General features: G+C 49.1%; 56 protein-coding genes, 1 tRNA gene and 3 pseudogenes (1 of these 60 running past the window's edge). 29 read left to right on the plus strand and 31 right to left on the minus strand.

What is annotated here, in order from left to right:
• From OGV50_RS02625 to OGV50_RS23545, 3 pseudogenes are all read left to right on the plus strand, one after another.
• Positions 1-430, plus strand: a pseudogene (locus OGV50_RS02625) (IS6-like element IS26 family transposase); the annotation flags it as partial.
• A gap of 53 nt (positions 431-483) precedes the next feature.
• Positions 484-1770: pseudogene (gene mobH, locus OGV50_RS02630) on the plus strand (MobH family relaxase); the annotation flags it as partial.
• A pseudogene (locus OGV50_RS23545) lies at positions 1760-2728 on the plus strand (tyrosine-type recombinase/integrase). The pseudogenes mobH and OGV50_RS23545, both read left to right, overlap by 11 nt.
• Positions 2729-3063: 335 nt before the next feature.
• On the opposite strand, the gene OGV50_RS02645 reads toward OGV50_RS23545, so the two are convergent.
• From OGV50_RS02645 to OGV50_RS02705, 13 genes are all read right to left on the minus strand, one after another.
• Complete coding sequence (locus OGV50_RS02645) at positions 3064-3267, minus strand: DUF5983 family protein (RefSeq protein ID WP_286488277.1); 204 nt, start codon at positions 3265-3267, stop codon at positions 3064-3066.
• Positions 3264-3647, minus strand: coding sequence for a TA system toxin CbtA family protein (locus tag OGV50_RS02650; RefSeq protein WP_286488278.1), 384 nt, complete (start codon positions 3645-3647; stop codon positions 3264-3266). Before OGV50_RS02650 ends, OGV50_RS02645 begins: the two co-directional genes overlap by 4 nt.
• Before the next feature lie 71 nt (positions 3648-3718).
• Complete coding sequence (locus OGV50_RS02655; protein ID WP_286488279.1) at positions 3719-4069, minus strand: type IV toxin-antitoxin system YeeU family antitoxin; 351 nt, start codon at positions 4067-4069, stop codon at positions 3719-3721.
• 22 nt (positions 4070-4091) lie between these two features.
• Positions 4092-4313, minus strand: coding sequence for a DUF987 family protein (locus OGV50_RS02660; protein WP_286488280.1), 222 nt, complete (start codon positions 4311-4313; stop codon positions 4092-4094).
• Positions 4314-4333: 20 nt separating this feature from the next.
• Positions 4334-4813, minus strand: coding sequence for a RadC family protein (gene radC, locus OGV50_RS02665; protein ID WP_286488281.1), 480 nt, complete (start codon positions 4811-4813; stop codon positions 4334-4336).
• Between the two features lie 11 nt (positions 4814-4824).
• Positions 4825-5289 (minus strand): antirestriction protein, encoded by a 465-nt coding sequence (locus tag OGV50_RS02670; protein ID WP_286488282.1) that lies wholly within the window; start codon positions 5287-5289, stop codon positions 4825-4827.
• 140 nt (positions 5290-5429) lie between these two features.
• On the minus strand, positions 5430-6248 hold the full coding sequence (locus tag OGV50_RS02675; RefSeq protein WP_286488283.1) for a DUF932 domain-containing protein: 819 nt from the start codon (positions 6246-6248) through the stop codon (positions 5430-5432).
• Between the two features lie 118 nt (positions 6249-6366).
• Positions 6367-6918 (minus strand): DUF4234 domain-containing protein, encoded by a 552-nt coding sequence (locus tag OGV50_RS02680; protein WP_286488284.1) that lies wholly within the window; start codon positions 6916-6918, stop codon positions 6367-6369.
• 71 nt (positions 6919-6989) lie between these two features.
• Complete coding sequence (locus OGV50_RS02685; RefSeq protein WP_286488285.1) at positions 6990-7424, minus strand: hypothetical protein; 435 nt, start codon at positions 7422-7424, stop codon at positions 6990-6992.
• An 8-nt stretch (positions 7425-7432) separates the two neighbouring features.
• Entirely contained in the window at positions 7433-7870 is a 438-nt protein-coding gene (locus tag OGV50_RS02690) for a hypothetical protein (protein ID WP_286488286.1), read from the minus strand.
• Between the two features lie 135 nt (positions 7871-8005).
• Positions 8006-8158: a hypothetical protein gene (locus OGV50_RS02695; protein WP_167809833.1), complete on the minus strand. Its 153-nt coding sequence runs from the start codon at positions 8156-8158 to the stop codon at positions 8006-8008.
• A 190-nt stretch (positions 8159-8348) separates the two neighbouring features.
• On the minus strand, positions 8349-9236 hold the full coding sequence (locus OGV50_RS02700) for a GTPase family protein (protein WP_286488287.1): 888 nt from the start codon (positions 9234-9236) through the stop codon (positions 8349-8351).
• A 107-nt stretch (positions 9237-9343) separates the two neighbouring features.
• Complete coding sequence (locus OGV50_RS02705) at positions 9344-10339, minus strand: RepB family protein (protein ID WP_286488288.1); 996 nt, start codon at positions 10337-10339, stop codon at positions 9344-9346.
• A gap of 748 nt (positions 10340-11087) precedes the next feature.
• On the opposite strand from OGV50_RS02705, the gene OGV50_RS02710 reads away from it, so the two are divergent.
• The 9 genes from OGV50_RS02710 (at position 11088) to OGV50_RS02740 (ending at position 19908) form a co-directional block, all read left to right on the plus strand.
• Positions 11088-11720 carry a YagK/YfjJ domain-containing protein gene (locus OGV50_RS02710; protein WP_286488289.1) on the plus strand — a complete coding sequence of 211 codons (633 nt, stop codon included), beginning with the start codon at positions 11088-11090 and terminating at the stop codon, positions 11718-11720.
• Between the two features lie 85 nt (positions 11721-11805).
• Positions 11806-12012, plus strand: coding sequence for a helix-turn-helix transcriptional regulator (locus OGV50_RS02715; RefSeq protein ID WP_214143688.1), 207 nt, complete (start codon positions 11806-11808; stop codon positions 12010-12012).
• A 6-nt stretch (positions 12013-12018) separates the two neighbouring features.
• Positions 12019-12159: a putative zinc ribbon protein gene (locus OGV50_RS23605; protein ID WP_502873415.1), complete on the plus strand. Its 141-nt coding sequence runs from the start codon at positions 12019-12021 to the stop codon at positions 12157-12159.
• A 135-nt stretch (positions 12160-12294) separates the two neighbouring features.
• Positions 12295-12633, plus strand: a complete 339-nt coding sequence (locus tag OGV50_RS23550) for a DUF7828 domain-containing protein (protein ID WP_214143668.1) — start codon at positions 12295-12297, stop codon at positions 12631-12633.
• On the plus strand, positions 12624-13103 hold the full coding sequence (locus OGV50_RS02720) for a putative zinc ribbon protein (protein ID WP_214143669.1): 480 nt from the start codon (positions 12624-12626) through the stop codon (positions 13101-13103). Before OGV50_RS23550 ends, OGV50_RS02720 begins: the two co-directional genes overlap by 10 nt.
• A 607-nt stretch (positions 13104-13710) precedes the next feature.
• On the plus strand, positions 13711-15795 hold the full coding sequence (locus OGV50_RS02725) for an ATP-dependent nuclease (RefSeq protein WP_286488290.1): 2085 nt from the start codon (positions 13711-13713) through the stop codon (positions 15793-15795).
• Positions 15792-17522: a UvrD-helicase domain-containing protein gene (locus tag OGV50_RS02730; protein WP_286488292.1), complete on the plus strand. Its 1731-nt coding sequence runs from the start codon at positions 15792-15794 to the stop codon at positions 17520-17522. The genes OGV50_RS02725 and OGV50_RS02730 overlap by 4 nt, the downstream gene beginning before the upstream one ends.
• A gap of 318 nt (positions 17523-17840) precedes the next feature.
• A complete protein-coding gene (locus tag OGV50_RS02735) occupies positions 17841-18722 on the plus strand; it encodes a retron St85 family effector protein (protein WP_214143672.1) in 882 nt (293 codons plus the stop codon).
• Positions 18723-18990: 268 nt separating this feature from the next.
• Complete coding sequence (locus tag OGV50_RS02740; protein ID WP_214143673.1) at positions 18991-19908, plus strand: retron St85 family RNA-directed DNA polymerase; 918 nt, start codon at positions 18991-18993, stop codon at positions 19906-19908.
• 342 nt (positions 19909-20250) lie between these two features.
• On the opposite strand, the gene OGV50_RS02745 is transcribed toward OGV50_RS02740, so the two are convergent.
• The 5 genes from OGV50_RS02745 to OGV50_RS02765 all read right to left on the minus strand — a co-directional run bounded on the left by OGV50_RS02745 (position 20251) and on the right by OGV50_RS02765 (position 26963).
• A complete protein-coding gene (locus OGV50_RS02745; protein WP_286488293.1) occupies positions 20251-21762 on the minus strand; it encodes an RNA-directed DNA polymerase in 1512 nt (503 codons plus the stop codon).
• A gap of 641 nt (positions 21763-22403) precedes the next feature.
• Positions 22404-23117, minus strand: coding sequence for a Qat anti-phage system TatD family nuclease QatD (gene qatD / locus OGV50_RS02750; RefSeq protein ID WP_257681094.1), 714 nt, complete (start codon positions 23115-23117; stop codon positions 22404-22406).
• An 8-nt stretch (positions 23118-23125) separates the two neighbouring features.
• Positions 23126-24445, minus strand: a complete 1320-nt coding sequence (gene qatC, locus OGV50_RS02755; protein WP_214143676.1) for a Qat anti-phage system QueC-like protein QatC — start codon at positions 24443-24445, stop codon at positions 23126-23128.
• Positions 24427-25179: a Qat anti-phage system associated protein QatB gene (locus OGV50_RS02760; RefSeq protein WP_214143677.1), complete on the minus strand. Its 753-nt coding sequence runs from the start codon at positions 25177-25179 to the stop codon at positions 24427-24429. Before OGV50_RS02760 ends, qatC begins: the two co-directional genes overlap by 19 nt.
• On the minus strand, positions 25179-26963 hold the full coding sequence (locus tag OGV50_RS02765; RefSeq protein ID WP_286488295.1) for a KAP family P-loop NTPase fold protein: 1785 nt from the start codon (positions 26961-26963) through the stop codon (positions 25179-25181). Before OGV50_RS02765 ends, OGV50_RS02760 begins: the two co-directional genes overlap by 1 nt.
• Before the next feature lie 408 nt (positions 26964-27371).
• Between OGV50_RS02765 and OGV50_RS02770 the strand changes: the two genes are divergently transcribed.
• Positions 27372-28115: a YrzE family protein gene (locus tag OGV50_RS02770; protein ID WP_286488296.1), complete on the plus strand. Its 744-nt coding sequence runs from the start codon at positions 27372-27374 to the stop codon at positions 28113-28115.
• Between the two features lie 554 nt (positions 28116-28669).
• Here the strand turns inward: OGV50_RS02770 and OGV50_RS02775 are convergent.
• Together OGV50_RS02775 and OGV50_RS02780 are read right to left on the minus strand one after the other, a co-directional pair.
• Positions 28670-29923 (minus strand): tyrosine-type recombinase/integrase, encoded by a 1254-nt coding sequence (locus OGV50_RS02775; protein ID WP_214143680.1) that lies wholly within the window; start codon positions 29921-29923, stop codon positions 28670-28672.
• Between the two features lie 186 nt (positions 29924-30109).
• Positions 30110-30194, minus strand: a tRNA-Leu gene (locus OGV50_RS02780).
• A 201-nt stretch (positions 30195-30395) separates the two neighbouring features.
• Here OGV50_RS02780 and ahr point away from each other — a divergent pair.
• A complete protein-coding gene (gene ahr, locus OGV50_RS02785) occupies positions 30396-31415 on the plus strand; it encodes an NADPH-dependent aldehyde reductase Ahr (protein WP_200076067.1) in 1020 nt (339 codons plus the stop codon).
• A 135-nt stretch (positions 31416-31550) separates the two neighbouring features.
• A complete protein-coding gene (locus OGV50_RS02790) occupies positions 31551-33053 on the plus strand; it encodes a helicase HerA-like C-terminal domain-containing protein (RefSeq protein ID WP_200031133.1) in 1503 nt (500 codons plus the stop codon).
• A 107-nt stretch (positions 33054-33160) separates the two neighbouring features.
• On the opposite strand, the gene lptG is transcribed toward OGV50_RS02790, so the two are convergent.
• The 3 genes from lptG to ytgA form a co-directional block, all read right to left on the minus strand.
• On the minus strand, positions 33161-34243 hold the full coding sequence (gene lptG / locus OGV50_RS02795; RefSeq protein WP_012134314.1) for an LPS export ABC transporter permease LptG: 1083 nt from the start codon (positions 34241-34243) through the stop codon (positions 33161-33163).
• On the minus strand, positions 34243-35343 hold the full coding sequence (gene lptF / locus OGV50_RS02800) for an LPS export ABC transporter permease LptF (protein WP_012134315.1): 1101 nt from the start codon (positions 35341-35343) through the stop codon (positions 34243-34245). Before lptF ends, lptG begins: the two co-directional genes overlap by 1 nt.
• 62 nt (positions 35344-35405) lie before the next feature.
• Positions 35406-35456: a protein YtgA gene (gene ytgA, locus OGV50_RS02805; RefSeq protein WP_211180521.1), complete on the minus strand. Its 51-nt coding sequence runs from the start codon at positions 35454-35456 to the stop codon at positions 35406-35408.
• A gap of 153 nt (positions 35457-35609) precedes the next feature.
• Here ytgA and pepA point away from each other — a divergent pair, with 153 nt between their 5' ends.
• From pepA to OGV50_RS02820, 3 genes are all read left to right on the plus strand, one after another.
• Complete coding sequence (gene pepA / locus OGV50_RS02810; RefSeq protein WP_047459338.1) at positions 35610-37121, plus strand: leucyl aminopeptidase; 1512 nt, start codon at positions 35610-35612, stop codon at positions 37119-37121.
• Between the two features lie 128 nt (positions 37122-37249).
• Positions 37250-37693 carry a DNA polymerase III subunit chi gene (gene holC / locus OGV50_RS02815; RefSeq protein WP_012134319.1) on the plus strand — a complete coding sequence of 148 codons (444 nt, stop codon included), beginning with the start codon at positions 37250-37252 and terminating at the stop codon, positions 37691-37693.
• A complete protein-coding gene (locus OGV50_RS02820; protein ID WP_012134320.1) occupies positions 37693-40548 on the plus strand; it encodes a valine--tRNA ligase in 2856 nt (951 codons plus the stop codon). The genes holC and OGV50_RS02820 overlap by 1 nt, the downstream gene beginning before the upstream one ends.
• Before the next feature lie 39 nt (positions 40549-40587).
• Here OGV50_RS02820 and OGV50_RS02825 read toward each other — a convergent pair whose 3' ends face one another.
• A complete protein-coding gene (locus OGV50_RS02825; protein WP_058668486.1) occupies positions 40588-41115 on the minus strand; it encodes a DUF943 family protein in 528 nt (175 codons plus the stop codon).
• Positions 41112-41963 (minus strand): DUF3289 family protein, encoded by an 852-nt coding sequence (locus OGV50_RS02830; protein WP_286488297.1) that lies wholly within the window; start codon positions 41961-41963, stop codon positions 41112-41114. Before OGV50_RS02830 ends, OGV50_RS02825 begins: the two co-directional genes overlap by 4 nt.
• 207 nt (positions 41964-42170) lie before the next feature.
• Here OGV50_RS02830 and OGV50_RS02835 point away from each other — a divergent pair, with 207 nt between their 5' ends.
• Complete coding sequence (locus OGV50_RS02835) at positions 42171-42671, plus strand: GNAT family N-acetyltransferase (RefSeq protein WP_115615190.1); 501 nt, start codon at positions 42171-42173, stop codon at positions 42669-42671.
• Positions 42672-42736: 65 nt separating this feature from the next.
• Here OGV50_RS02835 and rraB read toward each other — a convergent pair whose 3' ends face one another.
• On the minus strand, positions 42737-43162 hold the full coding sequence (gene rraB, locus OGV50_RS02840) for a ribonuclease E inhibitor RraB (RefSeq protein ID WP_047459344.1): 426 nt from the start codon (positions 43160-43162) through the stop codon (positions 42737-42739).
• Positions 43163-43326: 164 nt separating this feature from the next.
• On the opposite strand from rraB, the gene argF (OGV50_RS02845) reads away from it, so the two are divergent.
• A complete protein-coding gene (argF, locus tag OGV50_RS02845; RefSeq protein WP_012134329.1) occupies positions 43327-44331 on the plus strand; it encodes an ornithine carbamoyltransferase in 1005 nt (334 codons plus the stop codon).
• Positions 44332-44411: 80 nt separating this feature from the next.
• On the opposite strand, the gene OGV50_RS02850 is transcribed toward argF (OGV50_RS02845), so the two are convergent.
• Positions 44412-44864 (minus strand): YhcH/YjgK/YiaL family protein, encoded by a 453-nt coding sequence (locus tag OGV50_RS02850; RefSeq protein WP_049010330.1) that lies wholly within the window; start codon positions 44862-44864, stop codon positions 44412-44414.
• A gap of 676 nt (positions 44865-45540) precedes the next feature.
• Between OGV50_RS02850 and arcA the strand changes: the two genes are divergently transcribed.
• The 5 genes from arcA to OGV50_RS02875 all read left to right on the plus strand — a co-directional run bounded on the left by arcA (position 45541) and on the right by OGV50_RS02875 (position 51059).
• Complete coding sequence (gene arcA, locus OGV50_RS02855) at positions 45541-46761, plus strand: arginine deiminase (protein WP_012134333.1); 1221 nt, start codon at positions 45541-45543, stop codon at positions 46759-46761.
• A 10-nt stretch (positions 46762-46771) separates the two neighbouring features.
• Entirely contained in the window at positions 46772-47704 is a 933-nt protein-coding gene (arcC, locus tag OGV50_RS02860; protein ID WP_286488298.1) for a carbamate kinase, read from the plus strand.
• A 112-nt stretch (positions 47705-47816) separates the two neighbouring features.
• Entirely contained in the window at positions 47817-48821 is a 1005-nt protein-coding gene (argF, locus tag OGV50_RS02865) for an ornithine carbamoyltransferase (RefSeq protein WP_286488300.1), read from the plus strand.
• 57 nt (positions 48822-48878) lie between these two features.
• Complete coding sequence (locus tag OGV50_RS02870) at positions 48879-50282, plus strand: YfcC family protein (RefSeq protein ID WP_024130766.1); 1404 nt, start codon at positions 48879-48881, stop codon at positions 50280-50282.
• 288 nt (positions 50283-50570) lie between these two features.
• Positions 50571-51059 carry an arginine repressor gene (locus tag OGV50_RS02875; protein WP_024130767.1) on the plus strand — a complete coding sequence of 163 codons (489 nt, stop codon included), beginning with the start codon at positions 50571-50573 and terminating at the stop codon, positions 51057-51059.
• Here OGV50_RS02875 and OGV50_RS02880 read toward each other — a convergent pair.
• Complete coding sequence (locus OGV50_RS02880) at positions 51050-51169, minus strand: hypothetical protein (protein ID WP_077956855.1); 120 nt, start codon at positions 51167-51169, stop codon at positions 51050-51052. The genes OGV50_RS02875 and OGV50_RS02880 overlap by 10 nt on opposite strands.
• On the opposite strand from OGV50_RS02880, the gene pyrL reads away from it, so the two are divergent.
• The 4 genes from pyrL to ridA all read left to right on the plus strand — a co-directional run bounded on the left by pyrL (position 51149) and on the right by ridA (position 53155).
• Entirely contained in the window at positions 51149-51283 is a 135-nt protein-coding gene (pyrL, locus tag OGV50_RS02885) for a pyr operon leader peptide (RefSeq protein WP_024130768.1), read from the plus strand. The genes OGV50_RS02880 and pyrL overlap by 21 nt on opposite strands.
• Before the next feature lie 2 nt (positions 51284-51285).
• On the plus strand, positions 51286-52221 hold the full coding sequence (gene pyrB / locus OGV50_RS02890) for an aspartate carbamoyltransferase (protein WP_012134340.1): 936 nt from the start codon (positions 51286-51288) through the stop codon (positions 52219-52221).
• An 11-nt stretch (positions 52222-52232) separates the two neighbouring features.
• Entirely contained in the window at positions 52233-52694 is a 462-nt protein-coding gene (pyrI, locus tag OGV50_RS02895) for an aspartate carbamoyltransferase regulatory subunit (RefSeq protein WP_012134341.1), read from the plus strand.
• 74 nt (positions 52695-52768) lie between these two features.
• Positions 52769-53155, plus strand: coding sequence for a 2-iminobutanoate/2-iminopropanoate deaminase (gene ridA / locus OGV50_RS02900; RefSeq protein ID WP_012134342.1), 387 nt, complete (start codon positions 52769-52771; stop codon positions 53153-53155).
• 104 nt (positions 53156-53259) lie between these two features.
• Here ridA and OGV50_RS02905 read toward each other — a convergent pair whose 3' ends face one another.
• From OGV50_RS02905 to mgtA, 3 genes are all read right to left on the minus strand, one after another.
• Positions 53260-54546 (minus strand): TRAP transporter large permease, encoded by a 1287-nt coding sequence (locus OGV50_RS02905; RefSeq protein ID WP_047459361.1) that lies wholly within the window; start codon positions 54544-54546, stop codon positions 53260-53262.
• Positions 54547-54576: 30 nt separating this feature from the next.
• Positions 54577-55086 (minus strand): TRAP transporter small permease, encoded by a 510-nt coding sequence (locus OGV50_RS02910; protein WP_286488301.1) that lies wholly within the window; start codon positions 55084-55086, stop codon positions 54577-54579.
• A 473-nt stretch (positions 55087-55559) separates the two neighbouring features.
• Positions 55560-57098: the 3' portion of a magnesium-translocating P-type ATPase gene (gene mgtA / locus OGV50_RS02915; protein WP_286488302.1), read on the minus strand. 1170 nt of this gene lie beyond the right edge of the window; the window shows 1539 of its 2709 coding nt (coding positions 1171-2709); its start codon lies beyond the right edge, outside the window — the gene reads right to left on this strand; it ends in the stop codon at positions 55560-55562.

The raw sequence follows: 57098 nt of genomic DNA on the forward strand, positions 1-57098 counted from the left end.
CCGGGCCGTCGACAGCCGGGGCCGCACTGTCGATTTTTATCTCTCCTCCCGTCGTAACAGCAAAGCTGCATACCGGTTTCTGGGTAAAATCCTCAACAACGTGAAGAAGTGGCAGATCCCGCGATTCATCAACACGGATAAAGCGCCCGCCTATGGTCGCGCGCTTGCTCTGCTCAAACGCGAAGGCCGGTGCCCGTCTGACGTTGAACACCGACAGATTAAGTACCGGAACAACGTGATTGAATGCGATCATGGCAAACTGAAACGGATAATCGGCGCCACGCTGGGATTTAAATCCATGAAGACGGCTTACGCCACCATCAAAGGTATTGAGGTGATGCGTGCACTACGCAAAGGCCAGGCCTCAGCATTTTATTATGGTGATCCCCTGGGCGAAATGCGCCTGGTAAGCAGAGTTTTTGAAATGTAAGGCCTTTGAATAAGACAAAAGGCTGCCTCATCGCTAACTTTGCAACAGTGCCGAGTTATCTTTTTCCACCTGATGCAGCGCCGGAAGATCAGGCCGCGCAGTCCGAACGCTGGACGACGGTTATCATCTGTGCCGCGCTGCTACACGATCTGGGTAAACTTGTCACGGATGTTGAGGTGGAGGACGCCAGCGGGCAACGCTGGTTTCCGTGGCATGGTCCACTGACCCAGCCTTATCGGTTCCGCTATCTGCCGCAACGTGATTACCTGCGCCATCCGGCTGCGGCAGCCCTTCTGCTCACCCAACTGCTCCCACCGGAAAGTCTCGACTGGCTCGCCGCCGATGCTGCTGCCTTGTCCACCCTGCTGCACTGCCTGAACGGACAGTATCAGTATGCCGGGCTGGCGGGTGAACTGGTGCAGAAAGCCGACCGGGCGTCGGTGGCGTTTAATCTCGGCGGCGATCCGGTCAAGGCCATCCATCGTCCACAAACCTCGCTGCCACAGCAAATTATCACTGCCTTACGCGACCTGCTGGCAAATGAGTTTCGGCTCAACAACCCAAACGGCGGTTCTGATGGCTGGCTGAAGAAGCGCTGTGGCTGGTCAGTAAGAACGCTGCCGATGCTGTCCGTGGTTGGTTGCTGCGCCAGGGTATTGACGCCGTACCGCAGCATAACGTGCGGCTGTTCGATGATATGCAAGCACACCAGTTGCTCATTCCCTGTGAGGATAAAGCCATCTGGCATTGCCGGATTGAGGCCAGCGGCGGCTGGAGCAGTGAACTCACGCTGTTACGCTTTTCCCCTTTGCTAATTTGGGAAGATCCGCAACAGCGGCCCGCAGCCTTCATTGGAACCGTCACACCGATAACGGGAGTCCGAAGCGGAGATTGCAACGAACACCGAAGTAGAACAACCATCCCCTCTACCCGAACAGGACGATACCCCGCTATCAGGCGAAGCATTCTGGCAGTGGCTGGTGCGTAACGTTCAGGCTCAACATCTGGAAGTCAATGAACCTAACGCCCGGATCCATACCGTCGCCGGATCGGTGTTTCTGGTGACACCTGGTATTTTCAAACTCTGGTTGAGCGCCTGCGGTCAGAATGTCCCTGAAGAATACTGGCGGGAGGTACAGAAGAAGTTCCAGAATCTGAATCTTCACCGAAAACAAAAAAACGGCCTCAACATCTGGCACTGCGCCGTTGTCGGCCCACGCCGTTGTTCACGTCTGAAGGGATATCTGCTTGACGATCCCACGCCGCTTTTTGGAGATGACGTTCCCTTTAATAACCCTCATCTCTTGCTCAGTGAAGGAGAAGACACCCATGACCTTTGAACAGCTCCTGGAAGAGTATTTTTTTGCCCGTCTGTTGCGCCCTGAAACCCAGAGCTGCTATTGCACGGCGGTAAATCAGTTTACCCACTGGCGCAACGTACTGCCCGCCGAAGTCACACCGCATATGGTGCTGGAGTGGCGTCATTACCTGTTAAATGTGCGATGTATCAAGCCGGTGAGCTGGAACCACTATATGCGCCATATGCGAGCCTTGTATAACTTCGCGATTGAACAGGGATTACTGGAACAGTTCATCAATCCATTCCAGAAAACATCACTGCGGGAATCTCGTAAGAAAAAGAAAACCCTGACCCACGAGCAAATCCTCGCATCCCGTAAAGTGCTGAACCAATATATCGAACGGGAGAAAATGCAGCGTGGCTATCGTTCGCCTTTATATCCGGCATGGTGTTGGCTGACCGTGGTTGAAACCTTCAACTACACCGCGATCCGGCTGAATCAGCTTATCCATCTGCGCATTAAGGATGTCGATCTGGTCCATGACACGCTGTTTATTCAGAGCGAAAGCAGCAAAAGCCATGATGAACACATTGTTCCCATCGCCTCCCGGCTGCGGCCCTAGCTGGAGCATCTGCTTGAAGAAGCTAAAACGAGAGGAATGCGGGCTGACGATCAGTTGTTCAACATCAACCGCTTCAGTCGGCGAACGCTACGGCAGGGCAAAGCAATGACGGAAAACCAGGTCAGTTATTTCTTTTCCAAACTCAGCAATGCCTGCCACAGCCGTTTTTCATCGCACCGCTACCGCCATACCGTTGCCACAGAATTGATGCAGAAACCGGAGCAAAATCTGTATGTCACGCAGAAACTACTCGACCACCGCGATATTAAGGTGACGCTCAGCTATATTGAACACAATGTCGAGATGCTCAGAAGTTGCGTGGAGAGATTGACAAAACAGGGAGTGAGTGAAAAGATCCGGCCCGAGGCGTTATAAACAAAAAAAGCCGGAGATGCGGCCATTTTGTAGTTGCCGTCAACGTCCAGCTTCATTGTACAACGTACTGATTGTTGTAGATTTTCCGATTACCATTATCGTTTTTGGTGCGAAGGCCGGACTCGCACATTAACATTAACCTCATGATTTAAATCATTTTAAAATAAACAAAAAATAGATGTACCAACGTCGATACCAACACATTAATTCGTTGCTTTTGGGACTCGAATCGGGGCAAACACTCCCCTCCTCTAGCTGAGTTCAGATTCCCCATAAAGAAGAGAGCACACTCCGTCTGAAAGAGTAGTGCTCTATGTGATATTAAATTATGCGGGTCACAAATGCTCATCACGCCTGAGCTCAGAGGTCCCAACGATGATGGCTCTGGGTTCACTACTGATACAAAGTGAATAGCCATTGCTGTTGACGGCATCAATCAGCTCAGTGAGTACAATACCGTCAATCTCAACGACAATTCTACCCATATTGAGGGCCATGGCACTGACGCTGTCGGCTTCAACGTTAAGAGATATTTTCATTGTTCATTCTCCTGATCGGAGCCTTTACCTTGAGTAATACGGCTTATTATTCTGTAACCGCTTCCCATACTCAGACCAGTTACCTTTCTGGCTCTTAGAATATCTACGTCGGTAATAAAGGATGAGCGCTCCTGGATGGTAAACCCCGGGCGATCAGTGCGAACTAATTCGTATTTTTCGACAATAAAATTCAGGGCATCAACTAAGGTAATTCCGGCGTCGATATGTTTTTGAATCACACCATCATCGCCAAATGGCGTATCGTTCAGTTGAAGGCCATAGTGCTGCCCCAGTAACTGTTTCAGCAAAGTCTGCCAGATGGCTACGGGAGCCAGGCAGGTCTGCGCCGCCCTCAACGGGGTTATGAGTTTTGTCTGCATCGTGGGTATTCTCTTATTTCGAAAATAGGAAAGTGAATGAAGAGCCGGATTAAAGGAAGATGTTGAAATAGTTATCTGGTGTGAAGCGTTGGGTACACAGCCAGATAAACATAGCCACAAGAGCCCAGTGTATCAGCATTGCAGGTTAGCCCTTTCGCATACAGGGTAACGGTGTGCTGGTGATAGGGATTAAGTTCGCCGCTGGTCAGCATCAACTCCAGTTGCTTCATCAGCAGCGGAAAAGCCTGGTCCATATGACGCCAATCTACCTCGTTAAATACCCCGGTGATACTGGCCCGGTCAGCCAGGTAATGCAGGCGGTTTCCCTCCTGGACCAGACGCGCCCCGAAGTGTGGTGTGATGTCGCATTTCAGCCCCCATTGCAGAGTATCCGTGACTTTATTGCCGGTATCTTTTTTCATGTTGATGTTCCTGTGCTGGTGGTTAGTTGGGAATGATGCTGCGAAGAATGACATACGGGCCGTGGCGGTCCTGACAGCGTTCGGCAAAGACGGCCAGTACACCGCTGACATCCTGCACCTCTCGTCCGTAGTAGTGGCAGACGCTACCAGACCAGTAATATTTTCCAGTACAGAAGCGAAACAACCGCGACTGTGGATGCTGGCGGTATATCGCCATCGCCTGACGTTTGCTGATAATTTTCATGCTGTTGCTTTCCTCAGAGGTTACAGCCATCCCCGCTCGGCAAATGAGACGATATCCATTCCGCCAACCACCAAGTGGTCCAGCAGCCTGATATCCACCAAGTCGAGTGCCTGTTTAAGACGCTCTGTGATTCGTCTGTCGGCACCGCTGGGCTCTGAATGTCCAGACGGATGATTGTGTGCGAGTACGGCCGCTGCAGCGTTATGTTTCAGGCCTGCCTTCACCACTTCGCGGGGATGCACATTTATGCTGTTGATGGTTCCGAGGAACAGCATGTCGTCGGCGATAAGCCGGTGCTGATTGTCCAGCCACAGGACTATGAATGCCTCGCGATCCAGTGGGGCAAGCTGCAAGCGTAGCCAGTCGCGGACTGCATGACTGGAAGTAAAAGCCGCGCCGGGTTCACGTAACTGGCTCTCCAGCAGAGCCAGTGCTTCCAGAATAGTTCGCTGTGCAGTGGCAGGTAATTCACAGGCAAACAGAGGTAATTGCCGTTTCATGGTCATCCCCTTCAGTCGATGAGGTGCATGATGGCGCTGCATTCGGGGTGGCTTAGTGCGTAGCCACGCAACCGGTAATAGTGGGCCGTCATGGCATCACATTCCGTTCGGCAGGCATGATGGCTGTATTCCAGCAGACAGGCCGCGATACCGGCCGCCATGGAGCTCATTTCGGCGCGGTTGCCATTCATGGTATTGAACAGTGTCCACTGTTCATCGTTCTCATCATCCGGCTCGGGGGCCATAAAAGCCCCACCATTGCTGAGTGTGTAAAAACGCCAGATGCCGCCGCTGTAATTTTCACAAAGCCGGTCCATCCAGCCGAAGATACGGGGCTCCAGCAGTATCCACTGCGGGATACCGCCAAAGTGCTGCGGCCAGAAATGAAGTCGCTGTGCATCAGGCAGCAAAGTAGCGGTAATGGGAACCGTATTGTCAGTACTGACGGGCATGTGCAGACTGGTGGTGTTACTCATGGGATGTTCCTTATGAAAGATAATCATTGAGGTCTCGCTGAACGAGGCCTTACGGTTGAGAGATAGATTTCAGAGGGGGACAGAAAGATGGGTTATTGGCAGATTACGTCGTCCAGGCGGAAGACCAGATACCATCCGCTTCAGCTCAGCGCCTGCTGCAGCTCTTCCGCCATTACCCATAACGCACGATTCAGCTTGATGTCGCTGTCGATACCGTTTACTGCTCTAGTCCGGCTGCATTTCCCCTGTGCTGAACGACCGGACAGACCTCCTTTACTCAGATTTTCCTGAAGCCGGTTAAAGACGCTCCAAAGGTCATTCTGTTCATCCTGCCAGCGGCGGGCACTCAGTATCTGGGATTCGGTGACGGGCTGATGCTCCTCGCCAAAACGGTACGTCAGGGCTGCTTTGGCCAGCGCCTGCTGCGCCAGAGGTGGAAGCAACAGAGACTGCATGGCATCTCGCTTCTCCTCCACCCGGTCAAATACCCCGAGCACTTCATAAGCCCCTTCAATGACTTTTCCCACCACATCTCCTTTATGGGGCACCCTCACTTCACCCAATGACGTACCGCAGACCAGGCCGTTGCAGCAGACGCTGCGGAACAGTCCCGGCAGCATCTGGTAGCTGCTGGAGCCGTCATGCGAGTTGAGCAGAATAATTTCCGGGACCTGTTGACCGGTAATTTGCCCGGCACGACGCAGGCGCAGCATATGCTTCGTGTGTTCCCGGCGGCTCAGGTCACGGACGCGTGTCTGGCAAGCAAAGAATGGCTGAAAACCTTCACGCTGGAGGCTCTCCAATAGTGTGATAGTAGGGATGTACGCATAGCGCTCACTACGGGAAGCATGCTTCTCTTCACCGAACACGCTGGGGGTATGTTGCATCAGTTCGTCATGGGTTAAGGGGCGGTCGCGGCGGATCAGATTAGCGCGACCAAAGCGGCTGGCTAATTTCATGGGGTTTACCTTTGTGGATGACATAAACGAAAAAGCCCTGCTCATACGAGCAGGGCTTCAGATGGGGTGTATCAGGGAATGGCGGGATTCTGTAATGACAGCGAAAGTTACTGCACGGTTATTTCGGGTCCGTGTCAGCCTGGCTATTCCCCGCCGGTAAAGTGGCTTCAGCAGGCGCAGCCGTTAAACCACCTTGTATAATTTTGTGTTTAGCATAAGCCTCCGGCATCGCATTGATGCAGTAGGTGATATAAAACACGTTGAAGATGATGAGGTAGAAGATATTCATCTTCAGCTCAAACTTAAAAGTATTCAGCACATAGCTCTGCAGCGCCGAGCGGGCTTTAAAGGCCCAGATGATGTACATCACACCGCTGGCAATAGACAACACGCCGCCAAGCATGGCAATGGCGTCCATTGTCGGGTCATAGCCATACATCTCCGGGTCGGTGGTGCCCATCACACTGAGCTGGCGTGAAATGCCATAGCAGATGGCTATCCACAGAACGTAGAGGTCGGAGGAAAATGAGACCTTCGTGGTGTCGATGATGATGCCTTGTTTGCGGTAAAGCCACATCAGCGGATAAATGCCAAAGGTGACGAAGGAGAGTAAAACAAAATTCAGCGTTTTCGTGTTGAGGCGTGTACTGAGTTCATTAATAGCAAGCATTATTTATCCTTAAACAGAGGGTAATACTGAAAGAGAACGGGTGAGTCTGGGTTGTAAAAGAATGGAAAGCATTATTTTCCGGAATACATATGGTTACGGACCTTCACCCACCATTTCCCGTTACTGATTTTGTAATCGACCTTCATATCGTTGCATTCGTCGATTTCCGGGCCGACGTATTTTCCGGATTCCAGGTTCAGTACGCTGATATTGCCTGCCGGGCAGGACATCCCCATATCGGTTCGCAGAATGGCAAATTTTCCGCCAGAAGCAACGACAGAAGTGCCCATATCGAGCGTCATCATTTCGTCACTGTCGATGTGTATCCAGCCCTGTTTGCCACCACAGCCGTTGCACCACAGACCATCTCCGGATTCAGTACTGGCGAGGATATAGGGACTGTCGGGAATATGCGTTTGCGTAGTTATGGTAGCCGCGATGGCTAATGTCGGCATGGCAAGGATAAATATCGCTGCGAAGAGCACCGTATTTTCTGATAATTTCATTGGTTACCTCACTGGTTTGCATCCCAGAAATCCTTAAAGCCACGCCCGCTGATTTTAAAATCACCGGTCATATCAGAGAGCGTGATGACATGGCCCTGTTCACTCAGGTAATTCACCAGCCACTGCTGTGTCGGTTTACCACGAATAATCAGGGATATCTGACATTCCCCTTTTTTCTGCCAGATGTGGCGCTCCCCCTGTACAGGCTGTTTATTGAGGGTCAGGACCACATTGGTGTTTTCCGGTGTCTGACAGACCTTTTTGCTCCTCTCATTTGTCTTCACCTGGATATATTCATGCCCGGGCGTGTCATCCATAGAAAACACGCTGTTTCGATTAATGGTGTAGTAATACTCTCCGCTGGCGTATCCCCAGTCGCTGCCCGCTAGGGCGGGTGTGGATGAGAAAGCCAGGAGTGCCAGTGTGGGCAGGGTCAGTTTTTTCATATTGATTTCCCTATGGGCCGAACGTGTCGACGAGGAATATCATTGCGAACACGATGAAAATCGTGAGCAGGATATTGATAATGAGGCAGCGGAAGATTTTCCGTGCCAGTCGGTGCGGGAATGCCATAGCGCCCCTCAGTCTCTGACGATGAGGAAGAAGAGCAGCCCGGCGAGAATCGGGTCGATTATCATCGCCAGGATAAACCATCCCCAGAATGACCGCCCGGCCCCCTTCGCCAGAAAGCCCAGCACGACGGCCAGAAAAATCCATAACAAAACCAGTGGCATGTCATCTCCTTACCATTACATCCGGAAGCCGGAGCTGTAACAGCTATCCTGTTGATTTAAATTAAGTAGTCATTATTGCTGGCTAATTTTATAGCCGCAATATAGATAGGGATAATGAATAAAACAGATCGGAACGATCGACAAAATCGATCATGAACAAGCAAAATGCTTTATCGACCGGTGTGAAAAACTAATCGAAAAAGAAGGACCAGACGCTGCGGGCAACGTGAACAACGGTATGCGTAACGGCCTGTAACGCCCTACGAGCAACCTGTGGCAACGGGGCGCTGTCAATGACCCGGTCAAGCACCTCAACAACGACGTCGCCAAAGCTGCTGCGGGCGGTTTCCCGGACGGGAGCGGAATGATATGACTGATGCAGGTGGGGCAGCAGCGGACTGCGTACCTGCTTTGGGAGGCGGTTTATCATCTGCTCCACAATGCGGGACAGGTGGTAGCGCCCCTTTACGGACACCGGGATGATATCCTTTTCCTCTATACGTAGCTGGCTGGCGACGGCCTGCTGTTTACGCTTGATATTCTCAAGCTGGTCGGGAGAGGGTGTTGCAGAGTGCCGGTTCCACTGCTCAGATGGCTCCACCTTATCGACCTGATTGAGCACCCACAGCACTGGCGGTATGGCACTGCCGGACCGGGCGAAAACAGAGTGATAAAAGGCCTCTTCCACAGAGAAAGCCCGGTCATCCGCTTTTAACACCCACAGCACCATATCCAGCTTCGGGAGCTGCTCCCGATAGAGCTCGCGATATTCAGTATCCCGCTGCTGGCTTTCTCCTACACCCGGCAGGTCGACCAGGGTAAGATAATGTTGACCAAATCGCAGACGAACACGTTGTGGCTCGCGGGTACAGGCTTCCACGGCATTAACAGCGCAGACTTCACTGCGAAACAGGGCGTTGCAGAGTGATGATTTTCCTACACCCGTTTTGCCCATAATACCGATGACAGGTTCGTAAGTAATAAGCTGGCTGAGCTCCTTAACCAGAGCGTGGCGTAATACCCGGGGATAACGGCGTAAATGACGACGGATAATCTGATAGCCGGATGGATGCTTCATTGAACACTCCTCTGAAATGAAACAGGCCATCCCGGAGGATGGCCTGTTGGTTTAGATATGCTGTTATTCAATGATGTAATATATAATTGAGATTTAATTAAATGCCTTTATCTTCGCTGTCTTTTTCTTATAACTTCTGACTCAATCATTTTTTCAATTACTTCTGACATGCTTCTGTTAAGTTCGTCACATAGCCAGTCCAGTTTTTCTTTGGAACTCTCGGGCAGAAAGATATTCACAGCCTTCATCCCTTTCTTGCTATCTCTGAACGTTTTTTGATATCTTGATTTGTTCAGCTTCGACATAAATACCGTTGTCGAGTCATCTCTGTCATTGTGATGGTTCTTTGCTGCAAAGAAATATACAAAAGCAAAAATGGCATAAAATTTATCTTTCTTAGTGGTTGTAGTGAAGTTTTTATCCATCACCTCATTACTGAGAAGATACTCTGATAACCATTTAATCATTCCTGTATCTTTAAGGTTTAACCATGAAAAATAGTCTCTTGCCTCCATTCGAGAGAAAGTGTTTTTCATTAATGAAAGCGTAAGTGTCTTGTCACCATGAAAAGAATCTGATATATCGAATAAGAATTCTATAGCCCTGATTCGACTATTATGGTCAGTAACTGATACGTTGATATTATCTGTTAATGCCTTAAATATTTCATCATTAATAACGAGAGGTGTTTCTTTTTTAATGTTCTCCCCGCTTTTAGTATCTTGGAATTCATTAGTAATATTAGTGGCATAAATAGGATTTTGAAATCCAAACTTTCTCCATTCAAGTATCGAGATCCACACAAACATTGAAGCCTTTTCATCAGAACGAATCCAGCTATATTCATTGTCAGGGACTAGGTTTTCTATTTTATTTTTTATCTTTTGCTGTATGTATTCTTTGTTTCCTGGTTCAGATTTGTATATCGTGTTTTCTAGAGAGATGTAATCGCCACTTAACCCATATAAAAACTTTGATAGTAACTTAGGATAATCAAAAGCATAAGCGATACAAATAGCCTCTCGTCTGCTTTTAATTCTCCTGAATTTCTTTTCATCAAGCATTTTATCAAACATATCATCAACTACTTCAAAGCTATCCATAAGCATCCTTTATGATTGTTTTTCAGTGGCTTCACTGTAGAACTACATGTAGCAAAGATAATGATTATTTAGTTGGTTTGATGGTTTGATTGCAATCAATTTAACGTGTGTTTTTTGTGGTTTTTGTAGTGTGCATATGGTCATGATAATGATGATATTTGTTTATAATCAATGTGGTACTTACATTGCCGCAATGTGCCGCTAGTTCAGGCCCTTGCCGGAGTTGGTTCTGGTTTAGATTTGTGTTGATGAGATCATATGCATACAGGAGTATAACGACAATAGGATGGTGATTGATAGACATAAGAGAGTTATGTGTCTGCTGTGCAGCTCTGTTCGGAGGGGAGTTATGAGGGGGTATATGCATTCCCGTATTTTAATGAATTTCTGTTATGATATTTATCATTGTTAATGATAATCCCAGGTAAGGGATGTCACTCTTTTTTTGAACGAGGGGTGTTACTTAGATGAACGCATTTTTGACGGCACACTATAGTAATCGACGGTTAAGTGGCAGTTCGACTCAAACCACTTGGATTTAATTAAGGTATATTTATATAACTATAAAGAAGTGAACGCAAGGATATATCACCCCAGTAATTATCTCTGACATGCTCAGGCTAATCAGTCAACACATCACACTCCTCATTCGATACTCTTAAGTACCTCTAGCTCACAACACAAACCACATAACTCATAATCTACATACACCACTCTTCTCATGTCAAACAACACTGAGGGGAAGAACATGCATTACGAAATAGAGACTAATGGCAAATACCAGATGAATAACCAGATACTACCTGAACTGGTACAACACTTCTACAGGCTTCTTACCAAATATTCAAAGGTGATCCCATTACGGATGGACTTCGGATATCGACGTACAGAACTATACCATCACCCCGATGACTGGGATATGTATCGACTTGCAGAGGAACTCATGCGAGATAGAAAAATATTGGGTTACTCATGGGTAATGGAATACTCACCTCTCAAGCAGTACCACTTCCATGTCATGTTTTATCTCGATGGTCAGAGCTTTAAAAGCAGCTATCGTATAGCAAGATATATTGGCGAGAGATGGGTGAAAAAAACACAGGGGGAAGGGATTTACCATATTTCTAATAAGAAACCGTATCATCAGGTCAGTGGTACAAAAATGATCCTGCATAACGACAGGAGACGCCAGCGTGAAATTGAATACATCCTTAGCTACATGGCCAAAGAAGAGCAGAAAGAAGCTCTGGAGATGCTTATTTACGATGTTAGCCTTATCCCTCCTGTTAGTGGTCGTGGCCGTCCAAGGAAATCATCTGCAGTGGTTGATATTATCAAGCAACTCAGCGGTGGTTATTCAACGCCATTCAAGGCGAGATAAAAATTTACACCGCTGATTCATCATCTGAAGGAATAACACTCATACCCCGTAATTCCTTCTCCATTTGATAACGGAGAAAAAGATGATGATTACCGAATACTCAGTTCTGAATGACCAGTTCGTCGATATGAAGTTTATTACCCAGTTAACAGGTTTAACGGATAAGTGGTTCTACAGGCTTATCCAGGATGGCCTGTTCCCGAAGCCCATCAAGCTGGGACGCAGCTCCCGCTGGCTGCGGAGCGAAGTGGAAACCTGGTTACAACAGCGCATTGCTGAATCACGGATCTGAACACGTATGGCTAAGAAACCTAAACACAGGACATGGCAGGCACCCGTGCGCTGGATTTGCAGGCAATGCAACCGGCAGTACAGCGGTGAGCGCATATGCCCCTTTTGTTACTGTGTAGACCACGTCGTTGCAGCCTCTGAGCGCTGAATTCCCACCCTGTATTAACCGCTTTCCCCAACCCCCTGATTATCTGATTCTTCATTCCGCCAGTGACCACGCTTAACGTTGCCCATATAGGGGCGGCTCACGTCTGCATGCTGTCTGGCGGTAAGGACCCTTACTATGTACGCAAAATCATTTCTGGCCCTCAACCCTGCCGGACGGCTTACTGGTGCCAGAACAGCGCTACGCTCCTCGTCTGACGTTTATACCTGCCATCACTGCAGTAGTCCTCTAGTGTTGCATGCTGAAGCCGATTGCCCCTGGTTTGCCCATACCGACGCAGCACTGACTGAACGAGGCAGACAAGAGTGCCCATGCACTCACCCTGCGGCCACTGAGGTCAGATTTATACACGAGCTACGTCGATACGTACCGAATGCGAAGCCGGTGGTTTACCACACCGTGCAATGCCTCAGAGAGCTAGGCTGCCACGTTGAGGGAGAAGTCATATGCGCATAATGGCATGTCATCTGGCTCTCAACCGCAAAGGGGCGCTGACAGGGGCCCGGAGTGCTGTAAGCAAGCCTGACGAGAACTGGCGCTGTCCGTCCTGTGATTCCCCGTTGATACTGCATACAGAGGGGGCCAGTAAACATCTCTGGTTTGAACACGACCAGCGGTCAGCGAATGATTACGCACTGATGCACTGTCAGTACCGGGACCATCGTGATGGATTACCGGGCGAGAGTAGACGGATGATGCTGTACACCATCCATGAGCAGGAGGTCCGCATGATGGCAGAAGCCTGGTATTGTGTCTGGTGTGGGCGTCATTATACAGGTGAGAAACACTGCGTGGCCTGCAACACGGGTATCTACAGCATTGAGGAAACCGTATGGCGGGAGAACTATACCTGTCCGGTTGATAACCCTGGCCGCAAACCATCTGAAGACCCACGCTTATCTGCATCAACATCAGGAGCCTGCTGACGATGGCGCATTCATTCAGACCCACCGAATATGTGATTACCGCTGATGGGGAATGGGTGGCTACCAGTGAGATCTCATATCTGCACGCCAGACCGTTACTGTGTGGCTCATGCCATATCCCGGTGCTGGTGACACAAAACAGCTCAAGCCAATATGAGCTCATTCACCGGCCGCGCTCAGAGATGGACAGGAAGCGGGTGAGCCGTTGTCGTTACCGAGCATCCTCCTCGCCGTCGACGGGCATACGGGGATTTTAAGCGGCAGGGCCTGACATGGTGGGTAACGGTATTCCAGTTGCCCACCTTTATATCTTTCTTGCGAAACAACACAGACAATCCACGATGAAACATAACCCAGCCATCCCTGCCGCTGATAATGCTGCGGATGGGGTAAACATACACACTTTCCTGCAGCAGGCCGTCGACCACTAAGTGGATAATTTTTTTACCCGTTGTTGACAACAATCGACCTGTTCCCATAAAGAGTGGGATATCAGTAGTACTAATGCGACTCCGCAATTGAAAGTAAGGCATTACAGTGTATATGCTTGAATTTTGATGCTAGGGCAAGCAGGACTCCACCTGCACCATTCCGCCAGGGAGTTAGTATGCGAATCGAAAAAGTTCGGGTCGAGGGATTTCGCCTCCTCCAGGATGTTGAAATCATGTTGGAAGATACTTCCACAGTGATCGTGGGCCGCAATAACAGTGGAAAAACATCTTTCACTGAGATTTTTGAAAGATTTGCCAGTGATAGCGGAGCGCGGTTCCGTCTTGAAGATTTTTCACCTGCTCAGCGTGATAAATTTCTCAAGGCTAGACGACTAAGGGAACAAGGCGCTAAAACAGAGGATATCCTTGCAGCACTTCCAACCCTATCTCTCACTCTTACCTTCCGCTACGACAGTACAGCTAAAAATCTTGGCCCACTTACCCCATTTATCATCGATCTTGATACAGATTCAACAACTGCGATTGTGTGTATTGAATACAAAACCTCTCCAGCAAACCTCAACATTTTATTTGATAATCAATCTGCACCAGACGGTGTTGAACCAAGGGCGTACTTCTTTCGTTCATTGCGAGAAACATTGCCAAAGGCATATAGCACCCATGTTTCAGCTATAGACCCAACCGATCCAAAAAATAGACGTAGCTTTGAAGGCTCTACTGATTTAGCAACATTAATGCAGTGCAATTTTGTTAGGGCACAAAGAACTCTCGATCATGCTAAGCATGGTGATGCCGATGTGATAGGTAAATTACTCAATACTCTTTTTAAAACAGCATCCACTCCAACTGCGGCTTCAAGAGATCAGGAACTTGCAGGTAAATTAAGAGAATCCGTCGAAGATGTTGAACGCAGTATGCAGGGAAGTTTCGATGAGATGCTAAAAAATCTGCTCCCCGCAATGGAAGTTCTCGGCTTTCCAAGTCTCAACGACACCGAGCTTCGACCTGAAACCTCATTGAACGTTGAGGCGCTCCTTACTGGTCATACAAAGGTTGTATACACAGGTATTGATGGAGTGCATCTCCCGGAAGGCTACAATGGATTAGGAACACGTAACCTCATTTACATGCTCTTACAGCTCGAAACTTACCATAAGTTATACAGAGCAAGACCTGTGTGTCCGGCTACACATCTCATTTTCATCGAAGAGCCAGAAGCGCATTTGCATCCTCAGATGCAAGAGGTATTCATAGCTCAGCTTAATGCCGCCATAAAAAAACTATCGGCAAGCTATCCGGATGAACCGGTGTGGAATGTGCAGTTCATTATTTCGACACATTCACCCCACGTTGCAAATGCAGCATCCTTTGAAGCTGTGCGGTATTTTCTCAATGAAACACCGGCCCCTAAAAGACCTCGTCAGACAAAAGTTAAAGATTTCAAAAAGGGATTAGGCTGTATCTCAGCTGAAGACCAAAATTTCCTGCACCAGTACATGACTCTGACCAAATGTGATTTGTATTTTGCAGATAAAGCCATTTTGGTTGAGGGAACAACTGAAAGGCTGCTAATGCCAAAGCTATGTGAATTAGTTGATCAGTCGCTAGACGACAAGCACAAGTTGGCCAGACAATACATATCTAATGTCGAAGTGGGTGGCGCTTATGCGCACATTTTTTACCCATTATTGGATTTCCTCGAACTTAAAACATTGGTCATAACGGATATCGATTCAACCCAGCCGGTGGAAAAACTAAATAAACGAGGAATAAAAACCACGACTTGGGAAAAATGCCCTGTCGCAGTGGGCCAGCGTACATCAAATGCAGCAATCAAAAACTGGTTTCGCCCCAAAGAGCACCCAGATAAAGAACAATGGCATATCACACCTGCAGAGCTGCTTTCAAAAACTGCCGCTGAAAAAATAAAAGGATTCCGCCGTATTGCTTATCAGATAGCAGAAAACCCGGAAAAAGGAATCAGTGCACGAAGCTATGAAGATGCACTTGTTCTGGCAAATCCAGGGCTGTTTACGTGGACAGGAGAGCAGGATACAGCGAATGAAGCATGGGAAATTGCCAAGACACTAGGGAAAGCAGATACAGCTTTGCGATTCGCCATTCGCGAGAAAGAATGGGCTGTGCCACGTTATATCCATGAAGGTCTAATCTGGCTTTCAGAACCACCTCCCCAGCCAGAAAAAATTAATGAAGCGCTAGCAGCTCCGGAGGTTATATGACAGAGGGCAAAGGCAATCCTGCGCTTATAGCAGCAGAAGAAGCACAAAAAAAAATCAATGATGCCCTAAATGCAAGACAAAGCTTTCGACTGGAGGCGGGGGCTGGTGCAGGCAAAACCTATTCGCTTGTAGCCGCACTGAAGCGTTTGATTGAAGAACAAGGGCCCACTCTCGTACGATATGGGCAAAAAGTGGCTTGTATTACCTATACTGAAGTTGCCCGAAATGAAATCGCACAGGAAATCGAAGAGCATCCAGCCATTCTGGTTAATACTATTCATGGTTTCTCATGGGCATTCCTGCGCCCATTTCAGAAAACATTGCGTGAGCTCCTCGGGGAAATGGAGGATAAAAAAGAAAAGATTGAGCAAGGCGGTGGTATTGGAGCAAAGTCGGTGGAATATGATATGGGCTTCTTTGGAGTCGACGAGAACAGAATTTCGCTGAGTCACGATGACATTCCGAATATGATGGCAAAACTTTTGCAACGGGATAAATTCCGACAGATTTTCAGCCAGCAGTTTCCGGTGCTCTTTATCGATGAATATCAGGATACTCATCGTCAATTTATGGAAGCAATTACTGAATACTTCCTAAAACCAGCTACGGGTCCGCTAGTTGGCCTCTTTGGCGACCATTGGCAAACTATTTACAGAAGTGAGTACGAACTTGCAGAATATCCTATCAAAGAGATTGCGAAAGGTTCTAACTTTCGTTCAGTTCCTGCTATTGTAAATGTGTTAAATAAGTTACGCCCTGAGCTACGCCAAGAAGTTCATAACCCTGAAGCAAAAGGTGAGGCTCGATTCTTCCACACTAATAACTACAAAGGAGAGCGGACCAATGACAGGCACTCCAAAGATGATCTACTTTCCGATCTGGCTCGACAGACACGTGTATCGTTAATGAAGAGACTACAGGCTGAGGGATGGGACCTAAGTAAAACAAAAGTGCTCATGCTCACCCACAACGTACTTGCTGCTGAGCAGGGTTATCCAAGCATCGTCGAGATATTCAATGGAAGAAATGATCTCTTTGCCAAAAAAGAAGATCCTGTCATCAAATTCTTTGCTGAAAATGTAGAACCTATGTGTGAGGCCTATTGCACATCCCGTTATGGTGATATGTTTAGGATATACGGATCTGGACCAACAATAACTCAGCATCAGGATAAAGCACGCTGGCGTAGAGATATGGATATTCTAATAGAATTGCGTGAAGAAGGGACTATCGGACAAGTTATTGATCACCTGAAAATAACTAGGCGTCCGGCTCCACCAGATCGTGTATTACGCCGAGACGAAGAATTTAACTCTCTGAATGGTGCCCTGGTGCCAGAAGGCTCATCTGCACTTGATAGATACAGCAAGCTCAGAGACATTCCCTACAAAGAAGTTATTGAGATTGCTAAATTTATTGAAAAGCAGACTGCCTTTGCAACACAACACAGCGTCAAAGGGGCAGAATTTGAGAACGTTCTGGTCATACTTGGTGGAGGATGGAACCATTACAACTGGCCACAACTTCTGGAACTCATCAAAACTAAAGCTTTGACCGCAAAAAATACAAAAGGATTTTATCGCGCCCGCAATCTGTTTTATGTTTCCATCTCTCGGCCAATGATAAGACTTGCAGTGCTTGCTACACAGAACATGTCAGATAAAGCCTTAGAGGCTATGGAAGACCTTTTTGGAAGAGAAAATGTTGAAGGATTGGTTATCACGTAATATACAGAATTAGAGCTGAATTATATTACCAATAAGTTAATGGTCGTGTAAGTATCCAATTCAAACACGCCAGGAACTCACATATATCTAACGTGCAATTAGGTTCACACCGCCTACTCATGGCACACAACCGATATGACACGATTATCATATCGGTTGTGTGCAAAAAGCGGATGCTCAAATGCATTTTGTGGGTATATCTTAAATGAGCTCTAGCTTGATTGTTAGCTAATCATAAGAACGACCATATTATTACTTGAAAAAAAATCCTGGTTATGCTAATTATCAGAAAGTTTAAGGCATGCTCCTGAGGAGCCCATGAAAATGATACTTAATAATATTTACGAAGAGGAGTTTAATGTAATAGGAGAGTCTATCGGAAAAATAATAAAAGATGGTACTGATGACTCTAAGAAGATTATTTTTATATGTGGAAAAGATAAAAGCGACATTTCAAGTTATAGATATAAAATTTCAGAAATTCTTTCCCATGAAAAAAATTATCAACTTGCTTATCCAGAAGATCTTTTTGAAGATCTATTAGAAGGACAAGCTAATAACAGCCTCCTTAAACTCGAAGAACAGTTAGCACAAGCCGTAGACCTTATAATATTAATACCTGAAAGCCCTGGTTCCTTTGCCGAGCTTGGTGCCTTTTCGATGAGAAAAGAGCTAGCTCAAAAAATGTTAGTTTTCAGACAAGGAAGATATAAATCAGATAAAAGCTTTATTAATCATGGACCAATAAGATTAATAAGAGAATATAAAGGTCACGTTCAGGATTTGCCAAATGACTTTGATATCACAAATTCCCTGCATGTTTCTTCCGTAGTAAAAAAAGTAAAAAAAATGATACCTTCCGGAAGGAAAAAGAAAAATATAGATAACATCTTATTATTCCAACATTATATTTTACTTTTTATATATCTTTTTGATAAAGTTGAAATGCAAATAATAATGAAACTTTTGAGCATTATTTTTAACAGAAAATTAGGGAATGATGACTATATCGCAAGTAAGGCCGCCATACATTCATTAATCAGAACATCTATGATTGAAAAAAACAATAACGGATATGTAATCAGGCATAAGGGATTCGAAAATATACTTCAACGATATTACGCTTTAAATGACATAAATGAACTAAGAATCAAAATAATGAATAAACAATTAGGTAGACAAACATTATCATCTAAGTGATAATGATTGCACTAGCTCCTAAGCGGGATCAAGCTGTTTATGAGAGGCCTAAACCGTTTACAGTAAGATTCAGTGGATAGAGAATCAGTTACTCTATACCCACAAGAAAGCGCTCTTTTTGACAGTGCGATCGATACACCGAAACTACAGCCGTAGTTTAGGTGTATCGTACGCACCGTTCATGATTCATTTTTCCGCTTTCAGCGGAGTCATGAATCATTCCCTTAGCCGTTAGGAGCTAGATTTTCTAAGATAGATGAGGATATCGATGTCCAATCAATATCAAGGCCTATATACCCAAAGACTGCTTTCATTACCTATTCTGCAGGATCTTGATGATCTAGCAACAAAAACTAGGCTCCCTAAAGCGCTGCTTGTTAAATATATTCATGATAATGAGCGTTTTTATAATTCTTCTTATATTAAAAAAAAATCAAAAGATCTTAGACATATCAGCAATCCCAACCGAGAGCTCAAAGCTATTCAACGGTGGATTCTACGAAACATTCTTAGTTCTTTATCGCCATCGCCATATGCTACAGGCTTCATCCAAAAAAAATCAATAATTGACAATGCCCGCCCCCATCGCGGTAATCAATATATTCTCTCCATTGACCTTAAAAATTTCTTTACCACCGTAAAGGCATCATATGTATTTTCCATCTTTAAATCCGTAGGGTACGCCTCGAAGTTAGCATATTACTTAACTTCGATCTGTACACTCAATGGCGCTCTACCTCAAGGTGCACCAACCTCTCCGATGCTATCTAATTTAGTTTGTCTGAGAATGGATGAAAGGATAGGTAAATACTGTGAAAATAAAGCATTAACATACACTCGTTATGCCGATGATATTACTATCTCCGGAAATAAATTGGCAGTAATTAAGAAGGCATGGATTATTATTAAAAAGATAATATCAGAGGAAAGTTTTATCGTTAACAAAAAGAAAGAAATGCTGTCTGGTCCACGCTCTCAAAGAAAAGTGACTGGAGTTATTGTTACGCCAGAGGTTGGAATAGGCAGAGGAAAGTATAATTTCTATAGAAAAAAGATTTTTATTTTAGTTAAGAAAAATGATACAAATATGAGCGATGTAGTCAACGGAATATTAGCACATGTCAAAAGCATCGACCTAGCAAAATATAATAAATTAAATGAATATTTTATACAAATAAAAAAGTAAAATATTGATAGGATCTTGATTATTTTCTAAAAACCAGCATACGTTTTTTGTTGCGAGCAGCATTCCTATATACTACTCGAATAATATTTCTTGGAATAAAAGAACGCTAGAATTATCGCCCATCACTGCTTTCTAGGCCTAAATTTGATGCTAATCGGAACGACTAAAAAGCGCGAAGTCTAGTTTAAGATAAAAAGTGAGTATTAATATTTATAACATACTCAGTTTGCACTCGAATTGGAGCCCCATATTTTATATGGGGTCTGACATTGCGCTGTATATGAATTAAGCGTTACTATATTCATAGCATTTTATGGATATAATTATTATCTCTAAAAATATTTAGGCCGTTTCGATTATCCATTTAATGATCCATTTATCTAATTCTTCTGGTGTATTTTTTTCAATATTTCTAAGCCAGTTATCACGTTCGTCTTTAGGCAGTATTTTCGTTGACCTTAAAATAGCCCTCTTCCCCTTTTCACCAACATAAAACACCCTATTTTTATAATCTCTCACCCATGCAACATTCTTTAATGTCAATGCTGCAAGAGCTTGATTTTCTATAGCCCCGCCTGATGTTATAAACTTCCGAATATCTGCCAGGTGGAGTAGAGTTTTATTTCCAGAGAAAAACCACTCCATCCAATACCTAACCATACTTTGTCTCATAGATGTATAGGAGATTATAGAAATTAATTTTTCTTTATTTTTTTGTATCCAATTATCACTAGACAATGACTGAAAATACAGAACAACATCATTTATGACTGGTGAAAAGAAATCAAAGTTATCAAAGATTACCTCAGCAACAAACTCGATTCTGTTTGCTTTAGCCTTTCTGATTAAGGCTCTTGCAAGGCCTAAATCAATAAATTCTCTTTTTAGGAGTTGTTCCGAAGTATATTTTAGATGTGCTTCTAGATCACTTTTTTCTTCTACAAGAACTTTTTCATATGTCATTCCTGAATAAGGGTTAAATATTTCAAGAGTTTTGAATATTTGAACTTTCTCCATCTCATATTGATTATGAAGAACACCTTCAGCATAAATTGTTGTCTCTTGTATAAATGTTTTTTCTGATGCAAGAGTAAGTCGATGATTTTCATGTAAATACAATGTTAGTTTTTCTAAAATCTCCTCTAATTCTACTTTTGAATTTGAAAATATACGTATATCATCTACATATCTTGTATGTTGCACACCAAAATTTGCAATGTATTCATCTATATCTATTAGAACAGCTTCAGACATTATTATGCTCGCTGCTGGACCAACGGGTACTCCCTTGGAAGCTTTATCATTTAATGATGAAATAAACCTTTCTGTATCATCAGCTATATTTTTTAAGTTAGGATCAGCACGTTCTATTGCATTGTTTAGCCTATGAAGATAAATTTGGTTATAGAAGTCGGTAATATCAGTTACTAATATATACTGATACTGTTGGGACAAACTCTCAATCATATCAGTAAACATCTTAAAACCAGCATTTTTCTCAAAAAAACTACCGTCACTCACCACAAACCTATAAGAGCATGCAATGTTTTTTTTCTCTCTAACACTTTCTACCTTTTCAGCTATCAAATAGGCTAAAGCTGTATAAATTATTGTATCTATAGGTTCAAGTTGATGGACTATCCTATAGCTTCCGGACGGTTTCTTGGATGCCATAGCCAAAGGATGCTTAGTTCTGAGTTTTCCGATATTACTCCCCAATAAGAACTTCTTAACTTCATCCCATGAATGCCAGATAGCCTCAAACTCAAAAGCTTTTGGAAAAAAATCGGAATCGTAATAATTTTCAATATGTCGCTTAGCAAATTCTATAGAATCTTCTGTTAGTTTACTCATTGTCATATGCTTAATAAAAAATACACTACGGAACATATTACTATATTTTTTATATATGTGATATTTTTTTGTGCAAACATTATGGGACATAAGTTCAGCTTCATCATTGCAAGCTTGTACTTTCCTCCCGAAAAAACTTACTTTTCAGATTAATTTAATATAGCAATCATGTTTCCTAAAGGGATTAATATACACAACACCCGCTATCTTACCTTGAGTTCAATGGTCCGATGCAACACTAGTATTAATCGAAGAGAGACGTTGCTATGAAACAAAGAACGCGCATTAACTACACGTCGGCTCAAAAGCCTATTCTCATGGAAAGTTTTAAGTAAGGAATTTTCTGCATGAAATCAACACAACTTTCGTATTTAGTGAACTAAATTAGGTAACCATTTACAAGCACGTTCTTTCCAGAAATCAGTTGCAGAGCAACTATAGTAAAATTGTGCAGTCTGAAAACAACCAGATGATGTTAACTATGTTAGTTTGGGACTCAGCGTGATTTTTTCTCAATTGAAATTACTAAAATTGCTAGGCCTTACTAATATGACAAGGCCTAGATTTTTATTATCTTAGATAATTCTCGCCCCTGAGGTGAACAATTCTGTTTAAAACCATTGCCGAAAAAAAATCCTTTTTCACAACTTACATAATACTTTGAAGTTATCCACAAGCTGAGCGTTAACTTCCATATGGCTAACACCCCATAATGCAGCTAACTGTTTCTCTGCAATCTCACCATCCCATGGCATTAGTGGACCATTACGAAATTTGCCAAATGGACCATCTGTTTCTGTAAGAATGCGTGATTTGGGAATTTTCAGAACCAAGTTCTTACCCTTGATTGTATCAAGCATAGCTGGTCCTACTGAGAACCAACATCCTAAATCAATTGCCCTTTCAAGCTGTTTAGGTGTGCCAGTGAACCAATGCAATATTGCCACGCCATCGATATTTTCGATCTCATCAAGCACCGCTGATGCGCTTCCCCTACTATGAATAGTCATAATCTTACCTCCAGCACGATGCACACTATTAAGTATGTGTCGAAATACCTTCAGCTGGACGTCCCAATGTTCTTTAAACCCCTTACCTCCATCAAGCCCTATTTCGCCAACATACCTAGTCTCCGAAAGTAGTGAATCGAACAGCTCCAACTCATGCGATCTTTGATGTGCAATTTGGGGATGGAGTCCAAGAGCGGTTCGGATTCGTTGGCTTCCTTTAGCCAGTAAAGAGGTCCCATGCCATGCTCTAGGTGTCGTTGTTACCGACAGTATATAAGTCCCTCGACGCCTGCACTCCTCAACCACTTGTTCTGGCTGAGGATATAAGTCAAGATGACAGTGCATGTCGATGCTCAAACAATGCCCTCACTCATTAAGTAGTTTTCTACCTCATTTAAGCCATCCAAAAACACCTGCTTGAAATCATTGAATGCTGCCATAGGTAAAGGACCACTCTTGGCAATCCATGTTCCTATTCTAGAAGTCGATCTCTGTGCGATTGCAATCCTAAGAGCGATAAGATCATCCCTGCGATCAATTTCATTCATTACTTTAGCCAAGGACTGGAAAGTGTAATCTGCATCTCTACTAATCCCTCCAGCATGAAGCGATGCCCGTCGAATGATGCACGGTACGCATACCCCGCACTGCTGATCCGTTCGTTTCCAATGACTGCAAGATACCGTACTTTCTACGACGTCAGATAAGAGTTGCTTGTTCAAGCATTGAGAGACCATTTGCCCCTTTGTTTTGAACTGATATGGATTGATTATTTGGCAAGGAATTCCGACCGCATCAAAGAGTTGTTGTATGCTGGAAATAAAATATGGATGTGTTGTTCGTGTACTCAACGTACCGATCCGGCGCGGGGTTAGTGGTGCATTCAATGAGATAAACCCATTTTCGGGCACAAAAAGATCGACCTTTTGTTGCTGAGATACTTCTTGAACAGCACAAGCGCCCACTGCCGCAAAAGCAAGAAAATTGAGGCTCCGCGTTCGCATCGTAATGTCAGTCACCCCTTGATATAGATGCGGATCAGCATTAATTTCAAACCGTGAGTATCGACCATTCAATCTTTCAGCAATTCGATCTTGTCGTGACTTATCTCCTTTATAAGCATGACTAACCAAAAGCGGGGCACGACCCACTGTCAGAAGATCTATTGCGCCAATAGCCGAATCCAATCCCCCCGAAAATAAGCTGACGCAATCAAGTTCTTTGAGCTTAATCAGGTGAAATCTTGAATGTTGACTATATGGTTCAGGCGGTGCATAACCACCATTACAAAACTCGAACTCCCAGATGTCTCCACTAAGGAAATGCAAAGCGCTTTCAAGCTCCTTCTTTAGAGCAATCCATCGAGATGGCTCATGAAGGGGAAGACGTAGCGAGAGTTGACGAGTCCAACCATCCTCAGAGCTTTCACGCTGAACGAAGGTATCGGCGGCTGTAACCGCTAGTGCAATGCTCAAAAAATCCATGACCTGTACTGGGATTTTGACTCCCAAGCGCTTAATTCGATCAATCGCAGGATTCCCAATAATAGATATATCCCCCCGTCCCTGCCCGCTTAATCCATAAAGTTGTACGGGCAACAAGTTCTCACTTGCTCGCGGTAATAGGCGATGTTCATGATGGAAAACTAATTGTGTCATTGGTAGGCCTCCCATTCTTTCCAAGCCTCAATGATTACCTGACGCTCAATTTTAACCATTTGATTTTTCGAAAAAGTTCTGATGTTACCGACAAGTTTTGGAGCCATATGCTTATCAACAACAACTTTGATCAACTCTCGAAGTTCAGTTTCTGCATGGATGGCTTTTGAAGGAGTATCCGCTTTATTCCATGCCTTGTTAGAATCCATAACCATTTGCAAAAAAATGCTTTCAGCAAGATAACAAATCATTGTGTCAACGATCACACCATCTGTTATTTGTTGGGGATCGAAAATTGCTACACCATCGAGAGCTTCCACTAAGGCATGGTTCATGGCTGCACAAATCTTCTCTGAATCACCATCCTGCGATGTTAAAGCTTGAGCAATAGCTGATATTGCCATTTCGCATGGAAGGCCAGCTAAACTGCCCAAATCAATGCTTGGTTCTCCTGGAGCCGGAGGTACTCCCGCCAAAGCCCCAAACAATCCCCCCCCTGCCTGTGTGACACTCCCTAATCTTCGGGCTGCACTACTGCTACCTCCAGAGGCCTTTCGCGCGTAATGTCCTATGGCTTTTCTGAAGTCTGCCCTATTACCGTTTGAAACCGCATTCCCCAAAGATTCTCGGAACGGCGCGAACCTTCTTTCTTGTGGCGGGGGTAAGGGTTGCTGTGGCTGATCATCAGCCCAAGGTGGAACCAGCGGCGAACCACCACCTGGCCCTGTACTTGATTGTGAAGTTCCCATTAAGCGTCCTTATTCCATTGCTCATCTTTGAGTGCTGCAGCCATCCACACAGGTGGCTTCGTTCCCTGCTGCAATTCCTGCAAGTAACGAATTAATATACTGGCAGCATCTGCCGAGTGGCGAGCCAAGAGGCATGCACCAGAAAAACCCTTAGGTCTACGAGTCCAATCCGATGCTTGCCTTAACTGGCTAATTAGGCCTTCCATTACAGGCACTTGTTCCTCACGAGGAAGCGTTTCCAAAAGAGCTTCTGCTGCGGGAGAACTGGTATTTTTCATTTCAATGAGTGCATTCAGTGCTTCCCGTCCATACGGCGATAAACCAACCACATATGCACCTATTGGCATAGTTTCTCTGGACAGATATATGGCGGCTCTCAAATCGATTCCACCAAGGCGTGGTTCAAGCTGAGCCCATTGAGCAATGAAAGCTTTAGTTGTTGGATTATCAGTCCATGTCTTTGGCGCTTCAGTAGGTATTTGACCGTCAGCTTCCTCAAGCTGTTTAAGCAACTGTGGTATACCTTGTTCAATATCCACTAGATGATATAAGTCAGCGGTACCATCTACTCCAACACATCGCTCAAAGATTACTAACTTAGTGATGATTGCTTCATCCAAAGGCATTGCTCGCCGCTTGGCAATTTGAGATCGCATTTTGACAACATTCAACAAGCGCTTAACGATTCTAGGATTGCCATGGATAATTGGCGAATTGGCTAATACAGGGGCAATACGGTCCGCACGAGCAAATGCCAAAGCGAGGTTACTATCCTCAGACTCACCAGTCATTTTTAGAGCGTCCTGGCGTGTGATAGGTTCATCTTTCCAAGATTGCTGTAATGCCTTTTCTAGGCCGTCACGGAGCGTTGTAAGTTTTTCGCCTTTTAAGTCATGTTCAATGGCATAAAGCATGAACAGATATGAACGAATCTCACGCACCCCAGCTTTTGGCACCCGAATAGGAACTTGGATGAGCTTATCAAGATAGTCTATTTGATGCCGCTGTGATGCCCCCTTGAAGTAATCAGCTACTGAAGAACGAATCATGTCCTCATCTGCTGCAATGATAAAGGCTGTATTAGTTAAGAAAAGGAATAACCTGATTGCTTCAAGTGTATGGATAGCATTAGCCGGTAGGCAGCGATCGAGGTTATCAATTACCACGATGAGTGGCTTACCAAGCTCTTCTAAAATTTCCCCATATTCCTTACGAAATGCATCAATCTGCTGAGGAGGGCTTTTTTTAGCCTCAGGTTTAATCAAACCGCCAGCCTTCTCTTTGCCTTCTTTAGCCAGATTGCCCAAAGCCTCATATTCTTCCTGGCTTTGGATACCATCGGTAGCATTCCTAAACGCGCCAATTCCCCTAGAAAGTAAACCGCCAGTAGGGACTCCAGCAAATAAAGCAGCTCCTTCCGCCAGAAACCCCATTGCTCTAAACCCATCAACCCGGCTCAGAAGTCTCTTCGCTTTTGAGATGAGAGGCGTATTTCCATCAGCAGCTTTTGTCAATGCTGTAGCGATGACTTCAAGTAGAGCTGCTCGCGCATCGTCATAGCCCTGATAGAGCCAGGAGTCAAAATTAATTACAATCCAATCTTTGTCATCCTGCTCAAGTTTTTGCTCTATCAATTTCAAAAGCGAAGATTTACCTGCCCCCCAATTCCCAAAAATCCCAATAGATACTGGTAACATATCTTTCGTGGTAAGCACATCTACAGCTAACTGAGATACTTCACCAAAATTTAGGTAGTCTTCTGATGATTCTTTGTCTGACCACATTTTTATATCCTTTTACCACCAATTCTTGCATCATTGAGTAAACCGCAGGCTTCATAAAATCCACTAAAACTACCGTCACGCAATGCCAGCTCTCATGAGTTGCTAACTTTCCTTACGATAGCAATCCAACAGATATGACTCCTACTGTGGATGTTGAAAATATGCATCTAACCCATTTTTTCAGCTGTAGTATTGAACTCTCTTACCCCTGCCCTAAGCCTACCTAGAGATGGCCCACAGAAATTAGACCTGGATAACAAGTTTCGAACTAACCTGCTAATCATACGAAGATTTTTAATAATCATCTCATTTACCAATGACAGTTACATTGCTCATCCGTTACCCTAAATGATAAAATCATTATGCTGATTTACATGCTTGTCGTTGGCATCAAAATGAGGATGGATAATGAGTGATGTGTTTATAGAAAGAACCAAAAGAGCAATACAAGACAGGGCGGGAAACCGGTGTTCAAACCCTGATTGCAGGGTACTAACTTCTGGTCCAAATGCGCATCCAGAGAAATCAACGAAGACTGGTGTTGCAGCTCATATCACTGCCGGGGCTCCAGGAGGAGCAAGATTTGACCCATCCCTGACAACAGAGCAGCGAAGGTCAGCAGAAAATGGAATTTGGCTATGTCAAAATTGCGCTCATTTTATTGATACAGATTATTTAAACTATTCAGTACAACGCTTATATGAATGGAAGGCTCAAGCTGAATTTGACGCTGAATGTGAAGTTAAACGCCTCCCTAGAAAAACATCTATTGACGAATCACACTCTAACGAAAGCCAAGAGGAAGGATGGATTTGCCCTTTCTGCGGGACAGTTGTTGGGCTAGGGAAATATGTTTGCTTGGGATGCCATGCAGAAGTAGTTCCTGGGCTGACTAAAAATGAACGAATTGACCAAGCTAAAACGGGGGTGATGGCTGGCTTTGCATTATCAGCTATATTTATATATATACTTCCAAGCTGGATTTTATCTTATTTTGAATTATCAATTTCGCTTTCAGTAAATACTTTTTTATTTTTATTTATTGTTATAAGTGCAATTAGCACTTTTGCTTGCGGAAGAGCATTTGTATATTTTTCTGAAAAATCCAGAATGCAGAACCCCCCTAGATTTTTCCGTAACTCAGTCAGATAGTTATTTAGCTATAGAAATCACTCTCTGAATAAAAATACAATTGGCTGTAATGGATATAAAAGCCACAACAGAACAACAGGAAATAACCCCTAAAAATTATTTATTCAGTTGATAATTAACCACTATTTTAGCCAATGAAGCTTTACGACTAGATGGCTATTTTGGGCCACTGGCTAGTCATGTACTGATCAATTTATCACCAAAAATAGATCGTATCTGATTACCCCAAAAGACACCCCGACATCTAAACATTATATAGCTACCTTTAATTCCTGCTCCAACACGAACCCTCACGAGTGATAATTAGTTTGGAAAAAATAAGCTGTATCATAGGCTATCAACATCACTACCATACTGATGTTCTCTTTCAGAGAAACCAAGTTAACTTATGCAAAGTCCCCCCATTAACCATATTTCCATCACTCCAGCTTTCCATATAAACTGCATACTAGTGTGGCATATCACATCGTCGATTTAGCCGATATCATGAATGATATCGGCAAGCTAAAATTTCGGTTATATTTTATTCATTTCAAGTACATAAACATGGCCGATCACTGCCCAACCTTGGCAAAATCAAATGGGCTAATCACCTTCTCCTTATTAGCGTCAAGAAAATCAGCCCACCACTGCAACATCAGTCTCCGCTCATCAAGATGCTCGGCCTTATGAATGTAAGCTGCACGTACTGAGTTACGTTCCATATGGCTCATTTGCCGTTCCACTGCATCCCTCGACCACAATCCAGACTCAATCAATGAACTACAGGCCATTGTCCTGAAACCATGCCCACAAACCTCTACCTTGGTATCATAACCCATAACGCGTAGCGCCTTGTTCACCGTGTTTTCACTCATCGGTTTACGATGGTCGTGATCGCCAATGAAAACAAAATCGCGATCGCCACTAAGTTCGTGAACATGTTTAAGGATTGCTAAGGCTTGATTAGAAAGCGGTACCAGATGAGGCGTACGCATTTTTGAGCCACGCTGGGAGTGCTTTACCCCTTCAATAGCTTCTCGCTCCGCTGGGATCGTCCACATTGATGTTTCAAAATCAATCTCAGACCAACGAGCAAAACGCAATTCACTGGAACGGATGAAGACAAGAAGGGTTAGCTCAACAGCAAGGCGAGTCAAAGGTCTGCCGGTATAGTTATCAATACGCTGAAGCAGTTCAGGAATACGTCTCAACTCTAACGCAGGCCTATGCTGCCGGTTGCTTGAAGCAACGGCACCGGCCATCTCCTGTGCCGGGTTATAATCAAGCAAACCACTCTGTACCGCATAGCGCATAATGGCGGTGGTGCGCTGCTGTAGACGGGAAGCAACTTCAAGACGCCCAGACAACTCAACAGCTTTGATAGGCGCTAAAAGGTCGCGCGTTTTTAGTTCAGCAATATTACGCTTACCTATGGCTGGAAAGAGGTTGTCCTCCAGGCTTTTAAGCACGCGTCGGCTATGTTCTTCCGACCACTTTTTATTTGTGGCATGCCACTCAATAGCAAGTTGTTCGAAAGTACGTGCTTCTTCCTGCTCAACCTTATCATTTTTCTTTTTGTCTCCCGGGTCGATGCTGTTTGCCAAAAGTTTACGGGCTTCATCACGGCGAGCCCTTGCATCAGCGAGCGACACATCAGGGTAAACACCCAGGGCCAGCATCTTTTGCTTTCCGCCAAATCGGTACTGCAAACGCCAGTATTTAGAGCCATTTGGATGAACAAGAAGGTGCATACCGTTACCATCGGTCAGCTTATATTGCTTATCCGTTGGCTTGGCTGTTCTGACCTTGATATCTGTTAACGCCATGCTTATTCCCTCCCTGTTGGTACAAGCATTATCGAACCGGAAATACCATCATCTGTACCAACATCTGTTGGTAGATGTACGTTGAAGTCGGTTGACCTTGAGAGAGTTACTATAGCGGGAAAGGTAGGTAAATACTGGATTTCAGGCACAAAAAAAGACGTCCGTTGACGTCTATTGATGTTCCGATGGTGCCGAAGGCCGGACTCGAACCGGCACGTATTTCTACGGTTGATTTTGAATCAACTGCGTCTACCGATTTCGCCACTTCGGCACTGAAGAGGTATGCGGAAAACGTTGTGGATTATACCTGTCACACGCCACCATGCAAGCGGTAGCATATGCCCGGCTCGCTAAGTGTTGAAAAAATCAGCACAACCCCACGGCTGGCACCTCCTTAACCCCTCCTTCTGCGAAGCGACTCCGTTTCCCATGCTCTACACTTCCAGTTCAACACCACACTGAGGGAAACACGATGTCTATTATAAAAAGCTATGCCGCAAAAGAGGCGGGCAGCGAACTTGAACTCTATGAATATGATGCGGGTGAACTCAAGCCGGAAGATGTTGAGGTACAGGTAGATTACTGCGGTATCTGCCACTCCGATCTGTCGATGATCGACAACGAATGGGGCTTTTCTCAGTATCCGCTGGTTGCCGGGCATGAGGTGATTGGCCGCGTCGTGGCACTCGGCAGCGCCGCGCAGGATAAAGGTCTGAAGGTAGGTCAACGCGTCGGGATTGGCTGGACGGCGCGCAGCTGTGGGCACTGCGATGCCTGTATCAGCGGCAATCAGATTAACTGTCTGGAAGGATCGGTGCCGACCATCCTCAATCGCGGCGGCTTTGCCGAGAAGCTGCGAGCAGACTGGCAATGGGTGATCCCGCTTCCAGAAAGCATCGATATTGGATCCGCAGGCCCTCTGTTGTGCGGCGGCATCACCGTCTTCAAACCGCTGCTGATGCACCACGTTACCGCCACCAGTCGCGTTGGGGTGATCGGTATCGGCGGCCTCGGCCATATCGCCATTAAGCTACTGCACGCGATGGGCTGCGAGGTTACCGCATTCAGCTCCAGTCCGGCCAAAGAACAGGAAGTGCTGGCGATGGGCGCCGATAAAGTGGTCAACAGCCGCGATCCAGAGGCGTTGAAAGCGCTGGCAGGTCAATTTGATCTCATCATCAACACCGTCAATGTCGATCTCGACTGGCAGCCTTACTTCGAAGCGCTGGCCTATGGCGGCAACTTCCACACCGTTGGCGCGGTGCTGAAGCCGCTACCGGTTCCGGCGTTTACCCTGATTGCAGGCGATCGCAGCATCTCCGGTTCGGCAACCGGTACGCCGTATGAACTGCGCAAGTTGATGAAATTTGCCGGGCGCAGCAAGGTCTCGCCGACGACCGAGCTGTTCCCAATGTCGCAAATCAACGAGGCCATCCAGCACGTTCGTGACGGTAAAGCTCGCTACCGTGTGGTACTGCAAGCCGACTTTTAATTGCCTTCACCGGGCGGCATTCGCTGCCCGGTTTTGCTCCCCCTTTTGGAATTCTTCTCGCAATCTCCGCAATTTAGCGGTGAAGAGTACGCCGCAGTTGCCTATACTCCAGGCAGGATAAATGGAGAAAATCTCATGAGTGCACCCCTGTTAATTGCCCGCACGCTGGAAAGCGAACTGTTCCTGTTGCCGGGCATGACCAACCGTCACGGGCTGATTACCGGCGCAACCGGAACCGGCAAAACGGTTACCCTGCAAAAACTGGCTGAGTCCCTATCAGACATCGGCGTTCCGGTATTTATGGCGGATGTGAAAGGTGACTTAACCGGCGTCGCGCAGGAAGGCGAACCTTCTGAAAAACTGCTCGCACGGCTGAAAAATATCGGCATCACCGACTGGCAACCGCACGCTAATCCGGTGGTGCTGTGGGATATTTTTGGCGAAAAAGGTCATCCACTGCGGGCGACCGTCTCCGATCTTGGGCCGTTATTGCTGGCTCGCCTGCTGAACCTGAACGAGGTGCAGTCCGGCGTGCTGAATATTATCTTCCGCATCGCCGATGACCAGGGGCTGTTGCTGCTGGACTTTAAAGACCTGCGGGCGATCACGCAGTATATCGGTGATAATGCCAAATCCTTCCAGAACCAGTATGGCAATATCAGCAGCGCATCGGTCGGGGCGATCCAGCGCGGGCTGTTGTCGCTGGAACAGCAAGGCGCGGCGCACTTCTTCGGCGAACCGATGCTGGACATCAAAGACTGGATGCGTACCGATGCCAACGGCAAAGGCATTATCAACATCCTTAGCGCCGAAAAACTCTACCAGATGCCCAAACTGTATGCCGCCAGCCTGCTGTGGATGCTCTCCGAACTGTATGAGCAACTGCCGGAAGCGGGCGATCTGGAAAAACCGAAGCTGGTGTTCTTCTTCGACGAAGCTCACCTGCTGTTCAACGACGCTCCGCAGGTGTTGCTGGATAAAATCGAACAGGTTATCCGCCTGATCCGCTCCAAAGGCGTGGGCGTCTGGTTCGTCTCACAGAACCCTTCCGATATCCCGGACAACGTGCTCGGTCAGCTAGGCAACCGCGTACAGCACGCCCTGCGCGCCTTCACCCCCAAAGATCAGAAAGCGGTGAAAGCCGCCGCGCAAACCATGCGGGCGAATCCGGCGTTTGATACCGAGAAAGCGATTCAGGAACTGGGCACCGGCGAGGCGCTGATCTCCTTCCTGGATGCCAAAGGCAGCCCGTCAGTGGTTGAACGAGCGATGGTCATCGCGCCGTGCTCACGCATGGGGCCGGTGACGGACGATGAGCGTAACGGGCTTATCAATCACTCCTCGCTGTACGGCAAATATGAAGACGAAGTCGATCGCGAATCGGCGTATGAAATGCTGCAAAAAGGCGTTCAGGCCACCACCGAGCAGCAAAACAATCCGCCAGCAAAAGGCAAAGAAGTCACCGTTGATGACGGAATTCTTGGCGGGCTGAAAGAGATATTGTTTGGCAGTACCGGGCCACGCGGCGGCAAACGGGATGGTGTGGTGCAGAGCGTCGCCAAAAGCGCAGCGCGTCAGGTAACGAACCAAATTATCCGGGGGATGTTAGGTAGCCTGATGGGCGGTAGAAAACGCTAGCAGAAGGAATCCTGGTTCGCTAAGCGCAGCGCTTGATGGCGCTGCGCTGTATCTGGCCGGATAGCGGCGTAAACGCCTTATCCGGCCAACAACGAGAGAGATCGATTTTACGACTTACGCATCATCAGCCAGAGGCTAATCAGGAAGAACGAGGCGCTTGGCAGCAGCGCGCCGATAATCGGCGGAATGCCATAAACCAGCGTCAGCGGGCCGAAAATCTGGTCCAGAACGTAGAAGACGAAACCAAAGCTGATCCCGGTCACCACACGCACCCCCATCGGCACGCTACGCAGCGGGCCAAAAATGAACGACAGCGCCATCAACATCATTACCGCCACGGAAAGCGGCTGGAAGATTTTACTCCACATATTGAGCTGATAACGTCCGGCGTCCTGGCCGCTCGACTTCAGATACTTCACATAGTTATGCAAACCGCTGATGGAGAGCGCATCCGGGTCCAGCGCCACCACGCCCAGTTTGTCCGGCGTGAGGTTGGTTTTCCAGGTGCCACTCACGGTCTGCGAACCGGTGATCTGTTTCGGGTCTTTCAGGTCAGACTCGTCCACCTGCGACAGACGCCAGACCTTGTTGTCTGCGTCGAACTTCGCAGACGCGGCATAACGCACTGACTGTAAGCGACGCTGATCGTTAAAGGCGTAGATGCTAATGCCCGCCAGCTCTTCGTCGCCCTTCACCCGCTCGATATAGACGAAATTGTTGCCATCTTTCGCCCACAGGCCTTGCTGAGTAGAGAGCAACGAACCGCCGTACATTGCCTGCGCACGGTAGTTACGCGCCATCTGCTCGCCCTGCGGAGCGACCCATTCACCGATGGCCATTGTCAACAGCACCAGTGGAATGGCGGTTTTCATCACCGACAGCGCCACCTGCATCCGGGTGAAACCCGAAGCCTGCATCACCACCAGTTCACTGCGCTGCGCCAGCATCCCCAGCCCCAGCAGCGCGCCAAGCAGCGCCGCCATCGGGAAGAAAATCTGCACATCTTTCGGCACGCTGAGCAGGGTATACATCCCCGCGCCCAGCGCATCGTAGCTCCCCTGCCCGGCTTTTTTAAGCTGGTCAACAAACTTGATGATGCCGGAGAGCGACACCAGCATGAACAACGTCATCATGATGGTGGTGAAAATGGTTTTACCGATATAGCGGTCAAGTACACCAAACGGCTGCATTATACCGCTCCTTTACGCAGAAGACGGGCGCGCAGGCGGCGTACCGGCACCGTATCCCAAAGGTTCAGACCAACCGCCAACGCCAGATAGATCAGGTTGACCGCCCACATCCAGATAACCGGATCCAGTTTGCCCTTACCGCCGTTCGATTTCAGGGAGGTTTGCAGGAGGAAGAACAGCAGATACAGCAGCATAGCTGGCAGCATCGACAGCACGCGCCCCTGTCGTGGGTTAACCACGCTCAGCGGTACAACCATCAGCGCCATCATAAATACGGTGAATACCAGCGTAATACGCCAGTGCAGTTCCGCACGGGCGCGATTGGTATCGGTCTGCCACAGCGTGCGCATATCCATCTGATCGGTATCGTTCGGGTCCAGCGCAACGGCCTGATGACCAATAATCGCCTGATAGTTCTGGAAATCGGTGATGCGGAAGTCACGCAGCAGGGCAGTACCTTCAAAGCGCGTCCCTTTGTTCAACGTCACAACCTGGGAGCCGTCGCGCAATTGCGTCAGATGTCCAGAATCGGCCACCACCACAGAAGGACGGGCGTTGCCTTTCGGGCGGATTTGCGCAAGGAACACATCTTTAAAATCGCTGCCGTCAACGCTTTCAATAAACAGCACGGCGCTGCCATTGGTCGCCTGCTGGAACTGCCCTTGCGCCAGCGCGGCCATGCCGGGATTGGCTTTTGCTTCCGCCAGTACCTCATCCTGGTGTCTGGATGACCAGGGCCCCGCCCACATGACGTTGACAGCGGCGACGACGCCGGTAAACAGCGCCAGCACCATCGCGGCTTTCACCAGCACAGCCCGGCTCAGACCACAGGCGTGCATGACCGTTATTTCACTTTCGGTATACAGTTTGCCCAGTGTCATCAACAGCCCGAGGAACAGGCTTAATGGCAGGATGAGCTGCGCCATTTCCGGCACGCCCAGCCCCAGTAGCGAGAGCACCAGATTTGCCGGAATGTCACCGTCAACCGCCGCCCCGAGGATCCTCACTAGCTTTTGACAAAAGAAGATCAAAAGCAGGATGAAAAGAATCGCCAGTTGGCTTTTGAGCGTCTCCCGCACCAGATATCTTATGATTATCACTTTAAATACGCCCGTAAAAACTCGTCTTTTGCAGGAATTTAGCTTGTTTCATGGCTTAAACGTCATTTATTCTCTTGAGTCGTCGAAATCGTCGCTAAAATTATTATACTCAGCAGATTCGCCACTCAGAACGCGTTCTGACGTGCCAATGCCGTAATAACGTTAAGATTAACACGAAGTCACCGCAACTGCGGACATGAGTTACGAAAGCTTGCAATTCTAACTGTAGCCGCCGCCGTTGTCTTTAAGATTCAGGAGCGTAGTGCATGGAGTTCAGTGTAAAAAGCGGTAGCCCGGAGAAACAGCGGAGTGCCTGCATCGTCGTGGGCGTCTTTGAACCACGCCGCCTTTCTCCGATTGCAGAACAGCTCGATAAAATCAGCGACGGGTACATCAGCGCCCTGCTGCGTCGTGGTGAACTGGAAGGAAAACCGGGGCAGACCCTGTTGCTGCACCATGTTCCTAACGTTCTTTCCGAGCGAATCCTCCTCATTGGTTGTGGCAAAGAGCGCGAGCTCGATGAGCGCCAGTACAAGCAGGTCATTCAGAAAACCATCAATACGCTGAATGACACCGGCTCAATGGAAGCAGTCTGCTTCCTGACCGAACTGCACGTCAAAGGCCGCAACAACTACTGGAAAGTACGTCAGGCTGTCGAAACGGCCAAAGAGACGCTGTACAGCTTTGATCAACTGAAGACCAACAAGAGCGAGCCGCGTCGCCCGCTGCGTAAAATGGTCTTCAACGTGCCGACCCGCCGCGAGCTGACCAGCGGCGAGCGTGCGATCCAACACGGTCTGGCGATTGCCGCCGGGATTAAAGCAGCGAAAGATCTCGGCAATATGCCGCCGAATATCTGTAATGCCGCCTACCTGGCCTCTCAGGCGCGCCAGTTGGCCGACAGCTACAGCAAGAACGTCATCACCCGCGTCATCGGCGAACAGCAGATGAAAGAGCTGGGTATGCACTCTTATCTGGCGGTCGGTCACGGTTCGCAGAACGAATCGCTGATGTCGGTTATCGAATACAAAGGCAACCCGTCCGAAGACGCGCGTCCGGTTGTGCTGGTCGGCAAAGGGCTGACCTTTGACTCCGGCGGCATCTCCATCAAGCCTGCCGAAGGCATGGACGAGATGAAGTACGATATGTGCGGCGCGGCGGCAGTGTACGGCGTGATGCGCATGGTCGCGGAACTTCAGTTGCCGATTAACGTCATCGGCGTGCTGGCAGGCTGCGAAAACATGCCTGGCGGGCGAGCGTATCGTCCGGGCGACGTGCTGACCACCATGTCCGGCCAGACGGTCGAAGTGCTGAACACCGATGCCGAAGGCCGCCTGGTACTGTGCGACGTGTTAACCTACGTTGAGCGTTTTGAGCCGGAAGCGGTGATTGACGTCGCGACCCTGACGGGCGCCTGCGTGATTGCGCTGGGCCATCACATCACTGGTCTGATGTCGAACCACAATCCGCTGGCGCATGAGCTGATTAGCGCGTCCGAACAGGCGGGCGACCGCGCATGGCGCTTGCCGTTGGGCGATGAGTTCCAGGAACAGCTGGAGTCTAACTTTGCGGATATGGCGAACATCGGCGGCCGTCCTGGCGGCGCAATCACCGCCGGTTGCTTCCTGTCGCGCTTTACCCGTAAGTACAACTGGGCGCACCTGGACATCGCCGGCACCGCATGGCGTTCCGGTAAAGCGAAAGGCGCAACCGGTCGTCCGGTGGCGTTGCTGTCGCAGTTCCTGCTCAATCGCGCGGGTTTTAACGGCGAAGAGTAAGTTTGCATGATTGCCGGATGGCGACGCATATGCGCCTTATCCGGCCTACATGGAGTATTTAACCGTAGGCCGGATAAGCGTAGCGCCATCCGGCTTCGCATTTAAATTCACCACAAGAAGCCCCATATATGAAGAATGCAACGTTCTATATTCTGGACAATGACACCACCATTGATGGCCTGAGCGCCGTTGAACAACTGGTGTGCGACATTGCCGCAGAACGTTGGCGCAGTGGTAAACGCGTGCTGATTGCCTGTGAAGACGAAAAACAGGCCATCCGTCTGGATGAAGCGCTGTGGGCAAGACCGCCGGAGAGTTTTGTCCCGCATAATCTGGCGGGAGAAGGTCCAAGAGGCGGCGCGCCGGTGGAAATCGCCTGGCCGCAAAAACGCAACAGCAGCCCGCGTGATATTCTGATCAGCCTGCGTACTGGCTTTGCAGATTTTGCCACCGCTTTCACAGAAGTGATAGACTTTGTCCCTTACGAAGAAACTTTGAAACAACTGGCGCGCGAACGCTACAAAGCCTACCGCGTGGCTGGTTTTAACCTGAATACGGCAACCTGGAAATAATGGAAAAGACATATAACCCACAAGATATCGAACAGCCGCTTTACGAGCACTGGGAGCAGCAGGGCTACTTTAAGCCGAATGGTGATGAAAGCCAGGAAAGCTTCTGCATCATGATCCCGCCGCCAAACGTCACCGGCAGTTTGCATATGGGTCACGCCTTCCAGCAAACCATCATGGATACCCTGATCCGCTATCAGCGCATGCAGGGTAAAAACACCCTGTGGCAGGTCGGTACTGACCACGCCGGGATCGCTACCCAGATGGTGGTTGAGCGCAAGATTGCCGCAGAAGAGGGTAAAACCCGCCACGACTATGGCCGCGATGCCTTCATCGACAAAATCTGGCAGTGGAAAGCGGAATCCGGCGGCACCATTACCCGTCAGATGCGCCGCCTGGGTAACTCCGTGGACTGGGAGCGCGAACGCTTCACCATGGACGAAGGTCTTTCCAATGCCGTGAAAGAAGTGTTTGTCCGCCTGTACAAAGAAGATCTGATTTACCGTGGCAAGCGCCTGGTCAACTGGGACCCGAAACTGCGCACCGCGATCTCTGACCTGGAAGTGGAAAACCGCGAGTCCAAAGGCTCTATGTGGCACATCCGCTATCCGCTGGCTGACGGTGCGAAAACCGCAGACGGTAAAGATTACCTGGTGGTCGCCACCACCCGCCCGGAAACTCTGCTGGGCGATACCGGCGTAGCCGTCAACCCGGAAGATCCGCGTTATAAAGATCTGATTGGCAAATTCGTGGTGCTGCCGCTGGTGAACCGTCGTATTCCGATCGTTGGCGACGAGCATGCCGACATGGAAAAAGGCACCGGCTGCGTGAAGATCACCCCGGCGCACGACTTTAACGACTATGAGGTGGGCCGTCGTCATCAACTTCCGATGATCAATATTCTGACCTTTGACGGCGATATCCGTGAAAGCGCGGAAGTGTATGACACCAAAGGCGAAGAGTCCGACGTTTACTCCAACGAAATCCCGGCTGAGTTCCAGAAACTGGAGCGCTTTGCCGCGCGTAAAGCAGTGGTTGCCGCTATCGATGCCCTCGGCCTGCTGGAAGAGATTAAACCGCACGACCTGACCGTTCCTTACGGCGACCGTGGCGGCGTGGTTATCGAACCAATGCTGACCGACCAGTGGTACGTACGCGCTGATGTGCTGGCAAAACCGGCGGTGGAAGCGGTAGAGAATGGCGATATCCAGTTCGTGCCAAAACAGTACGAAAACATGTACTTCTCCTGGATGCGTGACATTCAGGACTGGTGTATCTCCCGTCAGCTGTGGTGGGGCCACCGCATCCCGGCATGGTACGACGACGCGGGCAACGTCTACGTTGGCCGTAGCGAAGACGAAGTGCGTCAGGAAAACAACCTGAGTGCCGACGTTGCACTGCGTCAGGACGACGACGTACTGGACACCTGGTTCTCTTCCGCACTGTGGACCTTCTCGACTCTCGGCTGGCCGGAAAACACCGACGCGCTGCGTCAGTTCCACCCGACCAGCGTGATGGTCTCCGGTTTCGACATCATCTTCTTCTGGATTGCCCGCATGATCATGATGACCATGCACTTCATCAAAGATGAAAACGGCAAGCCGCAGGTGCCGTTCAAGACCGTCTACATGACCGGTCTGATTCGCGATGACGAAGGCCAGAAGATGTCCAAATCCAAGGGTAACGTTATCGACCCGCTGGATATGGTTGACGGCATTTCCCTGCCGGATCTGCTGGAAAAACGTACCGGCAACATGATGCAGCCGCAGCTGGCTGAGAAGATTGCCAAACGTACCGAGAAACAATTCCCGGACGGCATTGAGCCGCACGGTACTGACGCCCTGCGTTTCACCCTGGCGGCGCTGGCCTCTACCGGCCGCGACATCAACTGGGATATGAAGCGCCTGGAAGGCTACCGTAACTTCTGTAACAAGCTGTGGAACGCCAGCCGCTTTGTGCTGATGAATACCGAAGATCAGGATTGCGGCTTCAACGGCGGCGAGATGACCCTGTCGCTGGCAGACCGCTGGATCCTGGCGGAGTTCAACCAGACCATCAAAGCGTACCGCGAAGCGCTGGACAGCTTCCGCTTCGATATCGCAGCGGGCATTCTGTACGAGTTCACCTGGAACCAGTTCTGCGACTGGTATCTGGAGCTGACCAAGCCGGTCATGAACGGCGGCTCTGAAGCAGAACTGCGCGGCACCCGCAACACGCTGGTCACCGTGCTGGAAGGTCTGCTGCGCCTGGCGCATCCGATCATCCCGTTCATCACTGAGACCATCTGGCAGCGTGTGAAAGTGATTTCCGGCATTACCGCCGACACCATCATGCTGCAACCGTTCCCGCAGTACGATGCCTCCCAGGTGGATGAAGCCGCGCTGGCCGATACCGAATGGCTGAAGCAGGCGATCGTTGCCGTACGTAACATCCGTGCGGAAATGAACATCGCGCCGGGCAAACCGCTGGAACTGCTGCTGCGTGGTTGCAGCGAAGAAGCGATTCGCCGCGTGAACGACAACCGCAGCTTCCTGCTAAACCTGGCGCGTCTGGAAAGCATCACCGTGCTGCCAGCCGATGACAAAGGGCCGGTTTCCGTGACGAAGATTATCGATGGCGCCGAGCTGCTGATCCCGATGGCGGGGCTGATTGACAAAGAAGCCGAGCTGGCGCGTCTGGCGAAAGAAGTGGCGAAGGTCGAAGCTGAAATTGGCCGCATTGAAGGCAAGCTGGCGAACGAAGGTTTTGTCGCCCGCGCACCGGAAGCGGTGATCGCCAAAGAGCGTGAGAAGCTGGAAAACTACGCGGAAGCGAAAGCGAAGCTGATTGAACAGCAGGCAGTTATCGCGGCGCTGTAACTTGATGGAAACGCCGGAGACCCTCTTCGGCGTTTTCTTTTATAAGGCATTTTTTATTCGTACCAGCTTCCCGTCCGGCATGGTGATCCAGTAATACTCTATGTTGCTGAAAGAAAATCTTTCGTAAGATCCCGCATCGAATTCCACGATTAGCAGCACATTTTTTTCAATACAATTTTCTTTTGTGTTTTTTTGTGGCGGAAAACAAAACAGATCACCATCGCCTGATTTCTCACCATCGATAAACCCGCCGCCAATATCCCAAAAAACAATATAGTAAGAGGCACTTGTTGGTATATGGTATTTTGCCTTCAGCTCATTTTTATGCTGCAGATACCAGTGTATCCGTCCCCACTCGGTTAATGCAAAGTGGTTAACTGCAATATCATAAGCCTCAAAATCCATAAAACCACGTTCACTGCTAACATAAAGCCCATGAAAAAGCGTAGGATCATACTCAAATCTCTCGCCAACCCGAAGGATTGTCACAGGTCGTTGAGCCCAGAGGAGATAACCGCATATCAGCAACACCAAGCTACCGATAATGACGTTACGTTTCGGCTTCATACGCTTCCCTTAATATGCGCATGAGCATTTAAATTTGTCAGAAACGGCCTGTACGCATAGTCACGATGACGCTGTAGAAAAAACCAGATGCGGAAGAAGCGAAAGTTTTTATATAACGTATTGGTAATATCCTCTTTGCCCAGACCAAAATGATCCTGCCCTTTAAAAGAAAGTAATCCCTCCCATGACATGGCATAGCGCTGAAAACGCACCAGTTTGATTTGTTGTGTATAAATATCATGTACGCTTACCCCCAAACCATTTACCCTGTCGATATAACGGTTGAATTTTGGCAGTTTAGAATCTTGCATTTCTGATTTAAGTCTTACAAAGAAGAAATCATCCAGGCGTGCGTCCCGGTTACTATGCAATTGTTTATTGATCTCATCCCGAATTTTCATCAACATATCATTCGTTCCAACGCCCCTTATGACCTCCTCATACGCGCGATTTAGAAGTTCTCCAAACCATGGCTGCCCGTTACCGTAATGGAAATGATCAATCAGTTCCCCAATAATAGGAGAATATAACCCTTTAGCGAATTGTGCTGACAGTTCTTTCATCTCATCAAACAGAATATCTGCACAATGCTGGCGACTAATCGGCCTGCCTTGTGGTTGTTGATGGACGAAATCCAAAGCCTGCGAATTAAAAGTAGTCATCATATCAAATTGCAAACACCTGAACGGGTCAACCCGAGCAGAGATATCCTTCAACCCCAGAGTGTAAAAATCCCAGTCGTCCAAATCACCATACTGCATATCATCAATATGATAATCTTCAAAGCGATGGGATGTAGCAAATATCTCACGGGGCAGAGACATTAATAAATACATATCATTACTCATAACTCATCACCCTGGTAAATAATATAATCGCGTTTTACTCCGGGAGAAAAATTAAGATAAACTCAAATAATAAAACTTGAGCAATGCAACGAAAACAGCAGGTTAATGATAAAAATTTTTCTCAGAGAGAATAACAGTCTTGCATGTTCGAAAAGAGGGTGGTATCAAATATAACTATGATAATTTATCATTTAATTGAGTAATAAAATGAGTTCTACGCTATTTCCCCTTACGCTACGCCGTATTACCGCTGACGATAACGCCGCCATCGCCCGCGTCATCCGCCAGGTTTCCGCTGAATACGGCCTGACCGCTGATAAAGGCTATACGGTTGCCGATCCTAATCTGGATGAACTGTTCCAGGTTTACAGTCAGCCAGGCGCGGCCTATTGGGTCGTCGAGCAGAGCGGTCAGGTGGTGGGCGGCGGCGGCGTGGCGCCGTTAGGCTGTAGCGAACCGGATATCTGCGAACTGCAAAAAATGTACTTTTTGCCGACGGTGCGCGGCCAGGGGCTGGCGAAGAAACTGGCGCTGATGGCGCTGGAGCACGCGCGTGAGCAGGGGTTTAAACGCTGCTACCTGGAAACCACCGCATCCTTACGCGAAGCAATTGGCCTGTATGAACATCTGGGATTTGAGCATATCAGCGAACCACTGGGCTGCACCGGGCATGTTGACTGCGAAGTCCGCATGCTGAAAACGCTGTAAGTCACCCACAGGCCGGATAAGGCGACGCCATATCCGGCAATTTATGCAAACATTCTGCTTCTGAGTTAGTGGCGTACGCCGTCATCGTCTTCGTCGACGTAATCTTCATCGTCGCCGTCTTCACCCTCTTCGCCGTTCGGATCTTCGAAGTACGTACCCCAGCCGTCATATTCCACGTCAAATTTCTCAGCCAGGTTCATCAGTTGTTCAACCTGAGCATCAATCAGATCGGCATTCAGCGCACATTCGCTGAGGATATCGCAGCAAATCACCGTATCGCCTTCTTCCACTTCCAGCTCTTCCGGCTCGGTCACTTCATAACCGAGTTTGAACGCTTCTACGGCTGCTTTTTCCAGCGTTTCGAAGTCGTCAGCGGAAAAGTGATGCTCGATAGTGTACAGCGCATCTGGATCGCTGCCATCTTCAAGTAATTCTTCAATAATCAGACGCGTCTCTTCACGCTGCTCTTCCAGTAGTTCCGGGTTTGCCATGGCTCGTTCCTCATAAATGTCCTGCCGATACTCTTATTGTCACACACCGCTGTCATTGCCTCCACCTTTCCAGGAAAGATTTGTTAAATGGGGTTGCAAATGCATAATCATCCATATAAATTGAATTTTAATTCAACAAATGGCCTTTGCCATGTGAGGGAACCATGTCTACGTTTTATCAGAAACATTTTTTGAAATTACTCGATTTCACCTCCGCTGAACTCACCGCTCTGCTGCAACTCGCCGCCAAACTGAAAGCCGACAAGAAAAACGGCGTAGAAGTCGCCAGACTGACCGGCAAAAACATCGCGCTCATCTTCGAAAAAGACTCGACCCGCACCCGATGCTCTTTCGAAGTTGCCGCATACGATCAGGGCGCTCGCGTAACGTACCTTGGGCCAAGCGGCAGCCAGATTGGGCATAAAGAGTCAATTAAAGACACCGCCCGCGTGCTGGGACGCATGTATGACGGTATTCAGTACCGCGGCCACGGCCAGGAAGTGGTAGAAACGCTGGCGGAATATGCAGGCGTTCCCGTGTGGAACGGGTTGACCAACGAGTTTCACCCCACGCAGCTGCTGGCGGATTTGCTGACCATGCAGGAACATCTGCCGGGCAAAGCCTTCAATGAGATGACGCTGGTTTACGCTGGCGATGCGCGTAACAACATGGGAAATTCCATGCTGGAAGCCGCCGCGCTGACAGGGCTGGATTTACGTCTGGTGGCTCCGCAGGCCTGCTGGCCGGAAGCAAGCCTGGTCGCAGAGTGCAAAGCGCTGGCGCAAAAGAACGGCGGCGATATTACGCTGACTGAAGATATCGCAGCGGGCGTGAAAGGCGCGGACTTTATCTATACCGACGTATGGGTGTCGATGGGTGAAGCAAAAGAGAAATGGGCGGAGCGTATCGCACTGCTGCGTCAGTATCAGGTAAACAGCGCAATGATGGCGCAGACCGGTAATCCTCAGGTGAAGTTTCTGCACTGCCTGCCCGCATTCCACGATGATCAGACCACGCTTGGCAAGAAAATGGCCGAAGAGTTCGGTTTGCACGGCGGGATGGAAGTGACCGATGCGGTGTTTGAATCTCCGGCCAGCATCGTGTTTGACCAGGCGGAAAACCGGATGCACACCATCAAAGCGGTGATGGTGGCAACGCTGGCGAAATAACGATTACGTCTTATCCGGCCTACAGATCGTGTTCCCGTAGGCCGGGTAAGACGTTTTGCGTCGCCACCCGGCAATGCAACTTACTCGACCAGCAGCTTAACGACCGCTTTGCGTACCTGAGCTGGCGCCCCTACGGCGCACAGCGGCTTATGGACTTCCCCCGGGTAAAAGACCACAAAATCGCCTTCATTAAGGATCACCGTTTTCTCCTCTGCCCCTTCAGGCAAAAACGCGATGTCTTTATCCGCCAGCCAGTCAGTTTCCGGCGCGCCCGCAGGCTGGGTGCTGAAGGTCATTCCTTCCTGCCCCTTTAATACGATCTGAATATCAAGATAGCGCGCGTGATACTCCGCACGACGCTTTTCAAACGGCTCGGTCATGTCTTCCGAAACCAGATAAAACAGGCGATTGCCGTCGATATCATGCTTGCCCTTTGCCGTTTCATCCGTCACATGCGCTTTAATATGTTCAATGGCCTGACGCAGCACGTCCGGCAGCCAGGGTTGCAGATTGTGGATATTGCCAACGATCATCACAGACTCCTTAAATAAAACAACGTTTCATTTTTATGTTTATACGAAAAAAACCGCTGCCATACCACTTCTATTTCACGATGTTTTGCGTCAGCGCATGTTTATCGCTGAAGATGTTGTCCGACTGTTAATCATCATCGAAGATTATGCATATCCTTTGCATAACTTTCCCCCTCCACTTTACAGTAAAAATCGTAATATTCTGTTATAAAAGGGTTTATAAGAAAAACACCTTGTTGATCACACTTCCTTTTCCCTGCATAACCTGCATTTATCACCATAGTTATTTTATGATTTACGTTAAGGTAAAAATAATAAAATAACCCTCCCGCATACCTATGCACAGACAAAAATAAAACATCATAAAATCAACAAGATAGAATTAAATAATAAATTTAGATCATCTACAAATAATTAACAAAAAAGAATAACAAGACATTTTATTGCGTAGTAATTCAGTTATTACTCTCTTTATTTTTCAATTTCTCTGACCTCGCTCATATATTAAATAAGAAAAATTAAATATCCCTTCCGATGTGAAACACATCACATTATCAGACCGAATTAGAATCAATGATGATTTCCGAAAATTAGCTGAACAGTAATGACTGCAAACAATTTAATTATTTGCAGCCACCACTTCTTTATTCCTGAAAATTGAGTAAAAGGTATCGTGATGGAAAAACATTATGTCGGTTCTGAAATCGGTCAATTACGTAGTGTGATGTTGCACCGCCCTAATCTCAGTCTGAAAAGACTGACGCCGTCAAATTGCCAGGAGCTGCTTTTTGATGACGTTCTGTCGGTGGAACGCGCAGGCGAAGAGCACGATATTTTCGCTAATACGTTACGCCAACAAGGCATAGAGGTGTTGCTGCTAACCGACCTGCTGACGCAAACACTGGATGTTATCGAAGCCAAGACCTGGCTGCTGGAAACACAAATCTCCGACTATCGCCTGGGCCCGACGTTCGCGGCGGATATTCGCGCCTGGCTGGCGGATATGCCGCATCGGGAATTAGCGCGCCATTTAAGCGGTGGGCTGACATATGGCGAAATCCCCGCCTCGATTAAAAATATGGTGGTTGATACACACGATATTAATGACTTTATTATGAAGCCATTACCCAATCACTTATTTACCCGCGATACCTCATGCTGGATATATAACGGCGTGTCGATCAACCCAATGGCAAAAACAGCGCGCCAGCGTGAAACCAATAACCTGCGGGCGATTTATCGCTGGCATCCACAATTTGCAGATGGCGAATTTATTAAATATTTCGGCGACGAAAACATTAATTACGACCATGCCACGTTAGAAGGCGGGGACGTGCTGGTTATTGGTCGCGGCGCCGTGCTGATTGGCATGTCTGAACGTACCACCCCGCAGGGGATCGAGTTCCTCGCCCAGTCGCTGTTTAAACATCGCCAGGCCGAGCGCGTCATCGCCGTTGAGTTGCCAAAACACCGTTCCTGCATGCACCTCGATACCGTCATGACCCATATCGACATCGACACCTTCTCCGTCTACCCGGAAGTGGTTCGCCCGGACGTCCAGTGCTGGACCTTAACACCGGACGGGCGCGGCGGGCTGAAGCGTACCCAGGAAAGCACGCTGGTACACGCCATCGAAAAAGCCCTCGGCATTGATCAGGTGCGTTTGATCACCACTGGCGGCGATGCCTTCGAAGCCGAACGTGAGCAGTGGAATGACGCCAATAACGTTCTCACCCTGCGCCCCGGTGTGGTGGTCGGCTACGAGCGCAACATCTGGACCAACGAAAAATACGACAAAGCGGGCATCACCGTTCTGCCCATTCCTGGCGATGAACTGGGACGCGGACGCGGCGGCGCGCGCTGCATGAGCTGCCCGCTGGAACGCGACGGCATTTAAGGAAGCGATTATGGACAACAAACCCACTCTGGTTGTCGCACTGGGCGGCAATGCGCTGCTCAAACGCGGCGAACCGCTGGAAGCGGATATCCAGCGCAAAAACATCGATCTGGCGGCAAAAACCATCGCCCAACTGACGCAACAGTGGCGCGTGGTGCTGGTACACGGCAACGGCCCGCAGGTTGGCCTGCTGGCGTTGCAGAACAGCGCCTATGACCGCGTCACCCCCTACCCGCTCGATATTCTCGGCGCGGAAAGCCAGGGGATGATCGGCTACATGCTGCAACAGTCGCTGAAAAACCAGCTTCCGCAGCGTGAAATCAGCGTCCTGCTCACTCAGGTGGAGGTGGACACCGACGATCCGGCATTCCGCAACCCAACCAAATATATCGGCCCGGTTTATGACGGCGACCAGGCCAACGCGCTACAGGCGGAAAAAGGCTGGATTTTCAAAGCCGACGGAAAAGCGTTTCGCCGCGTAGTGCCTTCGCCACAGCCCAAACGCATCGTTGAGAGCGACGCGATCCGCGCCCTGATCGCCCGCGACCATCTCGTGATCTGCAACGGCGGCGGCGGCGTGCCGGTAGTGGAAAAAGCCGATGGTTTTCATGGCATTGAAGCGGTGATCGACAAAGACCTCTCTGCCGCTCTGCTCGCCAGTCAAATCCACGCGGACGCGCTGCTGATCCTGACCGATGCCGACGCGGTGTACCTCGACTGGGGCAAGCCGACCCAACGCCCGCTGGCTCAGGTAACGCCGGAACTGCTCAGCGAAATGCAGTTCGATGCCGGTTCGATGGGGCCGAAAGTCACCGCCTGCGCCGAGTTTGTCAGCCACTGCCAGGGGATTGCCGGTATCGGTTCACTGGCCGACGGCCCGGCCATTCTCAGCGGTGACAAAGGCACCCTGATTCGACCCGAAACCGTCGATTACGACGCATAAGGCGATTTCTGCCGGATGGCGGCGGCGCCTTATCCGGCCTACAGCACGCGCATAACCGTAGGCCTGATAAGCGCAGCGCCATCAGGTAATTCATTTTAACAAGGACACTGTAATGGCTACTTCACTGAAAAATCGCAACTTTCTTAAACTGCTCGACTTCACTCCGACGGAGATCCAGTATCTGATCGATCTGGCCATCGAGCTGAAAGCGGCAAAAAAAGCCGGACGCGAGAAGCAAACGCTGGTCGGTAAAAACATCGCGCTAATTTTCGAAAAAACCTCCACCCGCACCCGCTGCGCGTTTGAGGTCGGCGCATTCGATCAGGGCGCACAGGTGACCTATCTCGGGCCAAGCGGCTCGCAGATTGGGCATAAAGAATCCATGAAAGATACCGCCCGCGTGCTGGGCCGGATGTATGACGGCATTGAGTATCGCGGTTTTGGTCAGCAGATCGTTGAAGAACTGGGGCAGTACGCGGGCGTACCGGTGTGGAACGGCCTGACCGATGAATTTCACCCTACGCAGATCCTCGCCGACCTGATGACCATGCTGGAACATGCGCCGGGCAAAACGCTGCCTGAATTCAGCTTCGCTTACCTCGGCGACGCCCGCAATAACATGGGCAATTCGCTGATGGTCGGCGCGGCAAAAATGGGGATGGACATCCGCCTGGTCGCACCGAAATCCTTCTGGCCGGACGACGCACTGGTGGCGCAGTGCCGCGATATCGCCAGCGTCACCGGCGCGCGCATTACGCTAACCGAGGATGTGGAGGAAGGCGTTTATGACGTGGATTTCCTCTATACCGATGTCTGGGTGTCGATGGGCGAACCAAAAGAGGCATGGGCGGAGCGCGTCAGCCTGATGAAGCCATACCAGATCAACCAGCAGGTCATCAACGCCACCGGCAACCCCAACGTGAAGTTTATGCACTGCCTGCCCGCCTTCCACAACGAGCACACCAAAGTGGGCCGCGAAATCGAGGCCGCCTATGGCCTGAAAGGACTGGAGGTGACGGAAGAGGTGTTCGAGTCAGCCCACTCCATCGTGTTTGACGAAGCGGAAAACCGTATGCACACCATTAAAGCGGTCATGGTGGCGACGCTCGGCGACTAACCCCTCCGGGCATGTGCCGCCTGACGACGCATGCCCGTGTTATCTGGAGAGAACACCATGGGCAAATTTAAATTTCCCAGCGCGTATACCATCCTGTTTATTCTTATCGCACTGGTCGCTGTGATGACCTGGATTGTCCCGGCGGGCAAATACCAGATGGCGATGAACCCCACGTTGGGTAAAGAGGTTCCGGTCGCGGGCACCTATGCTCCTGCCGAGTCGCATCCGCAAGGGATTACCGCCGTACTGTTGGCCCCCATTGACGGCCTCTACAACCACGAAACCTATACCGCAGGCGCAATCGATGTGGCGCTGTTTGTACTAATCATCGGCGGCTTTCTCGGCGTGGTGAACAAAACCGGTGCAATTGATGCGGGTATTGAACGCGTCACGGTACGGCTCAACGGCAAAGAGGAGTGGATGATCCCCATACTGATGGGACTCTTTGCCGCAGGCGGGACGATTTACGGGATGGCGGAAGAGTCACTCCCCTTCTACACGCTGCTGGTTCCGGTGATGATGGCCGCCCGCTTCGATCCGCTGGTCGCGGCCGCCACCGTGCTGCTCGGCGCAGGTATTGGCACACTCGGTTCGACCATCAACCCTTTTGCCACGGTGATTGCCGCCAACGCTGCCGGAATCCCGTTCACTCAGGGTATGCTGTTACGCATCATTCTGCTGGTCGTTGGCTATGTCATTTGCGTGGTCTGGGTGATGCGCTATGCCCGCAAAGTGCGCAGCAACCCGGAGTTATCTATCGTGGCAGATAAGATGGAGGAGAACCGCGCTCACTTTCTTGGCAACCGTTCCAGCACGCTGTTGGAGTTCACCGCAACCCGCAAATGGATCTTGCTGATTTTCGCCGCCGCCTTTGCCGTGATGATTTACGGCGTCGCGGTTCTCGGCTGGTGGATGGCGGAAATTTCCGGCGTTTTCCTGGCGTCCGCGATTATCGTCGGCGTTATCGCCCGGATGAGCGAAGAGGCGTTCACCAGTACGTTTATCGACGGCGCGCGGGATCTGCTTGGCGTGGCGCTGATTATCGGTATTGCACGCGGCATTGTGGTGGTGATGGATAATGGCATGATTACGCATACCATTTTGCACAGCGCGGAAAATCTGGTATCTGGCTTGTCCACCACCATTTTTATCAATGTCACTTACTGGCTGGAAGTATTGCTCTCATTCCTGGTGCCCTCTTCCTCTGGTCTGGCGGTGTTGACCATGCCGATCATGGCGCCGTTAGCGGACTTCGCCCATGTGCAACGGGATCTGGTGGTGACGGCGTATCAATCGGCGTCCGGGATTGTGAACCTGATTACGCCGACGTCGGCGGTCGTAATGGGAGGGCTGGCGATTGCGCGCGTGCCGTATGTGCGGTATCTGAAGTGGGTCGCGCCGCTGCTGCTGATCCTGACGCTACTGAATATGGCTGTTTTGAGCGTTGGCGCAATGCTGTAACTCCCGCCGGATGGCGCTTCGCTTATCCGGCCTACAGGTTACGCATTTTGTAGGCCGGATAAGGCGCTTTAGCGCCGCCATCCGGCACAGGCCAACAGGTTGCGTATTCCGTAGGCCGGATAAGGCGCTTTAGCGCCGCCATCCGGCAAACGAACGCAGCCAATACGCTTTCTTTTTTGACTGGCTTCTCACTTTCCTGCAAAACCGACCGGTTGATTCGTTATCAATGTGACAAACAGGATGAATTTCGCTAGTCCATTGATATCAATGACAAAGCAAGGTGCATATATGAAGGAATACAATGATTGCTCCGCCAAAGAACAGCAGCAACTGGCGGTATGTCAGCGCCTGATTACAGAAAAAAGTTACTTATCCCAGGAGGAAATACGTCGCGATCTGCAAAACCACGGCTTCGAAGGCATCAGCCAGTCGACCGTTTCACGTCTGTTGAAACTGCTCGGCGTCATAAAAATAAGAAATACAAAGGGACAAAAAATTTATTCCGTAAATCCGCAATTGCGCCCCGCTCCTGACGCTGCGCGATCGATATCCGAGATGGTGGTCAGCGTGGAACACAATAGCGAATTTATCCTTATCCACACGGTGGCCGGTTATGGCCGCGCCGTTGCCAGAATCCTGGATTATCACGCCCTGCCGGAAATTTTAGGTGTGATCGCGGGCAGCAGTATCGTCTGGGTCGCGCCACGGGTCGTACAGCGCACCGGGCTTGTTCACAAGCAAATTAATTATTTATTAAAAATGAATTCTTATTCATGAGAACCGTTTGCGATGAATAAAATGTGCATTAATCGCTTGATCCCATAACATAGCTGAGTATAATCGCGGACAATTTGCCGGGAGGAAGTATGGTTCAGTGTGTACGACATTCTGTCTTACCGCGTCTGAAAACAGACGCTGGACTGCCGTTTTTCTTCCCGTTGCTCACCTATTCCAGGCCCCTCATTGAGGGGCTTTTTTTTTGCCCAGGCGTCAGGAGATAAACATGGCTAACCCGCTATACCAAAAACACATCATTTCCATAAACGACCTCAGCCGCGATGACCTCAATCTGGTTCTGGCGACGGCGGCGAAATTAAAAGCCAATCCACAGCCGGAGCTGCTGAAGCATAAAGTGATCGCCAGCTGCTTCTTCGAGGCATCCACACGCACCCGCCTGTCGTTTGAAACCTCGATGCACCGCCTCGGCGCCAGCGTGGTGGGCTTCTCCGACAGCGCTAACACGTCGCTGGGCAAAAAAGGCGAGACGCTGGCGGATACCATCTCCGTTATCAGCACTTATGTGGACGCGATTGTGATGCGTCACCCACAGGAAGGCGCTGCGCGTCTGGCGACCGAGTTCTCCGGCAACGTGCCGGTACTGAACGCCGGCGACGGCGCAAACCAGCATCCGACCCAGACGCTGCTGGATCTGTTTACCATTCAGGAGACCCAGGGCCGCCTGGACAATCTGAACATCGCCATGGTCGGCGACCTGAAATATGGCCGAACCGTACACTCACTGACGCAGGCGCTGGCGAAGTTTGACGGCAACCGCTTCTACTTTATCGCGCCGGACGCGCTGGCGATGCCGCAATACATTCTGGATATGCTGGATGAGAAAGGCATTGCCTGGAGTCTGCACAGCGCCATCGAAGAGGTGATGGCGGAAGTGGATATTCTGTATATGACCCGCGTGCAGAAAGAGCGTCTGGACCCGTCCGAATACGCCAACGTCAAAGCGCAGTTTGTCCTGCGCGCCAGCGACCTGAACGGCGCGCGTGAAAACATGAAGGTTCTGCATCCGCTGCCGCGTATTGATGAGATCACCACCGACGTAGATAAAACGCCGCACGCCTGGTACTTCCAGCAGGCAGGAAACGGTATTTTCGCTCGCCAGGCGTTACTGGCACTGGTTCTGAATAGCGATCTGGCACTGTAAGGGGAAAAGAGATGACACACGACAATAAACTACAGGTTGAAGCGATCAAACGTGGCACCGTAATCGACCACATTCCCGCGCAGGTTGGCTTTAAGTTACTGACGCTGTTCAAACTGACCGAGACCGATCAGCGCATCACCATCGGCCTTAACCTGCCGTCCGGCGAGATGGGGCGTAAAGACCTGATTAAAATCGAGAACACTTTCCTGACCGAAGAACAGGTTAACCAGCTCTCCCTGTACGCGCCGCAGGCAACGGTAAACCGCATCGACAACTATGATGTGGTGGGCAAATCGCGCCCGAGCCTGCCGGATCGCATCGACAACGTGCTGGTCTGCCCGAACAGCAACTGCATCAGTCATGCTGAGCCGGTTTCATCCAGTTTTGCAGTGAAAAAACGCACAGATGACATTGCGCTCAAATGTAAATACTGCGAAAAAGAGTTTTCGCATTATGTGGTGCTGGCCAACTAATTGAGGTTGGTAATGGGTATCCGGCTCCCTATAATGGCCTGTACCTAATTTACCGCTGTAATTCAGGAGAAATCATGAGCAAAACTATCGCGACGGAAAATGCACCCGCAGCTATCGGCCCATACGTTCAGGGCGTTGACCTGGGCAGCATGATCATCACTTCCGGTCAGATCCCGGTTGATCCAAAAACCGGCAGCGTACCGGATGACGTGTCCGCTCAGGCGCGCCAGTCGCTGGAAAACGTAAAAGCTATCGTCGAAGCCGCAGGCCTGAAAGTGGGCGACATCGTGAAAACAACCGTGTTCGTTAAAGACCTGAACGACTTCGCGACCGTGAATGCGACCTATGAAGCATTCTTCACCGAGCATAATGCGACCTTCCCGGCACGTTCATGCGTTGAAGTTGCGCGTCTGCCGAAAGACGTAAAAATCGAGATCGAAGCGATCGCTGTTCGCCGCTAAGTCTCCTTAAAAATATGTCTGCGCCGGATGGCGGCTTCGCCTTATCCGGCCTACGGAAAGCGCCGTTTGTAGGCCCGGTAAGCGCCAGCGCCACCGGGCATTTATCACATCACCCCAAACAGTTTCGGCAGGAACAGCGAGATCGCCGGAATATAGGTCACTAACATCAACACCAGGAAGAGTACCGCGTAGAACGGCAGCATCGCCTTCACCACCTGCTCTATTTTCTGCTTACTCACCGCACTGGCAACAAACAGCACCGATCCCACCGGCGGCGTAATCAGGCCGATCCCAAGATTCACCAGCATGATCATGCCGAAATGCACCGGATCAATACCCAATGCCGTAGTGACCGGCAGCAGAACAGGCGTCAGGATCAGGATTAGCGGCGCCATGTCCATCAGTGTCCCGATCAGCAGCAGCATAATGTTAATGCACATCAGGATGACGTATTTGTTATCTGAAATACTGGTGAACGCCTCGGTAATGCGCATCGGCAGCTGCATGTAGGTCATGATGGCGCCAAATGCGGCGGCGAACCCGATCAGGATCATCACAATGGTGACCGTTTTTACCGTGCGGTACATCAGCTTCGGCAGTTCAGACCATTTGTAGTCGCGGTAGATAAACATGGTGACGAAGAAGGCCCACAGACAGGCGATCGCCGCCGATTCCGTCGCGGTGAAGATGCCAGAGAGGATCCCGCCCATGATGATGACAACCGTCATCAGCCCCCACAGCGTATCGACAAAAATCTTCAACGCCTGGCGAAACGGCACCCGCTCGCCTTTCGGATAACCGCGCTTATGGGCAAAACCGACGCACATCACCATCAGGGTAAAACTTAACAGCAGCCCCGGCAGAATGCCGGCAATAAACAGCGCGGCAATCGACACCGTACCGCCCGTCGCCAGCGAATAAATCACCGAGTTGTGGCTGGGCGGCGTCAGGATCGCCTGTACGGAGCCGCTGGCGGTGACCGCCGCCGCAAAGTCACGCGGATAGCCTTTTTTATCCATCTCCGGGATCATCACCGAGCCGATAGACGCCGTATCCGCGACGGACGAGCCGGAAATCGCGCCAAAAAAGGTAGACGCCACAATGTTCACCAGCGACAGCCCGCCGCGTATAAAGCCGACAAAGATGTAGGCGAAGTTCACCAGGCGACGCGCGATACCGCCCTCCGCCATAATCGCCCCCGCCAGAATAAAAAATGGGATCGCCAGCAGCGAAAATTTGTTCACGCCGCTGGTGAGCTGGATCATGACCGCTTCCAGGGGAATGTCGATATACCAGGCACCAATGATCGCGCTAATGCCCACCGCGTATGCTACCGGCACCCCAATCGCCAGCATAATGCCGAGCGTAAAGACGAGAATAAATGCATCCATCTGCTTTCCTTTATGAAATGGGGTCGCGCATTAATGGGTTGAGCCCAGCATGACGACAGGACGTTGATACTGCGAACCACGGAAAATTTTCTCGATAATGAAAAGCAGCGTGATGGACGAGCCGACAGGCAACGGCAGGTAGTTCTCACCTGCTGATAACAGAGGAAATTCCGCCACCGGCTGTTCCCACAGGTCGTAGCACAGCAGGGAGCCGTACCAGAGGATAAACAGGCTGACGGCCATCAGCATCAGATCCGCCACAATGAAACAGATTCGCTGCGCGCCCTCGCTCAGGCGGTCGGTCACCATGCTGACAGCGATATGGGAACCCGCGCGATAGCTCACCGCTGCGCCAACAAAGGTGAATGTCACCATGCAAAGAATGGCGACCGGTTCCGGCCATGACAGCGCGCTGTTCATCACATAGCGCGCAAATATCCCGACGGGAATAACGGCCACCATAATCAACAGCGCCAATCCGGCAACCCACATTGAGATTCGGTAAAACAAATCCATTACCGACGAATAAAATTCACCCATGGTCGTCCCCTTGAATTAATCTTTAGGTTCAGGCGGATAAAGTCCTTACCCCGCCAGAGGTATTACTTCATATCCTGAATCCGTTTAATCAAATCCTGGCGATCTTTATAGGGTTCGCTGGCAGTTTAAAAAATGCCATGAATAGCGCTAACTGACAGGATAAAAGAGTGCCGGGCTTAACTTACAGTTATATATGACCTTTTACAGCGTAGCCTGCGCAGGCCAACGCATGTAAGAAAGTATTACGATAATTATGTTCATAAAATATGACTGAATGGAAATATTTTTAGCACGCTGTTTCATTTTTGCAATGAAGGTCTTTTTCCTGATAAAAAGATGTCTGAAAGAGGAGTAAAATTGTGATCCGTCACACTCTTTAGTATTTCAAAAAAAATAAAACAGGAACTTTCGTGAGGATATATTTACGGAGTATAGAAAAGCGTAATGGCTGCCGCAGCAGCCATTATTCTGGATTATTGCCAGCCGTAACGACGGCTATAAAAACCTTTCACTAATTGTGTCAATGTCATATAACCCGCGAGAATAGCGATCAGCCACGGGAAGTAGCTCAGCGGCAGCGCCTGTAATTGCAGATAGCCCGCCAACGGCGAGAACGGCAGCGCGATACCCACCACCATCACCACCAGCGTCATCAGCATCAGCGGCCATGCGGCGCGGCTCTGAATAAACGGTACGCGGCGCGTGCGAATCATATGCACAATCAATGTTTGCGATAACAGCCCGACGACAAACCAACCCGACTGGAACAGGGTTTGCGCTTCCGGCACATTCGCATGGAATACCCACCACATCAGGCAGAAGGTCAGGATGTCGAAAATCGAACTGATTGGCCCGAAGAAGATCATAAAACGCCCCAGATCGGCGGGATTCCAGCGTTGCGGCTTCTGGATCTGCTCGTCATCCACGTTATCAAACGGGATCGCCACCTGGGATACATCGTACAGCAGGTTCTGAATCAGTAAGTGCAGCGGCAGCATTGGCAGGAAGGGCAAGAATGCGCTCGCCACCAGCACACTAAAGACGTTACCAAAGTTAGAACTCGCGGTCATTTTGATGTATTTCAGCATGTTGGAGAACGTGCGACGCCCTTCGATAACGCCCTCTTCCAGCACCATCAGGCTCTTTTCCAACAGGATGATATCCGCAGCTTCGCGGGCAATATCCACGGCGCCATCAACGGAAATGCCGATATCCGCCGCACGCAATGCCGGAGCATCATTGATGCCATCGCCCATAAAGCCAACCACATGCCCTTTGCGTTTCAGCAGCGTGACGATGCGCTCTTTGTGCATCGGCGTCAGGCGGGCAAACAGCGTGGTGCGCGCGGCAAGTTCCGCCAGTTCATCATCGCTCAGCCCTTCGATATCACTGCCAGTCACCACATCGCCCGCATCAAGCCCGACTTCATGGCATACTTTCGCCGCCACCAGTTCGCTGTCGCCAGTGAGGATCTTCACGGTGATGCCGCTCTCTTTCAGCGCCTTCAGCGCCGGAGCGGTCGTCTCTTTCGGCGGATCGAGAAACGCAATGTAGCCTTCGAGGATCAGGTCAGACTCATCAATGCGTTGATAATCCCCTTCCCGCGCAGGCAGATACTTCGTGGCAACGGCCACCACGCGCAGCCCCTGGCGATTCAGCGTATCCGTTACGCGCTTCACCCGGCGCAGCATATTGTCATCCATCGGCACAATGTCGCCATTGTGGCGCACCTGGGTGCAGACGCTGAGGATCTCCTGCAACGCGCCTTTGCACACCAGTTGATGCACATCGGCTTCTTCCGCCACCACTACGGACATCCGGCGACGCTCAAAATCAAACGGGATCTCATCAATTTTCTGCCAGCGCCCGGAGAGCTGACGCGCAGACTCTTCATCCACGCCTTCCAGCACTGCGGTATCCAGCAGATTTTTCAACCCGGTCTGGTAGTGGCTGTTCAGCCAAGCGGAATGCAGCACGCGTTCGCTGGGCTTGCCGGAGACATCCGTATGGTT

This window comes from Citrobacter sp. CK180 (genome assembly GCF_030333655.1).
GTDB lineage: Bacteria > Pseudomonadota > Gammaproteobacteria > Enterobacterales > Enterobacteriaceae > Citrobacter_B > Citrobacter_B koseri.

What these genes read in the sequence shown, in the direction of transcription:
- OGV50_RS02645 (WP_286488277.1), bottom strand. Translation starts at nt 3,267, where the DNA reads ATGAAAATATCTCTTAACGTTGAAGCCGACAGCGTCAGTGCCATGGCC.
- OGV50_RS02650 (WP_286488278.1), bottom strand. Translation starts at nt 3,647, where the DNA reads ATGCAGACAAAACTCATAACCCCGTTGAGGGCGGCGCAGACCTGCCTG.
- OGV50_RS02655 (WP_286488279.1), bottom strand. Translation starts at nt 4,069, where the DNA reads ATGAAAAAAGATACCGGCAATAAAGTCACGGATACTCTGCAATGGGGG.
- OGV50_RS02660 (WP_286488280.1), bottom strand. Translation starts at nt 4,313, where the DNA reads ATGAAAATTATCAGCAAACGTCAGGCGATGGCGATATACCGCCAGCAT.
- radC (WP_286488281.1), bottom strand. Translation starts at nt 4,813, where the DNA reads ATGAAACGGCAATTACCTCTGTTTGCCTGTGAATTACCTGCCACTGCA.
- OGV50_RS02670 (WP_286488282.1), bottom strand. Translation starts at nt 5,289, where the DNA reads ATGAGTAACACCACCAGTCTGCACATGCCCGTCAGTACTGACAATACG.
- OGV50_RS02675 (WP_286488283.1), bottom strand. Translation starts at nt 6,248, where the DNA reads ATGAAATTAGCCAGCCGCTTTGGTCGCGCTAATCTGATCCGCCGCGAC.
- OGV50_RS02680 (WP_286488284.1), bottom strand. Translation starts at nt 6,918, where the DNA reads ATGCTTGCTATTAATGAACTCAGTACACGCCTCAACACGAAAACGCTG.
- OGV50_RS02685 (WP_286488285.1), bottom strand. Translation starts at nt 7,424, where the DNA reads ATGAAATTATCAGAAAATACGGTGCTCTTCGCAGCGATATTTATCCTT.
- OGV50_RS02690 (WP_286488286.1), bottom strand. Translation starts at nt 7,870, where the DNA reads ATGAAAAAACTGACCCTGCCCACACTGGCACTCCTGGCTTTCTCATCC.
- OGV50_RS02695 (WP_167809833.1), bottom strand. Translation starts at nt 8,158, where the DNA reads ATGCCACTGGTTTTGTTATGGATTTTTCTGGCCGTCGTGCTGGGCTTT.
- OGV50_RS02700 (WP_286488287.1), bottom strand. Translation starts at nt 9,236, where the DNA reads ATGAAGCATCCATCCGGCTATCAGATTATCCGTCGTCATTTACGCCGT.
- OGV50_RS02705 (WP_286488288.1), bottom strand. Translation starts at nt 10,339, where the DNA reads ATGGATAGCTTTGAAGTAGTTGATGATATGTTTGATAAAATGCTTGAT.
- OGV50_RS02710 (WP_286488289.1), top strand. Translation starts at nt 11,088, where the DNA reads ATGCATTACGAAATAGAGACTAATGGCAAATACCAGATGAATAACCAG.
- OGV50_RS02715 (WP_214143688.1), top strand. Translation starts at nt 11,806, where the DNA reads ATGATTACCGAATACTCAGTTCTGAATGACCAGTTCGTCGATATGAAG.
- OGV50_RS23605 (WP_502873415.1), top strand. Translation starts at nt 12,019, where the DNA reads ATGGCTAAGAAACCTAAACACAGGACATGGCAGGCACCCGTGCGCTGG.
- OGV50_RS23550 (WP_214143668.1), top strand. Translation starts at nt 12,295, where the DNA reads ATGTACGCAAAATCATTTCTGGCCCTCAACCCTGCCGGACGGCTTACT.
- OGV50_RS02720 (WP_214143669.1), top strand. Translation starts at nt 12,624, where the DNA reads ATGCGCATAATGGCATGTCATCTGGCTCTCAACCGCAAAGGGGCGCTG.
- OGV50_RS02725 (WP_286488290.1), top strand. Translation starts at nt 13,711, where the DNA reads ATGCGAATCGAAAAAGTTCGGGTCGAGGGATTTCGCCTCCTCCAGGAT.
- OGV50_RS02730 (WP_286488292.1), top strand. Translation starts at nt 15,792, where the DNA reads ATGACAGAGGGCAAAGGCAATCCTGCGCTTATAGCAGCAGAAGAAGCA.
- OGV50_RS02735 (WP_214143672.1), top strand. Translation starts at nt 17,841, where the DNA reads ATGAAAATGATACTTAATAATATTTACGAAGAGGAGTTTAATGTAATA.
- OGV50_RS02740 (WP_214143673.1), top strand. Translation starts at nt 18,991, where the DNA reads ATGTCCAATCAATATCAAGGCCTATATACCCAAAGACTGCTTTCATTA.
- OGV50_RS02745 (WP_286488293.1), bottom strand. Translation starts at nt 21,762, where the DNA reads ATGAGTAAACTAACAGAAGATTCTATAGAATTTGCTAAGCGACATATT.
- qatD (WP_257681094.1), bottom strand. Translation starts at nt 23,117, where the DNA reads ATGCACTGTCATCTTGACTTATATCCTCAGCCAGAACAAGTGGTTGAG.
- qatC (WP_214143676.1), bottom strand. Translation starts at nt 24,445, where the DNA reads ATGGGAGGCCTACCAATGACACAATTAGTTTTCCATCATGAACATCGC.
- OGV50_RS02760 (WP_214143677.1), bottom strand. Translation starts at nt 25,179, where the DNA reads ATGGGAACTTCACAATCAAGTACAGGGCCAGGTGGTGGTTCGCCGCTG.
- OGV50_RS02765 (WP_286488295.1), bottom strand. Translation starts at nt 26,963, where the DNA reads ATGTGGTCAGACAAAGAATCATCAGAAGACTACCTAAATTTTGGTGAA.
- OGV50_RS02770 (WP_286488296.1), top strand. Translation starts at nt 27,372, where the DNA reads ATGAGTGATGTGTTTATAGAAAGAACCAAAAGAGCAATACAAGACAGG.
- OGV50_RS02775 (WP_214143680.1), bottom strand. Translation starts at nt 29,923, where the DNA reads ATGGCGTTAACAGATATCAAGGTCAGAACAGCCAAGCCAACGGATAAG.
- ahr (WP_200076067.1), top strand. Translation starts at nt 30,396, where the DNA reads ATGTCTATTATAAAAAGCTATGCCGCAAAAGAGGCGGGCAGCGAACTT.
- OGV50_RS02790 (WP_200031133.1), top strand. Translation starts at nt 31,551, where the DNA reads ATGAGTGCACCCCTGTTAATTGCCCGCACGCTGGAAAGCGAACTGTTC.
- lptG (WP_012134314.1), bottom strand. Translation starts at nt 34,243, where the DNA reads ATGCAGCCGTTTGGTGTACTTGACCGCTATATCGGTAAAACCATTTTC.
- pepA (WP_047459338.1), top strand. Translation starts at nt 35,610, where the DNA reads ATGGAGTTCAGTGTAAAAAGCGGTAGCCCGGAGAAACAGCGGAGTGCC.
- holC (WP_012134319.1), top strand. Translation starts at nt 37,250, where the DNA reads ATGAAGAATGCAACGTTCTATATTCTGGACAATGACACCACCATTGAT.
- OGV50_RS02820 (WP_012134320.1), top strand. Translation starts at nt 37,693, where the DNA reads ATGGAAAAGACATATAACCCACAAGATATCGAACAGCCGCTTTACGAG.
- OGV50_RS02825 (WP_058668486.1), bottom strand. Translation starts at nt 41,115, where the DNA reads ATGAAGCCGAAACGTAACGTCATTATCGGTAGCTTGGTGTTGCTGATA.
- OGV50_RS02830 (WP_286488297.1), bottom strand. Translation starts at nt 41,963, where the DNA reads ATGAGTAATGATATGTATTTATTAATGTCTCTGCCCCGTGAGATATTT.
- OGV50_RS02835 (WP_115615190.1), top strand. Translation starts at nt 42,171, where the DNA reads ATGAGTTCTACGCTATTTCCCCTTACGCTACGCCGTATTACCGCTGAC.
- rraB (WP_047459344.1), bottom strand. Translation starts at nt 43,162, where the DNA reads ATGGCAAACCCGGAACTACTGGAAGAGCAGCGTGAAGAGACGCGTCTG.
- argF (WP_012134329.1), top strand. Translation starts at nt 43,327, where the DNA reads ATGTCTACGTTTTATCAGAAACATTTTTTGAAATTACTCGATTTCACC.
- OGV50_RS02850 (WP_049010330.1), bottom strand. Translation starts at nt 44,864, where the DNA reads ATGATCGTTGGCAATATCCACAATCTGCAACCCTGGCTGCCGGACGTG.
- arcA (WP_012134333.1), top strand. Translation starts at nt 45,541, where the DNA reads ATGGAAAAACATTATGTCGGTTCTGAAATCGGTCAATTACGTAGTGTG.
- arcC (WP_286488298.1), top strand. Translation starts at nt 46,772, where the DNA reads ATGGACAACAAACCCACTCTGGTTGTCGCACTGGGCGGCAATGCGCTG.
- argF (WP_286488300.1), top strand. Translation starts at nt 47,817, where the DNA reads ATGGCTACTTCACTGAAAAATCGCAACTTTCTTAAACTGCTCGACTTC.
- OGV50_RS02870 (WP_024130766.1), top strand. Translation starts at nt 48,879, where the DNA reads ATGGGCAAATTTAAATTTCCCAGCGCGTATACCATCCTGTTTATTCTT.
- OGV50_RS02875 (WP_024130767.1), top strand. Translation starts at nt 50,571, where the DNA reads ATGAAGGAATACAATGATTGCTCCGCCAAAGAACAGCAGCAACTGGCG.
- pyrL (WP_024130768.1), top strand. Translation starts at nt 51,149, where the DNA reads ATGGTTCAGTGTGTACGACATTCTGTCTTACCGCGTCTGAAAACAGAC.
- OGV50_RS02880 (WP_077956855.1), bottom strand. Translation starts at nt 51,169, where the DNA reads ATGTCGTACACACTGAACCATACTTCCTCCCGGCAAATTGTCCGCGAT.
- pyrB (WP_012134340.1), top strand. Translation starts at nt 51,286, where the DNA reads ATGGCTAACCCGCTATACCAAAAACACATCATTTCCATAAACGACCTC.
- pyrI (WP_012134341.1), top strand. Translation starts at nt 52,233, where the DNA reads ATGACACACGACAATAAACTACAGGTTGAAGCGATCAAACGTGGCACC.
- ridA (WP_012134342.1), top strand. Translation starts at nt 52,769, where the DNA reads ATGAGCAAAACTATCGCGACGGAAAATGCACCCGCAGCTATCGGCCCA.
- OGV50_RS02905 (WP_047459361.1), bottom strand. Translation starts at nt 54,546, where the DNA reads ATGGATGCATTTATTCTCGTCTTTACGCTCGGCATTATGCTGGCGATT.
- OGV50_RS02910 (WP_286488301.1), bottom strand. Translation starts at nt 55,086, where the DNA reads ATGGGTGAATTTTATTCGTCGGTAATGGATTTGTTTTACCGAATCTCA.